This window comes from Dietzia sp. 179-F 9C3 NHS (assembly GCF_045369825.1).
Classification (GTDB): domain Bacteria; phylum Actinomycetota; class Actinomycetes; order Mycobacteriales; family Mycobacteriaceae; genus Dietzia.
Map to the genome: position 1 here is coordinate 220,487 of NZ_JBIQES010000003.1, position 56,412 is coordinate 276,898.

Sequence of the window (56,412 nt, forward strand, 5' to 3'; positions counted from 1 at the left end):
CCGGGTGGCCGGCGAGAGTGTCGAGGTCCACTCCGCCGGCACCGAGCCCGCCCTGGGCAAGGACCCCAACGCCGAGTCCGTGGCCTCCCTCGCCGAGGTGGGAGCCGACATGTCGGCGGGAACTGTCGAGGGTGTCGACGACGAGGTGCTCCGTCGCGCCGACCGGGTCGTCGTCCTGGGAACCGCCGCCCGCCTCGTACCGGTGGACGGGATGCGCACGGCGATCGAGGTCTGGGAGACCGACGAGCCGAGTGCGCGAGGCATCGAGGGCGCGGAGCGCATGGCGCTCATCCGCGACGACATCGCGACACGCGTCGAGGCGCTGTGGGCGGAGCTGAGAGGGGCGGTCCGGGCTCAGTAGCCGGTGTAGCGCTCCGGCTCCTCGCCGAAGGTGAAGCCGCGGCCGCCGAGCTGCTCGGGGGTGATCTCCACGAAGTTGTACTTGAGGGTGGGGATCCACGGCTTGAGGTCGAGTTCCTCGGCCTGGTTGATCTCGGTAAAGGAGTCGAGCCGGCGGGCGGTACCGCGGGCGACGATCGGCCACGCCGAATCGCCCTCGATGTGGTCGACCTGGAACAGCACGTCCGGGTGGACGGTGATGTCGGCCAGCTTGGTGCCCTCGGCCGTGCGGAAGAGAATCTTCCCGTCGGCGGACAGGGCGTAGTTGACGGGGAAGATCTCGGCCCGGCCGTCGTGCACGGTGACGAGGCGGCCCAGGGACTCGGTGGCGAGCAGCTCGAGTGCGCGCTCGCGGTCGATCTCGGTGATCGGGGTGTCGGTGGAATCGCTCATACCACGAGTCTTCCACGGCACCACCTTTCCCGCGCCGTGCTCGTCCCGGATACCCCTACCGTGACCAGCTTCACTCGCCCCGCGCCACCTGCGGACTCGACAGGGTTTCACCACCCGTTTCTCCGGTACGGATGTTCGTGCGGGTGAGGATGACCTACGGTGGGAGATGCTTATGAGCCCAGGAGAACGAGAAGTACCCCGTACCCATCCTTCCCCCGAGAACGCCGGTGAGACTCCGGTGTTCCGCGAGCCGACCGCGGCCGACGGCCAGCGGATGTGGGAGATCGCCCGCGACAGCGGCGTCCTGGACCTCAACTCCTCGTACGCCTACGTGTTGTGGGGCGCCGAGTTCGCCGGCTCGTCCGTGGTGGTCGAGTCCGAGGGCCGGGTCGTCGGCTTCGTCACCGGTTTTCTCCGGCCGTCCGAGCCGGACTCGATCTTCGTCTGGCAGGTCGGCGTGGACGCCGACCAGCGGGGCAAGGGCCTGGCGGCCCGCATGCTCCACGCGCTGCTCGACCGCCTGGCCGAGCGCGGGGTGGTGAGACTGCGCACCACCATCAGCCCGGACAACGAGGCCTCGCAGCGCACCTTCGGTGCCGTCGCCCGCGACCGGGGCATGACCCTGAGCAGCGAGGACTACCTCTCCGCCGACCTCCTGGGGGAGGGCCACGAGCCCGAGGACCTCTACACCATCGCGTGACCCCGGCGGGTCACCCCGAATTTCCACCGATATACGGAAGTGATCACAATGACCGTCCACACCAACGACGCCTCCATGGATCCCACCATCGAGATCAACGGAACGCCGGACGACAGCATGGACACCACGATCTTCACCGAGCGTGAGTCCGAGGTGCGCAGCTACTCGCGCAACTGGCCGGTGGTGTTCGACACGGCGAAGGGCGCCACCCTCAAGACCGTCGACGGCGAGGAGTACCTCGACTTCTTCGGCGGCGCCGGCGCCCTGAACTACGGCCACAACGACGAGGGGATGAAGACCGCGCTGCTCGACTACATCGCGCGCGACGGCATCAGCCACTCGCTCGACAAGTTCACCGTGGCCAAGCGCCGCTTCCTCGAGACGTTCACCTCGACGATCCTCGAGCCGCGCGGCCTGGACTACAAGGTCATGTTCCCCGGGCCCACCGGCACCAACGCCGTCGAGTCAGCGCTCAAGCTGGCCCGCAAGGTGACCGGCCGCGAGGCTGTGCTCAACTTCACCAACTCCTTCCACGGCATGACCCTCGGGTCGCTCTCGGTGACCGGTAACTCGATGAAGCGCGCCGGCGCCGGCGTCCCGCTGGTGCACGCCACGCCGATGCCGTACGACAACTACTTCGGCGGCGTCACCGAGGACTTCCAGTGGATGGATCGCGTCCTCGAGGACTCGGGCTCGGGCATGAACCGCCCGGCCGCCGTCATCGTGGAGTGCGTCCAGGGCGAGGGCGGCATCAACGCCGCGCGCGCCGAGTGGCTGCAGGCGCTGCGCGAGCTGTGCGACCGCCACGACATCCTGCTCATCGTGGACGACGTCCAGATGGGCTGCGGCCGCACCGGCGAGTTCTTCTCCTTCGAGTTCGCGGGCATCAAGCCGGACATCGTCACGCTGTCCAAGTCGATCGGCGGCTACGGCCTGCCGCTCGCGCTCACCCTGTTCCGCTCCGACCTCGACGAGTGGACCCCGGGCGAGCACAACGGCACGTTCCGCGGCAACAACCTGGCCTTTGTGACCGCCGAGGTCGCGCTGCGCACGTTCTGGAAGGACGACGCCCTCCAGCTGCGCACCCTCGAGAACGGCCGCGTGCTGCGCGAGAAGTTCGCGCCGCTGGTCTACAAGTACCCGGACCAGCTCGAGTTGCGCGGCCGCGGCATGGCCTTCGGCATCGCGTTTCTGCAGAACCCCGAATTCGCCGAGAAGGTCATGCAGCGCTGCTTCGACAACAAGCTCCTCGTGGAGACGGCCGGCCCGAGCGACGAGGTGGTCAAGTTCCTCGCCCCGCTCACGCTCTCGGACGCCGAGCGCGACCGCGGCATCGAGATCTGCTACGAGGCCGTGGACCACGTCCTGTCCTCGCAGTACGAGTCCTGAGCCCCGGCCGCTACATCTGAAGAGGAGTATCGCATGATCGTCCGTACCACCGCCGAGATCACCGACACCGACCGCCACATCAAGGGCAACAACGGCAACTGGGAGTCCAAGCGCATCGTCCTGGCCGACGACCGCGTGGGGTTCTCGTTCCACGAGACCACCATCGCCGCCGGCACGACCAATGACTTCCACTACGCCAACCACATCGAGGCCGTCTGGCTGACCCGGGGCAAGGGCACGCTCCGCGATCTGACCAACAACAAGGAGTACCCGCTCGAGGCCGGGTCGATGTACCTGCTCGACGGGCACGAGAAGCACCAGGTGATCGTGGAGGAGGAGATGCAGATGCTCTGCGTCTTCAACCCGCCGGTCGTCGGCGACGAGAACCACGACGAGAACGGCGTCTACCCCCTACTCGAGTTGCAGGACGACGGCTCGGTGAAGCGCGTCAAGTAACGGGGTCAGCGACCGGCAGCGGTCGCCTCGAGTTCCCTGCGCAGGACGTCGACAGCCCACCGGCTGTCGGCGTCCTGCTCTGTTGTGAGCAGGTGGAGGGCCAGTCCGTCGACGAGGGCGTGGAGGCGGTCGGCCGCGATGTCGTCGACCGCCTCCGGCCCGGTGCCGCGGAGGAAGCCGACGAGGGTGCGGCACAGCTCGCGGAGCTGGCGGTGGGCGTCGTCGCGGATCTCCGCGAGGCGGGGGATCGCGGGAGCCTCGGCGATGAGCGCGAGGTTGACCATGACCTCGGCCCGGCTGTCCGCGTCGAGGGGGAGCAGGGCGGTGCACACGTCCAGGGCGTACCGGACCGGGTCGTCCGACGCGGGCAGCGACCGGAGCCGCTCGGTCGTCCGCAGGATCATGAGCTCGGCCGAGAACTCCACGAGCTCGTCACGCGTGGGGAACACGTGGCGGAGCGAACCGACGGCGATCTCGGCGCGGGCGGCCACCGAGCGGACCGACACTGCGGCGACGCCCTCCTCGACGATGACGGACCACACGGCTTCCGCGATCTCCTCACGCCGGGCGTTCTGATCGATCTTCCTGGGCATGTGGCCATGGTAGTACAGCCGTGCTACTTTGTTTTTGGTAGCACAGTCGTACTAGGTAAAGAGGTGGGGTCGATGTCCGTCGTCGTCTGGGTGATCGTCGCGTGCGAGATCGGATTCTGGGTGCTGCTGGCCGCGGGACTCGGCGCGCGCTATGTGCTCCGCCGCCCGCGGGTGGGGATGGTGCTCCTCGCGTCCACCCCGGTCGTGGACCTCGTCCTCCTCGCCGCCACGGTGGTGGACCTCCGTGCCGGCGCCACCGCGGGACTCGCGCACGGGCTCGCCGCGCTCTACATCGGCTTCTCGCTCGCGCACGGTCACCGGCTCATCGCCTGGGCGGACGGCTGGGCGGCACACCGGTTCGACGGGGCGGCGCGGCCCGCGCGCCTCCACGGCGCCGAGTACGCCGCCCGCCAGTGGGCGGGTGCGGCGCGCACGCTGGTCGCCGTGCTGATCGCGGGCGTGCTGCTCCGGGTCGTGGGACTGGCGGCCGTCGAGCCGGAGCGAGCGGAGACGCTCACGGGGATGTACCGGGTCCTGGGGATCGTCCTCGCCGCGGACGTCCTGTGGGCGCTGAGCTACTCCGTGTGGCCGCGCCGGGCACGCGCCGCGGCGGCCGCCTGACGCCTACGGTTACCACGCCGACAACCCTGTACCGCTCACCGAGGACCAGCCGGTCCGCGGCACCGAGGCGTTCGACCGCTGGCTCGCCGGGCACCCTGACGCGCGGGGCTGAGCGGGCACCGGCAGCCGCGGTCAGAACGGCCGGGCGCGGCGCATCGGCTGGTCGCTTCCGGGCTCGACCAGGTACTCGGTGCCGAACGCCAGTGCGTAAATGTTCTCCGGCAGCGCGAGCATCAGGCCGATGTCGCTGGTCTGGCTGGCGTGGCAGGCCATCGCCTCGCGTTTGAGCGCGATCACGTCGTCGGGCAGGTCGATCGCCCACGCGATGTCGGCCTCGGGCACGCCGACGATCTGCCGGTCGTCACCCTTGAGGATCATCTCGCGCAGCTCGGCCACGTCCGAGCCCGCGGCCGCGAACTGGGCGAACAGCTCGCTCACCTCGGGCCGGCCCAGCATTGCGACCTGCGCGTCCTGGTTCTGCGTGGCCTCGAGTAGCCGTGGCCTGCGGGCTGCCAGCTCGACCGCGCGGGCGCCGATCCGATGGACCGCGATGTGGTCGGGGTGGCCGTAGATGCCGTGGTGGTCGTAGCCGATGAGCACGTCGGCGTCCTCGCGGTCGAGGATCCGCGCGAGCCGACCCGCCGCCTCGTCGACGTCCGCGCGGTGCAGGCAGCGGGGGTCGTCGTTCTGCGGCCAGCCGGTCATTCCCGAGTCGCGGTAGCCCAACCAGTCGATGCGGGCCGTGCCCAGGACGCGTGCCGAGCACCGCGCCTCGCCACGCCGGTGCTCCACGAGGTCGCCGTCCGGGCCGAGGTCCTCGGGACGCTGGCCGTGGTCGCCGTCGGTCGCGAACACCACGACGACGCGGTGGCCGGCCCGCGCCGCGAGGGCCATCAACCCGGCGGTCTGGGAGGTCTCGTCGTCGGGATGGGCGTGGAGCACGACGATCGTCAGGGGCGGGGTTGCGGATGTGGGCGCGGCTGCAGAAGAGGTCACGGCCGCCAGTCTGCCCGGCCGCCAGTCTGTCCGGCCGGTGTCGCGGACGCCGCAGCCCCCCCCCCCGGGTTGCGCTTCCGTTATGTCGCACGACCCGGGGGTTGTGCTTCATCGTGGTGACCGAACGGATGCACACCCGGGCGTCCGGGCGACCATGATGATGCGCAACCGGGGTACTGCCGGGCGCGCGGCGGGCGGGGGGCCTGCCGGGCGCGGCCTCAGTCCGGTTCGAGTGCGCGGACCCAGTCGCCGTGGCCGTGGGCGGTGGCGAGCGGCCGGCCGTTGACGGCGACGACGAAGATGCCCTTGTGTCGACGGATCGCCGCGGGGACCTGCGAGGCGACGTCCGGCAGGAGGGTCACGCCCTCCACGGAGATCCACACGGCTCCGGCGTCCCGGACGAGCGTCTGGACACGGCGGACGAACTCGGCGCGGGCGGGCGACTCGAGGTAGCCGAGCACCGCGGTGTGGAAGACGACCGGGGTGGCGTCGGGGGCGGCGGCGCGGGCGGCGTCCACGGCGCCGGCGACGCGGTCGACCAGGTCGCCCTGCAGGACGTGCGGTGGGTCGGCGGCCGCGATGTCGAGGGCTGCGTCCAAGCGCGGCACGCGCTCGGCCTGCTGGCCGGGCCAGACGAGGCTGCGCAGCCAGGCGCGGGACTCGGGGTCGGCCGGATCGATGGGGGCCAGGTCCACGCCGCCGCGGTGCAGCACCTCGGGCAAGGCGGCCGGGACGGGGATGCCGTCGCGGAGCGAGCAGCCCAGGACGGGGGTGCGTTCGACGCCGGCCGCGGCGACGGAGGACGGGCGGAGGTCGCGCACCTCGCCGTCGTCCAGGGTGTAGCGGTAGGCGTACCGGTCCGGGTACAGGCAGAGGCCGGCGGCGGCACCCACCTCGATCAACGACAGCGGGCGGCGCAGCATCGCGAGGAAGGGCAGGAGCACGGCGCAGCGCTTGGCCTCGTTGGTCTGCGTGGAGTGGGTGCGGGCGACGTGGGCGACCTCGTCCCAGCGCGCATGGAGGAAGTCCCGGAACTCGGCGTAGTCCTCGGTCTCGGGCGCGCCGACGTGGCGGGCGGCGGCGAACACCAACACGGGCTGGCGCTTGATGCGCGGGAGCGAGGCGATGAGTTCGCAGGTGGCGGGGTCGTCGGCGACGCCGCGGGCCCAGGCGAGGTAGACCGGGGTGCGGTCGCGGACCTCGTACTGCGCGAACTCGGCGTAGCGGAGGGGGACGTCGTCGACGTGCGCGGAGTCCATGCGCCCAGGGTGGCACAGCGCGCCCCAGGGTGGCACAGCGCGGACCGCGGGGCACGGCGGCGTGAGGGGTGGCGGGAACCCCGACCACGGCGTATATTGGTGACGTATCAACCAGGTGATGTGTCCTCAAACCCGAGACCGAGCGAAGGAGCACGCCATGTCGACCGACACGGACTTCGTCCCCGCCCGCAACGCGTCGACCGACGGCGAGTTCGTCCGCGACGCCACCTACATCGACGACCGCGTGGTCGCGGGTCTCGAGCCGGGCTCGGGCCCGGTGGGCGAGAAGATCGGCGAGATGCGCTGGCCCGTGGAGGCCGGCCGCTATCGGCTCATGGTGGCCCGCGCGTGCCCGTGGGCCAGCCGCTCGATCATCACGCGCCGCCTGCTCGGGCTCGAGGGTGCCATCTCGATGGGCCTGGCCGGCCCGACGCACGACATCAACTCGTGGACCTTCGACCTCGACCCCGACGGTCGCGACCCGGTCACCGGGCTCGAGCGCCTGCAGGAGGCGTACTTCAACCGCATCCCCGAGTACCCGCGCGGGATAACGGTTCCGGCGCTGGTGGACGTGCCCACCAGGGCCGTGGTGACCAACGCCTTCCAGAAGCTCAACGTTGACCTCTGCACCGAGTGGACCGCCTTCCACCGCGACGGCGCGCCGGACCTCTACCCCGCCGAGCATCGCGACGAGATCGACGAGCTGGACTCGTGGATCTACCCCACGGTCAACAACGGCGTGTACCGCTGCGGGTTCGCCTCCGACCAGGGGGCCTACGAGCAGGCCTACGACGAACTGTGGGCCTCCCTCGACCGGCTCGAGGAGCGCCTGGCCACCCGCCGCTACCTCGTGGGCGACACCATCACGGCCGCCGACATCCGGCTGTTCACCACCCTCGTGCGCTTCGACGCCGTCTATCACGGCCACTTCAAGGCCAACCGCTCCAAGATCACCGAGATGCCCGCCCTGTGGGGGTACCTGCGCGACCTGTTCCAGACCCCCGGCTTCGGCGACACCTGCGACTTCCCGCAGATCAAGGCGCACTACTACGTGGTGCACCACGAGGTGAACCCCACCGGCGTCGTCCCCAAGGGTCCGGACCTGCGGGGGCTGCTCTCGGCCCACCACCGCGAGGAGCTGGGTGGCCGGCCGTTCGGCGACGGTACCGCCCCCGGCCCGATCGCCGATCCGGCCGAAAGGGTACCCGCCGGCCACGGCGCGGAATAGGCCATCCGGGCCCGGGTGGGCCTACACTCGGTCGGATGAACCCGGCCCCGTCCGCTCTCGGCCGCTACCGCAACAGCGCCCGACAGTTCCTCATGTTCGGCATCGTGGGCGGGTCCGGGATGATCGTCAACATGATCGTCACGATCATCATGAACCGGGCCAACGGCGGCACCCAGAACGCCCAGAACATCCTGTTCCCCATCGGCTCGACCGACTACAACTTCCGGTTCACCACCCTCGTGTGGATCGTCGCCTTTCTCGTGGCCAACCTCTACAACTTCCTGCTCAACCGGCACTGGACGTTCGGCAGGGGCCACAAGGCGCCGTTCTGGCACGAGTTCTGGCCGTTCCTGCTGGTGGGCTCGGTGGCGGCCGGCGCCGGCATCTTTGTCAAACTCGCCTTTACCAACCCCACCTCGCCGCTGTACCTGCCGGAGCCGCTGTTCCACGAGGACGCGGGGATCAACTCCCGCGAGTACTGGGGCCAGCTGTTGACGATCATCATCACGATGCCGATCAACTTCGTCGTCAACAAGCTCTGGACCTTCCGCGCGGTGCGTCTCCGTCACCACCGCCGCACCACCCCGGCCCCGGTTCCCACCGAGTAGGGGCCGACCCGTGGACATCCCTCCGCTGCTGCTGGCCCTGGACCTGGTGGGCGTGTTCTTCTTTGCGATCTCCGGGAACCTGCTGGCCGCGCGCAAGAACATCGACATCACCGGCGGCCTGGTCCTGGGCCTGCTCGCGGGCCTGGGCGGCGGGCTCGTCCGCGACGTCCTGCTCGGCGTCACCCCGCTCGCGCTCGCCGAGCCGGTCTACCTCGTGCCCCCGTTCCTCGCGGCCGCCGTGGTGTACCTCGTGGGGCCGCATCTGCACCGGGTCCGGCTGCTCATCGTGGGCTTCGACGCCGGCGGACTGGGTCTGTTCTGCACGTTCGGCACGGTCCGCGCTCTCGACCACGGCATGCCCGTCGCCTCGGCACTGCTGCTCGGCGTGATCACGGCGACGGGCGGCGGGCTCATGCGCGACGTGGTGGCCAACGAGATCCCGGCGGTGTTCAACGGCTCGGACCTCTACGTGATCCCCGCGACGACCGGTGCCGCGCTCACCGTGCTCGCCGTCTCCACGGAGGTGTGGGGCTCCTCGGACATCTGGGGGCCGGTGGTGGCGGTGGCAATCCCCACGTTCGCCTTCGCCTTCCGGATGGTGGCGTGGCAGCTCCAGTGGCACGTGCCGGCGCCGATGCGCGGCTGGAGCTTCCGCGGGGTCGATTTCCGCCTACGCCGGGGCCGGTCGGTGTTCGGCCGCCCGGGGCCGGACGAGTGGGTCCCGGGGGAGGAGGACGACGACGAGGTCGACGAGCGCGACGACGACGTCGGCCGCCGCAGCGGACGCTCCCCGCGTCCACGCCGGTAGTGTTCTGCCGACGGCCCGCGATCCCGCGCGCCGACCGTCCACGCGACCGGGAGGGGTGAGCAGGTGCAGTACTACCTCAGCCTGCTCGGCTTCGCGGCGATCGACTCGCTCAACCTGCTCGCCTTTGCCGTGATCGCCGGGCTCTGGCTCGCGGCGGGGGGCCGGGCTCCGGAGTTCGCCCCGCGCGCGGTGCGGTTCACCGGCGGCGCCTTCTGTGGCATCGTGCTGCTCTCCTTGGTGTCGGTGTGGATCATCGGCAACAACCAGGAGTTCGTCCGCGGGCTCTTCGGCAACCTGTGGGCGATGGCGGTGCTGGGCGTGATCGGCCTGGTCATCACGGTGATGGGCCTGCGCCGGCCTGCCGAGGCCAAGGAGGAGGAGGTCGATGCGCCGCTGGCGACATCGGTGCTGCAGCGCTTCGGCATCGCCGCCACCGGCGTCTCGCTGGGGGTGATCCAGTCCGGGACCTCGGCGCCGTTCGCCGCCGGCATGGTGCTCATCTCCTTTGCCGACGAACCGTGGTGGGCCAAGCTCCTCCAGATCGTCTTCTTTGCCGTCATCGCGATCCTGCCGAGCGCCGCGCTCATCGCCACCCTTGCCCGCGTGCGCGCGGCCGGCGTCGCCGCGGCCACCGAGAAGATCAACCGCTTCCTCGCCCGTGGCCGCGTCGCCGGACGCGTGCTCACGCTGGCCGTGGGTGTGGCGCTCCTGCTGCTCGCGGCGGTGCGGATCCTGCAGCTCACCGGCGTCGTCTGAGCCGGTGTCCGAGTCGCGCGCTACAGTCCGGCCGACTATTCGAACAGGTGGTCGATCGAGGCGAGGGGGAGAGATGAGCGAGACGGACGGCACGGTGCTCTGCGAGGACGGGCTGCGGCGCCCGCCGTGGGCGGCGCGGGACCCGCTGCTGCGGGAGTACTACGACACGGAGTGGGGGATGCCGGTCCACGGGGAGGCCGAGCTGTTCGAGCGGCTCGTCCTCGAGGGTTTCCAGGCCGGCCTGAGCTGGGCCACCATCCTACGCAAGCGGCCCGCCTTCCGGGAGGCGTTCGCGGGGTTCGACCCCGACGCGGTGGCGGCCTTCGGCGCCCCGGACGTGGATCGGCTCATGGCCGACGCCCGGATCATCCGGAACCGCCGCAAGATCGACGCTGCGATCGGCAACGCCCGCGCGACCGTGGACCTGCGCGCCGAGGGCGGGCTGCCGCAGCTCATCTGGTCGCACCGGCCCGAGCGGACCCCGGAGCCGCGGACGGTGGACGAGGTGCCGAGCCGGTCGCCGGAATCCGAGGCGCTGGCCGCCGAGCTCAAGCGGCGCGGGTTCCGCTTCGTGGGGCCTGTGACCGTGTTCGCGCTCATGGAGGCCGTCGGCGTGGTGGACACCCACCTGGTGGGCTCGCACCGGCGCGGCTCGTCGGGGGTGTGGGAGAGCCCGCGGTGATACTCCGTCAGCCCGGCAGGTGCGGGAGACCGAGCGCCGGGGGGCGGCCGGTCGCGAGGTCGGTGCCGCCGAGGGCCCCGGCCCCCGGCACCCCGCCGGAGGTCGGCGCGCCCACGCACCCGGGGACGCCGCGCAGGCGCGCCATCCGGGCGAGTGAGGCGTCGAGCCGCTCCCGCGTGAGGTAGCCGTCCGCCACGGCGCGCTCTACCGCGTCGAGGGCCTGGCCGAGCTGCGCGGTGGAGATCCACAGCGGGGAGTCGGCGCCCGCGACGAGCGACTCCACCACGGCCTGGGGCAGGGGGAAGTCGTCGGTCACGGCCCGCATTCCGGAGAGGTCGTCGGTGAAGATCGCGCCGTCGAACGGCGACGCCCCGTAGGGGGTGCCGTCCCGCAGCAGGCGGTACGCGGCGGGGGAGAGGGAGGCCGGCCGGTCGACCCCGGTGAGCCCCGGTACACGGGGGTGGCCGACCATCATGCCGGCGCCCGGGGTGCTGGCGAGCTCGGCGAACGGCCGCAGGTCGTGGGGGACCAGGTGGTCCAGCGGCGGGACGGACACCGACTCGTGGTGGCTGTCCCCCGAGGACCGCCCGTGCCCGGGGAAGTGCTTGAACACCGGGGTCACCCCGGAATCGAGCAGACCCTGCGAGAAGGCGCGCGCGTAGCGGATCACCTGATCCGGGTCGGGGGAGAAGGAGCGGTCGCCGATCACGGCACCGTCCGGCTGGTCGGAGACGTCCACGGAGGGGGCGAAGTCCACGGTCACGCCCATCCCCGCGAGGAATTCGCCGCGCGCCCGCGCCGCGGCCCGGACCTCCTCGGGGCTCATCGTGGCGGCCATGACGCGCGCCGAGGGGAGCGGGCCGGCGTACGGCGAGACCCGCGAGACCCGGCCGCCCTCCTCGTCGATCGCCACGAGTAGCGGAAGCGGCGAGTCCTGCTTGAGCCGGGCCAGCCCGTCCCCGGAGACCACCTCCCCCACGACGCCACCGCCCAGGAAGATGCCGCCCACCCGGGTCTCGAGCACCGCCCGGCGGGCGTCCGCCATGGAGCTCACGCCCACGGTGAACAGCTGCGCGATGCGCTCCCGCTGCGTGAGCGAGTCGAGCGGGGACTCGCACGGGGGAGCCGGGGCGGCGTGTGCGGGGGTGTCGCCCGCGGGGGCGGTCGCGGCGGGTCCCGCGGCCGGAGCGTCGTGCGGGGCGTCGCCGCCGGTGGGGGACCCGTCCGAGCCGCACGCGGCGAGGGCGACGGTGGCCACGAGGGCGGAGGCCGTCAGCCCGAACCGACGTCTAAGGTGCACGAGAAACGATGGTAGTCGTCCCGCCGGTCCGCACCCCCGCCGCAGCGTTCACCTTCTCGTCATCCGGTCGTGCCAGCGTCGGGCGCGTGACCAACTCGCTCGCCCGCAGTCTGGGGCTCACCGACGCCGTCGTGGTGGGCCTGGGCGCCATGGTCGGTGCCGGCGTCTTTGTGGCCTTTGCCCCCGCCGCGGACCGCGCCGGCTCGCTCGTCTGGGCGGCGCTGGCCGTGGCCGCCGTCGTGGCCGCGTGCAACGCCCTGTCCTCCGCCCGCCTCGCCGCCCGCTTCCCCTCCGCGGGCGGCACCTACGTCTACGGCCGCGAGCTCCTGGGGCCCCTGCCCGGATTCCTCGCCGGTTGGGGCTTTGTCGTGGGCAAGACCGCCTCGGCCGCCGCCATGGCGCTCACCGCGGGCCTGTACATCTGGCCGGCCCACGCCAACGTCGTGGCCGCCGCCTCGGTGCTCGTGCTCACGGTGCTCAACGTGCTCGGCGTACAGCGGTCGGCCGCCGCCGCGAAGGTCCTGGTGGCGATCGTGCTCGTGGTGCTGGCCGTGGTCGTGGTGACGGCGTGGGTGGGCCCGGTCGAGGCCCCCGAGACCCCGTTCGCCGCGCCCAGCGTCGACGGCGAGGGCTGGCCCGCCCGCCTGCTCGGCGTCCTGGGCGGCGCCGGGTTCTGCTTCTTCGCCTTTGCCGGCTACGCCCGCATCGCCACGATGGGCGAGGAGGTACGCGAGCCGGAGCGGACTATCCCCAAGGCCGTCGTGGTGGCGCTGACGATCGTGATCGCCGTCTACGCCGCCGTCCTGGCCACCACGATCCACGTCCTCGGGGTGGGCGGCGTCGCCGCGGGCGAGGCGCCGGTGCTCGAGGCGGCCGAGCAGATCGCCGGCGGCGCGCTGTCGCCGGTCGTGCGGGTCGCGGCCGGTGTCGCGGCGCTGGGCGCGCTGCTCGCGGGGATCCTCGGCGTCTCGCGCACCACCCTAGCCATGGCCCGGGACCGCCACCTGCCCGGCGTGCTGGCCACGGTCCACGCCACCGCGCGGACGCCGTACGTGGCGGAGATCGTCGTGGGCGTGATCGTGGCCGGCGTCGTGCTGGTGGCCGACGTGCGGCAGGCGATCGGATTCTCCTCGTTCGCGGTGCTCATCTACTACCTCGTGGCCAACTCGGCGGCGCTGCGGCTCGGCCGCGAAGAGCGGCGCCTGCCCGCCTGGGTGCCCGTGCTCGGGGCCGTGGGCTGCGTGGCCGTGGCCGGCAGCCTGCCGTGGCAGTCGGTGGTCGGCGGTCTGGTCGTCTTTGCGATCGGCGGCCTCGTCTACGCCGCCACCCGTCGCCGGGCCGTGCCGCCGGGCGTAGCGTCGGAGGCATGACCGACCGCCCGACCGAAAACCCGACCGCCGGCCCGTCGTCCCGGCTCCGACCCGCCGACCTGCGCCGCGCCGTCATCGGCGCCCCGATGGCGGGCGGCCCCACGACGCCGGAGCTCATCGCCGCCGTCGCCGAGGCGGGCGGGCTCGGGATGATCGGCTCGGGCTACCTCGACGCCGCCGCCACCCGCGAGGAGATCGCGCGCGTGCGGGCCGCGACGGACGCGCCGTTCGGCGTCAACGTGTTTCTCGTCGACCGGGCGGACAGCGACGCCGCCCTGGCTGCCGACCCGGGTGCGCTCGCCCGCTACGCGGAGGCGCTGACGCCCGTTGCCGAACGGTTGGGCATCACGCTTGCCGAGAACCCGGAGTTCTCCGACTTCGACCAGGAGGCGACCCTCGCCGCGCTCGTGGCGGACCCCGTCGCCGTCGTCTCCTTTACCTTTGGCATCCCCGACCCCGACACGGTCCGCGCCCTGCAGGCGGCCGGTACGGCGGTGGTGGTGACGGTGGCGACCGTCGAGGACGCCCGGCGCGCCGTCGCGGCCGGCGCCGACTGGCTGTCGGTGCAGAGCGCCGAGGCGGGCGGGCACCGGTCCACCACGACGATCGGCGAGACCCCCGACGGCGCCACGACCGTCGAGCTGGTCGGGGCGGTCCGCGCGGCCCTGCCGGAGGTGCCGTTCGTGGCCGCGGGCGGGATCTGCTCGTCGCAGGCGGTCGCGGCCGCGCTCGAGGCGGGCGCGGACGGCGTCCAGCTGGGCACCGTGCTCCTGCGTACGCCGGAGGCCGGGACGTCGACGCTGCACCGGGCGGCGCTCGGGGACCCGCGGTTCGGCGAATCGCGACCCACCCGCTGTTACACGGGCCGCTACGCGCGGGCGCTGGTCAACGACTTCGTGGCGCGGTACGACCCGATCGCGCCCGCCGCGTATCCGCACCTGCACGTGCTCACCGGACCGATGCGCCGGGCCGCCGCGCAGGCCGGGGACAGGGACATTCCGCCGCTGTGGGCGGGCTCGGCGTGGCGCGAGGCGGACGCCTACGCCGACCGGCCCGCCGCCGAGGTCGTGGCCGAGCTCTGGGACGGCGCCCGCGGCTGATCCCGGCGGGAGCCTCAGCCGGCGCGGCGTTCGGCCTCGGCCGCGATGTCGGCGAGGTCCTGCTCGATCGCCTTGCGCGAGGCATTCTTGGCGATCCCGCCGAACAGCGCCGTCGCCACCCGCGCCGCGGCGGGCGCGTGGGCGGTCTCGGCGGCGAACGTCATGCGGAGGGTGGAGCCGCCCTCGGCGTCGGGGGTCACGGTGAAGACGGTCGTGTACTCGGTGCCGCCGTTCTCGGCCACGATCGTGGTGGTGTGGGGCGGCTCAGCCACGGTCACCATCATCTCCTCGGTGGCCTTCATGCCGAACATCTTCCGCGTCTCGCGCCAGCGGAGGCCGGGCTCGTAGGGCACGGCGGTGAGGATCTCGACGGACAGGACGCCGGACAGCGTCCGGGGCGCGTTCGGGATGTCGGTGAGTACCGACCACACGGTGTCCGGGTTGGCGTTGACGTGGCGGGAGACGTCGAGCTGCATGGGCCAGACAGTAGCGCGATGACCGGCGTCGACAAACACTGGTTCCGCGTTGTCGGAAATGCACGACGCCGGTATCCGTCCGAAGAAGGATACCGGCGTCGAGATCACACTGCTGGGCGTAGGTGCCCAGGCCGGATCAGCCGAAGATGTTGCCGAGCGAGCCGGCCACAGCGGCGAAGCCGTCCTTGGCAGCGGTGGAGCCGACCCCGCCGATCTGGTTGATGAACGCAACGATGCCGTTGAAGATGTCGCTGATCATGGTAGTGATCCTTTCACTCGAGTGACGACGCGTCTGCGCCGCTTACTTGTGCGGTCCGTGATGGACTCGTGAAGTACATCTTGGACTCGCAGTGGAACGTTACGTCGGATGTCCGACATTTCCACCCCGGGGGGGCGCCGGACACCCCTTCTCGTGCGTGGTGATCACTATTGGCGCAGGTAGTCGGGCCGGAGCCGAACGTGTATGGTGCATGTCACATTCCGGAATCCGCGTGTGCACAGCGTGCGCATCGGCCTTCCGCGCCGCCTGCCGGGTCCCCGGGGGACAATGGTCGTATGACTGCGCACCCGCCCACCTCACCCGCGACCGCCCCACTGCCGGCCGGCTTCCGAGCCCACGCCGGCGCCGCAGGTCTGCGTGAGGAAGGTGACGATGTCGTCGTCGTCCTCGCCGACGGCCCGGCCGTGGCCTCCTCCGCCGTCTTCACCCGCTCCCTCTTCGCCGGCCCCTCGGTGGTGCTCAGTCGCGAGAACGCTGCCGCGGGCCGGGCACGCGGGATCGTGGTGGTGGCCAAGAACGCCAACGTCGCCACCGGCGAGCAGGGCATGGCCAATGCGCGCGAGGTGCTCGACCGGGCGGCGGCCGCGGTGGGCGCAGAGCCGGCCGAGCTGCTCCTCGCCTCGACCGGCGTGATCGGCCGGCAGTACCCCATGGACCTGCTGCGTACGCACCTCGACGGGCTGGCCGAGGCGGAGTTCGATGCCGACGCGCTCGCCCTGGCCGCCGCCATGATGACCACGGACACACACCCCAAGACGGCGGCCGTCGAGGTCCCGACGACGGACGGCGGCACCGCCCGGGTGGTGGGCATCGCCAAGGGCGTCGGGATGATCGAGCCCGACATGGCCACGATGATCGCGGTGGTGCTCACCGACGCCGCGGTCGGGTCCGACGAGCTGGACGCCGCGTTCCGGGGCGCGGTCGACGAGACCTTCAACTGCCTGTCCGTGGACACCGACACCTCGACGTCGGACACCGCGGTCGCGCTGGCCAGCGGCGCGGCCGGCCCGGTGGAGCCGGCCGTGCTGCGGGAGGCGCTCGAGTCGGTCTGCCTGGACCTCACCCGGCAGCTCGCCCGCGACGGCGAGGGCGCCACCAAGCTGCTCACCGTGGAGGTCACCGGCGGCCGGGACCGCGACCAGGCCAAGCGGGTGGCCAAGGCGATCCTCAACTCGCCGCTGGTCAAGACCGCGGTGCACGGCGCGGACCCCAACTGGGGCCGGGTGGCCATGGCGATCGGCAAGTGTCACGAGGACACGGACATCGACCCGGAGCGTGTCCGCATCGTCTTTGGCGACCTCGAGACCTACCCCGCCTTTCCCGGCGAGGCCGAGCTCGCCCGGCTCACCGAGATCATGCGGGCGGAGAACGTCACCATCGCGGTCGACCTGGGTGTGGCCGACGGCGCGTGCACGGTCTACGGCTGCGACCTCACCCGCGAGTACATCGCGATCAACGCCGACTACACCACGTGAGCACCGGCCCGGGCCCCTCCGATCTGCACCCCTGCCGCCGCCCGGAGCGGGTCACGGTCGAGCAGGGTTGATCACGGTCGAGCGGGGCTGACCGGCGGTTCAGCCGGGGCCCGGGGAGTGCGCACCATTGCCAGCAGGGGTTCACGGGTGCGGTGCCACCCGTCGCCGGAGATGTCGCCCCACGGATCGTGCTCGCCGTCCAGGATCATCAGCCGGGCGTCGTCGCCCGACTGTCGGGCCATCCGGACGTAGTGCTCGGACTGTTCTGGGAGTACCACCTTGTCGTCACGACCATGGGCGCAGAGCACCGGGACTCCGGTGGGCAGGTGCGAGGTCGGGGAGGCGTCCACGTAGCGCTGCCGCCGGTCGTCGGGCGCGCCTCCGAGCAGGTCGTGCACATAGCGGTCGCCCGCTCGCTCGGCCATGAGCAGGTCGGCGACCCCCGCCAGGGAGACGCACCCCGCCACGGGGACCGTCGGTCGCGCCCCCGGCAGCGACGAGGGCAGGCGCGCCCGCCCGGCCACCCACAGGGCGAGGTGGCCGCCGGCGGAGTGGCCGGCGACCACGACCCGGGACAGGTCCAGGCGGTCCCCGGTCAGGGCGGAGATCTCAGTGAGGTGGTCCACCGCCCGGCAGACGTCCGCGACGGTGGTGGGCCAGCCGCCGCCCGAGTCCACCCGCCGGTACTCGATGTTCCACACCGCCACGTCGAACGAGGCCAGGTCGCGGGCGTGGTTCTCGAGGTAGGTCAGCCCCAGCGCGTCCTTCCATCCGCCACCGTGGATGAGCACCACCACCGGCAGGGCCGGGTTCGCAGAGTCCGGCAGGTACAAGTCGCCGAACGTCTGGCCGTCCGTGTCGCCCGGCTCGTCGTAGAAGTGGCGGCGGGGCTCGAGAACCCGGACCGTGCCTTCGGGGGGCGTGTACGGGCGCTCGGCGATCGACTCCGCGGACTGGCCGCGCCGTGGGCGCTCGGGGCCCGAGCCCAGCCGTTCTGTCAACACCCAGCCCGCAGCGGCGCCACCGCCGGCCGAGAGGCCGATGAGCAGCGCACGGCGCGTGATGTCCGCGGACGAGCGGCGGGGCATGCGGCAGCCGGACCTTTCGGGGAGGGTCGTGCGATGAGGGGGCGGCCTGCCCGGGTGGGCTCAGGCCGAGCCGGAGACGACGTCGTTCTCCGCACCCTCGTAGTACTCGACGTAGCCCTTGTCGGAGGTCAGCACGTACAGCGGGTCGTCGAACTTCTCCGTGTTGTACGCCTGGTCGCGCAGCTCGGTCTTGCGGCTCTTGTACGTGGACGTCTGCTCGAGCTCCTGGGACAGGCGGATGAACAGCGGCACCGCGTACGACGGCAGGGCCTCGCGCAGGTGCTCGGCGAGGGCGGCGCCGTCGAAGTCACCCTTGTGGTGCAGGCGCACCGCGGCCATGCCCGCCTTGCCGTCGGCCCCCGGCATGGCGACGCCGTACACCACGGCCTGGTCCACCTCGTCGCGGGCGCTGATCGCGCCCTCGACCTGGGTGGTGGCCACGTTCTCGCCCTTCCAGCGGAAGGTGTCGCCGAGGCGGTCCACAAAGGAGGCGTGGCTCAGGCCCTGGTCCAGCATGAGGTCGCCGGAGATGAACCACGCGTCGCCGTCGGAGAACGCGTCGCGGATGATCTTCTTCTCGGTGGCCTCGGCGTCGGTGTAGCCGTCGAAGGGCTGCGAGTCGGAGATCCCGGACAGCAGCAGGCCCACGCTGCCCTTGCCGACCCTGCGGAGCTTGCCGTCGGGGCCGCGCTTCGGCTCGCCCGTGTCGTCGTCGTACTCCACGAGCGCGTAGTTCATCGGGCAGTAGCCGGTGGTCTTGTCCACGTCGAAGGCGTTGACAAAGGCGATGTTGCACTCGCTGGCCGCGTAGAACTCGCAGATCCGCTCGATTCCGAAGCGCTCGCGGAACGCCTCCCAGATCTCCGGGCGCAGGCCGTTGCCCACCACGATGCGGACCGCGTGGTCGCGGTCGCCGGGCCCGGGGTCCTGGTTGAGCAGGTAGCGGCAGATCTCGCCGATGTAGATGGCGGCGGTGGCTCCGGCGGCGCGGGCCTGGTCCCAGAATTTCGACGCCGAGAAGTGTTCCTCGATCGCCAGGCACGCCCCGGACGCGAGCACGCAGCCGAGCCCCACCGTGAGCGCGTTGTTGTGGTACATCGGCAGCGGGCAGAGCAGGACATCGTCCTTCTTGAGCCGGACCCCCGAGAGTCCGAACCCGGCGAGGGCCCGGTACCAGCGGTGGTGGGTCATGGTCGAGGCCTTGGGCAGGCCCGTGGTGCCGGAGGTGAAGACGTAGTAGGCCTTCTCCCTGCCGACCGTCTCGGCGGCCTCCGGCGGGTTCTCCCGGCCGACGTCCTCGCCGAGGGCCGCCAACTCGTCGTCCAGCCACGGCAGGTCGGCGAGCGCGTCGGGCCGGGTGCCGGCGGCGAAGTCGCGGTACGGCAGGTCCTGCGGGGCGTCGACGGCGAGGATCTCGCCTCCCCAGTCCTCGCGCGGGATCGAGGTGTACGCCTCGGCGCACTCGGCGCCCAGGAGCACGACCCGCGACTCGATGATCTTCTGCGAGTGGTCCAGGACCTCGCCGCGCTGGTGGTGGTTGAGCAGCCCCACCGTGGCGCCGAGCTTGGTGGCGCCGAGGATGCACAGCATCACCTCGGTCCGGTTGACCATGCAGATCCCCACCGTGTCGCCGCGGGTGACGCCGCGGGCGCGGAGCACCTCGGCGATCCGGTTGGCCCGCCGGTTGGCCTCACCGTAGCTGAGCTCGGTGCCGAGGAAGCGCAAAAACGGTGCGTCCGGCTGCTTTACGGCCCACTCCTGGAAGGTCCGGCCGATCGAGTTGTGGTGGGAGCTCTTGGAGAACCGGACGATCCGCAGGCCCCGGAGGACCTGGGGCAGGTCGGCGACGAGCGCCGGCAGCCCCTTGGCGAGGTCGAGCGGGGTGACGGTCCGGGCGCCACCGTGTGCCTGGTGCCCGGCGGTGGCTGCGGAATTCTCGGTCACGGTTACTCCTCCGGAGGGGTGGCGGACGGGTGGGTGGGAGTCGTGGCGCGGTGCCCGGAGAGGCCCCGCCAGGCGAGGTCGACGACGACGGCGGCGGCCTCGGGCCGGGGCGTCGACCGGAGTGCCACCCGGTCGGCCACGGCCTCGCCGGCCCCGACGAGCGCGGTGGCCACCACTTCGAGCAGGCCGCGGTCGCGCCGCTCCCGCGAGTTCTGTTCGAGCAGGTCGGTGGTGAGGTCGACGAGCACCGACCGGGTCTTGTCGACCTCGGCGCGGAAGCGGGGCTCGGCGGCGGCCTGGCGGTACACGACGTTCCACGAGTCGGTGTGCTCGTCCACGTACTCGAGGAACGCCTCGACCAACCCCTCGAGGCTGCGGCGCGCGCCCTCGCCGCCGGTGGCGACCGAGGTGAGGTGGTCGATGAGCCTGCCGGACTCGCGGGTGACGCACGCGGCGAACAGCTCTTCCTTGGAGCCGTAGTAGAGGTAGAGCATCGGCTTGGAGATCGCCGCGTCCCGCGCGATGGCGTCCATCGAGGCCGAGTGGTAGCCGAGGTCGGCGAACACGCGGATCGCCGAGTCGAGCATCTGTTGCTCGCGGATCGCGCGGGGGATGCGCTTGGTGCCGGTGGCCACGGTCCTCCCTCCGGCGGGTGTGGGTGGCGGTGATGTGCCACACTAACTTACCGGCCGGTAAGGAAGGGCGGGAAGAGTTCGGCTCCCTTGATTGAAGTCCTCTGGATGCTGCTGGGCCGCGCTGCAGGTCGGGCGGGGCCTCGTCTTGTCGACGTGTCGGGTTTGACCGGCGTACCTACCAGGCAACGAGGGAGGTCGTCATGGACAGCACGGAAGACAACAACAGCACGGAGCAGGTGCTGGTGTACCTGCGTATCTCTGAAGATCGTACCGGCGCGGAGGCCGGGGTCGAGCGGCAGCGCCAGGACTGCCTAGAGATGTGTGCCCGCCTGGGGATCACCGATCCGGCGATCTTCATGGACAACGACATCTCCGCCTACTCGGGCAAGAAGCGCCCCGGCTACCTCGACCTGCTGGAGCGGGTGAAGCTCGGGCCGTCAAGGATCGTGGCGTGGCATGTGGATCGCCTCTACCGCCGCCCCCGCGAACTGGAAGACCTCATCGACCTCGTGGAGACACACCCGATTCGTATTGAGACGGTCAAGGGCGGCGCGTTTGATCTGAACACCCACGAGGGCAGGCTGATGGCGCGTCAGCTCGTCGCGATCGCCTCCTACGAGTCCGGGCACAAGGCCGACCGCATCAGACGGGCGAACCAGCAGAAAGCCGAGCGCGGCGACTGGCACGGCAGCGCGAAGTACGGGTACGGCATCGGCGGCGTCCTAATCCCCGAAGAAGCGGCCGTGATCCGGGAGATGGCCGACCGGTTCCTCGCCGGGCAGTCGGTGCGGCAGATCACGAGGTGGCTCAACCGCGACGACGGCCCCGAACCACCCAGCAAGGGCAAGAGCCGGTTGAACGTGTGGCACGAGAGCACCGTTGGCTCGATCCTCTGCTCAGCCAGGATTTCCGGGCAACGCGCCTACGAGCCCGCATCGAAGACGACAGCGACGTGGGAACGCCGCGACCGGGCGATCCTCGGGCCGGGGAACTGGGAAGCGATCATCACCCCCGAGGAGACGATGCGTATCCGGGCGGTGTTCAACCATCCCGACCGGCGGGTGGGCCGATCCTCCAAGAGCCTGCTGGCCGGGCTGATCACCTGCGCCAAGTGCGGCGACACCCTCGTCTCCTCGGGGCTGCACCGAGGCGAGACCTCGATCGGGAAACGACGCTTCTACCGCTGCCTCCCGCTCCCCGGTCGCCCGGAGCGTGGCGGGCTCGCCGTGTCCGCCCACGGCATCGAAACCCTCGTGGGCGAGGCGATGATCACCCGCCTAGCCGCGACCACTCTGCCGACCGCCGCGCCGGGTGAAGATGCGGGAGTGTCGGCGGCGATGGAGCAGATCACCGCCGCACGACAGCGTATGGAGGACATGGCCCGCGACTACGGCGCAGGGCTGCTCTCCCGCACCGAGCTCCACGCCGCGAAGACCGCTGCCGCCGCGACGATCAGCAACGCCGAACTCGTCCTGGGGCGTAACGCGAAGTCGTCCGCGTTGAAAGGCATCCCGATCGGTAACGAGCAAGCACTACGAGCGGCATGGGAGACCGAGTGGTCGATCCCGCAGAAGCGAGCGATCATCGCTGCCCTGGTCGACACCCTCGTAGTCAAGCCCGCAGAACCCGGCAAGACCGGGGCGAGGTTCCGGCCCGAGCGCGTGGACCTCACTTTCAAAGCCTGACGCGCCACCGACGCACGAGCGTCGCTGTCCCAAAGAATGACGGCGGCGCTCGTGTGCTCGGGTCAGTTCTCAGGGCGGGTCAGGACGCGGAGCTTGGCCAGCACCACCGGGTCGCTCACCCCGACCGGCACCCCGGAATGCTCGCACGCCTCCCTCGTCCATGCGCCCACGTCGAAGCCCGGCGGCAGACCACTGCGTGCCTGGCCCCGCCGCTCACGAGCCGCTGGGGTTACCGACGTTCTGGGTGCGCTGGGTGCTGCTGTGTTCGCCTTCATACCCGACAGGTACGCACCCGATACCACAACATGTAGTAGCCGCATCCACCAAGTGGCACTACATGTAGTTTCTCTTTTGGGTTCACCGTTCAGGTGTCGGTTCGGGGCTTGGCGGCCCAGATCGCAGCCAACAGGCCACTGTCGCACCGCAGCGAATCGAGAGGTTCCCCGTCGAGGAGGCGCAGGAGAACCCCGTCGCCGGTCGGGGTGCCCGCGTGCTTGCGGTCAGGATGACCCAGGACGATTCGCAGCAGCGCCGCCCATGACCTCGGCGGTATCCCCAGCAGTGCCGAGATAGCGCGGTCGCGGCGTAGCACCTCCACCGCGTTCGGCCGGGAAGTCAGATCACCGGCCCGGTAAACGACATGCTCGATGCAGTCGGTCACGAGCATGGCATCCCAGCCCGCCGAAGCAAACAGCCCGACGATCTCCGACGAGACGGCAGCGACCCGAGCACGGCCGCCGGAGTCTTCCTCATCGTCGGTCGCGGAGTTCACGGCGAACGCGGGATCATAGTCAGCCAGGTTCTCTCGGTCAGCGAACCGGATGGCGTCGTGGAACCCGACGATCCTAGCCGTGTGGCGCACCTGGCCCGGCGAGACCAGCATCCCTGCCGCCCGCACCTCGACGCCACAAGTGATCTTCATAGCGCGAGTGACCACCGCCCACGGGTTATCGGCGTTCCTGGTCGAGGGGGCGAGCATGACCTCGAACGCTGCCGAGGCGATCTCCCACTCATCCAGCCCGTACTTCCGGGCCAGGCGTCGATACCTCTCCGCGGTGTATCGCATGAGTTCCGCTGCTTCGCGGTCACTGCGCCAGGCCCCAGGCCCGGCCTCGTGCAAGCGGATCAGCAGGGCACGCAAGCCCTCCGGCGTCTCGAACCCGTGGCGCGGCGAGCCATCCGGGGCTGCGGCATCGTCGCCTGCTGTGGGTGGAGTGTGTTCGGTCACGGTGGCACCTCCCGTGAAGGAGGTGCGCCACCAGCACCCACACCAAGACGCGCACCAGAACGCCCCTACATCCGCCGCCTATTGGCAGGTGCTCCGCCTATCCCGCGCTCGGATCACGCCTGGCGACCACGACGCGGCGGATCGTCACTCACGGCTGTGGTGCGCCCTCGCGCTGAGGCTCTGTGCGAGTCGGGATCGCGGGGGCCGCGACCAGCCATGCCGCCACGAGAGCGATAGCACCAACAATGGGGATCGCTGATGCTCCGAGGTGGTCGAGGGTGAGTCCGCCGATGGCTCCGGCGACGGCGGTGCCGAGGTAGAGGCCGGAGATGTTGAGTGAGACGGCGGTCATTGCCGCTGAAGCCCTGACCTCCTGACACCGCGCAGTCATCACCTGACCCGCTCAAACTTGATGCACGGATGCCACGGCGGGGCCGTGGTGCGCACCTCTCTCATGAGACGACGCATGAGAGAGGTGGTGGCAGGCGTGAAAGGCGGTGTGATCCCGTTCCACGGCAACGGTGCTGCCGCTCGCCGGTACGTCGAGGCCGACCGATCCGGCACGGATGAGTACTACCTCGGCGCAGACAACGCCATCGCCGAGTACGTCGCGCTCGACGGCAAGGGCGAGGTCACCGCCGTCCGGTCGCTGTCACCGGATGAGTACGAGGGCTGGGTGGACTGGACAGACCCCGTCACGGGCGAGTCGATGGGTACCCCGCGCAAGCCCGCTGAGGGCACTAAGGGGTCGCCGTTGTTCTGTGAGATGACGATCAACAGCCCCAAGAGCCTGTCGGTCGCCGCCGCCCTCCACCCCGAAGTCTCCGACGCCCTCGACCACGCGCAGCAGGATGCGCTGGGCGAGATTCGCCGGTGGCTGGGTCAGCACTCCGTGACAAGGGTCGGCCCGAGGGATGCACGAGAGGTCGTGCCTATCGAGCAGATGCAGGTGGTCGGCATCGGCCATAAGACTTCGCGTGCTGGTGATCCGCACCGGCATATCCACATGCAGATTGGCACCCGCATCTTTGCCGCCGGGAAGTGGCGGGCACTCGATACTGCCGCGTTGTTCAAGCAGCAGGGCGCGATCCGGGCGATGGGCGCGGCGGTGATCGCCGCACACCCGCAGCTCGCGGCCACGCTCGCGGAGCACGGCTTGACTCTCGACCCTGTATCAGGCGAGGTCGCGGAGTTGGAGCCGTTCAATGCGGTGATGTCGAAGCGCTCAGCGCAGATCAATCGGAACCTTGACCGGCTCGAAGCCGAATGGGAGGCCACGCATCCCGGCGAGGAGCCCGGCCCGGTGATAACCGCGCGGATGCAGGGCATCGCGTGGGCGCACCAGCGGCCCGGCAAGAAGCCTGCCGATCTCAAGAACGAGCAGTGGTGGCAGCAAGAACTCGCAGACGCCGGATACGACCCCGAGAACCTTGGCCGTCGCGCCGCGCAACCACTGATTGCACTCGATGAGTTGCCGGTGCAGGAGGTCGCCTCTCGTGCGCTGGATCGTTGCACCGCCGCATCCTCAGCGTGGACACCGCACACCGTGCAGGAGCAGGTGACGAGGATCGTCACCGAGGCGGGCGTGCAGGCGACACCGGACGAGTTGCGGGAGTTCATCAACACGGCGTCCGAGGTTGCGGTCTCGGATTGCTTCTCGATCCTGCCCCCAGGCTCGGCGACGCCCGAGCATGTCGCGCACCTGACCAGACTCGGCGTGGTCGCCGCCGAGACCGCGCTACGCGACCAACTCACTGCCAGCACCCCCGAGCAGGAGCCGCAGCACCCCGAGGTCACCGAGGCGGCACAAGCCGCCGGACTCGACGCCGGGCAGACGACAGCGGCGGCAGCAGTCGCCTCGACCGATCCGCTCGTGATCGTCGAGGGAGCAGCAGGTAGCGGGAAGACCACCATGCTCCGCACCGCTATCGAGGTCGCCGCCGAGCACGGCAGAAGTACGCGGGTGGTCGCGCCGACGAAGCGGGCGGCGCAGGTCGCGCACGACGAACTCGGCGTACCCGCCACCTCGGTTGCGGCACTGGTGTACGCGCACGGGTGGCGGTGGAACGACGATGGCGTATGGACTCGCCTGAACCCCGGCGACTCCGACCCCGAGACCGGGCACACGTTCACAGGCCCGCCGCGAGAAACCGTGTTGCAGCGGGGTGAGCGGGTGATCGTGGATGAGGCCGGGATGCTCGACCAAGACACCGCCCACGCGCTGCTGACCGTGACCGCTGAGGCTGGTGCGACGGTCGCGCTCGTCGGTGACCGCGCCCAACTCCCGGCCGTGGGCAGGGGCGGGGTGCTCGATATGGCCGCCCAGATCAGAGGCCGCACCTACGACATGAGCGAACTGCACCGCTTCACCGATCCCGAGTTCGCAGCCCTCACGTTGGTGATGCGTGACCGTGAGAACCCCGGCGCGGTGTTCGACCGGCTCGCCGCCATGCACCTCGTCACCCTGCACGCTGATGATGAGCAGGCCCGTGAGCACATCACTGAGAGCGCCCGCGATGGCGAGGCGATCACGGTGGCGACCAACGACGAGGCCACCGCCCTGAATGAGCGCATCCGCGCCGGGAGAGTCGAGGCGGGCGAGGTCAACGACGCGATCACGGCGACCGGCAGCGACGGGCTGAGCATCGGAGCCGGTGACCTCATCCAAACCCGCCGCAACGACAACGATCTCGGAGTCGCCAACCGACAGCAATGGCTCGTCCAGCACGTCAACGCCGAGGACAGCAGTGTCTATGCACGCGAGATCGGCAGCGGGCGCAAGAACCCCCGCACCGTCGCCTTGCCTGCTGAGTATGTGGGTGAGCACGCGCACCTGTCCTACGCCGCGACCGCCTACGGCGTCCAAGGCGCAACCGTGGACGGCTCGCACACCACGCTCAGCGAAGCAACGAGCGCGGCAGGCGTCTACGTCGGCATGACCCGAGGCCGCGGGACCAACCGGCTGCACGTCGTCGCCGAGGACATGGCGGATGCGCGGGCGCAATTCATCGAGGCGATGAAGCGAGACCCGGCAGACCGTGGCCTCGACCACGCCACTCGGCACGCCGCCGAAGCGGTGCGCGGATTCGTCGCAGACGGCCCGGTACGACTGGTCACCGAAGAACTCGCCCGCCTCGACCACGAGACCGAGCGTGCAGAACGGGCGGCGGAGCGGTGGGAGCAGACCGCCGCGAGGTTCGACGCCCAACGCGCCACCCACCAGGCTGAGGACGAGGACAGCGCCGCTGTGCTCCGACGAGCCGAGGACGCCGCCGAGCAGGTCCGTGCCGAGGTCGCCGGGCCGCTGACGGTGCAGGCCGAGACTGATGGTGCCGCCTACCTCGATGCCGTCGCAAACGAGGCCGCCGCCAGCGGTCGCCTCGCCACCGTAGGCAGGTTCGGCAGACGCAAGGCCCGTACCGAGCAGCAGGCCGCGACCGAACGCACCCAGACGTTGCGCGGGCAGGTCAGCCAGGAGTGGGGCACCACACCGGCAAACCCTGATCGTCTCCCCGACTGGGCGGGCAGAGTCGCCGCGAACCGCGCCGAGAGTGACCCCCGCGTGACCGAGGCCGCCCAGACCCTCGAAGCCGCCACCGCCGACCGCGACACGATGCGGAAGCGACACCAGCAAGAGCGCACAGCGTTGCTCGTCAACGAGTACGGGACCGAGCACGCCCAGGCCGCCCGATACGGGATGCGCCGCACCACCAACCCCCGCCGTCAAGCGCACGACGCCAAGAACCGGGCCGCGCTCCTACGGTCAGAGGCCGAAGAACTCCGCGCCCTCCCCGTCAACGACGCCGCCCATCTGATCGAAGCGAAACAGGCCGAGCGGGAGAACCAGAACCGGCGGACAGCAGAACGAGCGCGGCAACTCCATGACCCGTTCGAGCATGACCCCCACCGCAGAGACCCGAGTCGCGAGGGGACGACACGACGCCTCTAGATCGCAAAAGGCACCCCGTGCGGTCGTGAAAGTAGCTGTAACTCTGATCTGCGGTTTTCAGCGGTTCTGAGCCTAACGCGCCAAAGATACGACTTGCTGACGCTCGGGCACCCCGGTATCCGCGGCTGCTGCTTCCGAACGGAGCATTATCAGCTGCATGTCGCCTGTGCAAATTCAGATGGGGGCAGCTTCTCCGTCCTTTAAGGGCCGGACACGAAGTGCTGACAGGGTTTCACTGTAGGCAACCTGGGAGACCGCTTTCCACCCGTATTCTGCGAGTTGTATCCACAGTGTGTCGCGGTTCATATCGGTCTGGTTGCCTTTCGCGTAGACGATCCATACGGCGCGAGTCGTAGCGAGGGCACTTACGTGCTCTGCCAGCACGGTATCGACTTCCTGCCTATCGGCTGCGAAGATCACCGCGACGTCAGCATCATCGATACCCGAACGCTCGACACCGGCCTCACCGTGAAGCATCTCTGCTGCGGCTGCGTCATCCGGCCAAACCCAGAGATGACTACTGGTTTTGAGCTGCAATTTCCGAGCTAGCGGTGACAGGTCGTTCACTGTTCTCTCCCTACGTGTTCGAGTGTTCTCACGACAGCGCCAAGGAGCGGCGCAAGTTTGCGCCAGCCTCCCCGCAGGAAGAATCGCGCGAACTCTGCACGCGGGCCCTGGAACCCGTCCTGGAGGAACTCGAAGCGACACGAGTTCGGGCCAAGCTCGGTGACCGTGAAGGTCACGGTCGTGTCGATGGGGCCGCCCCGCCACGACCAGACCATCCTGTGTGGTGGGTCGATTGCCAGTACTTCTAGATGTACTGTGCCGTCGAACATCGGTGCCGGATCGGTCGTCATTGTGAATCGATGCCCGACTTCAGCTCGGAAGTCGTTCGGCATCAACCAGGTGGATAGCAGTTCTCTCTCGGTGAGCGCGCGCCACAGCGTGGTCGCGGGAACGTCGAAGTCGGCGGTTCGGTAGATGCTGCTCACAGGTCTTTCTCCTTGTCCATCGCCTCAAGTGTTCGGCCGAGTCGCTCGAACCGCCCGTCCCAGAACACCTCGAGAGCGGCGATCCACTCCGTGATGTCCTGCAAGGGGGCGGTGTCGAGGCGATACAGGCGCTTTTTCCCGCGTTTGGTGCAGGTGACCAACCCCACCGAGCGCAACTGCGCCAGGTGTTGGGAGACTGTGGGCTGCGAGACCCCGACCGCATCGACCAGTTCGGACACCACCCTGCCCTCTCCGGCGAGTGCGTTCATGATCGCTCGACGTCGAGGATGTCCGATCGCACTGAACACATCGAGAACTGCGGGGGGCCTAGTCATACTCCCATCATAGATAGGCAATTACCGATATGTCTATCCTAGGAATGAGATGCCCTCACACAGCAGGGATCGGTGCCAGCAACTACATAGCATTGGGAACCCCTCTCAGCCGGTGGTGGCTGAGGTTCGTACTGGCGTCAAACTCGACATGTGGTATTGAGGGCGACACAGCGGAGGTCACAGCGCCTGATCCGGTTGAGGAGTCCTCTCGACGGCGATCTTGAGTAGTTCGCCCGCCGGTCCTGGGGGACGCCTTGGCCCGGTCCAGACAGCGCGCAGTAGGCGCCGCAGGTCCAGGTTCTCGACCGCGACCTCCCGCAGGTCGCCCGATCGGAGCTGATCTGAGACCGCGAGTGTGCTCAGCACCGCGGGCCCAACACCTTCGAGAGCGCTCGTCCGTACGGCTGCAGAACTTCCTAATTCGAGAAGCGGGTGGACGGTACCGATGCCGCTCAGTGCGGTCTCCAGGGTTGTCCGGGTCCCCGAACCGGGCTCCCGTACCAAGAGTGGTGTCGCCGCCAACTCGTCGGCCGTGATCGGAGTCCGCCGGCGCGTCCACGTGTGGCCGGGCGCCACCACGACGACCAGGCGGTCCGAGGCCACGACGGCCTCCCGGAGTTTTCGCGGGATCGTCGGAGATTCGACGAAGCCTATGTCGCACTCGCCGCCTAGGACCTTCTCGGCCACCTTGGCGGAGTTCTGGACGTCCAGGTGGACGCCAGTCTCAGTCCGCTCGCATCGGAGTTCCCCGAGCCATGCTGGTAAGAGGTGTTCCGCCACCGTCATGCTGGCCGACACCGACAATCGGGTGGCCGACTCAGCTCGCAGACCGTTGACGGCGCGGGTGAGTTGCAACGAGTTTTCCAGGACAGTGCGGGCCCAGTGGACGACGACCGTGCCCTCGGGAGTCAGAGTCGACCCCGTCGGCCGGCGGACGAGCAGAGAAAAGCCGAAGTGCTTCTCGAGGTTCCGTATCGCCCTGCTCGCGTTGGGTTGCGCGATGCCCGCTCGTCGACTCGCCAACCCGAGACTGCCCAGGTCGTCCACCCCGACGAGGAGTTCTAGAGCTCCGAGATCTGGCCACTCCCCTGGCATGCCCTGATGGTAGGTGCTGGCGCAGAGGCATATCAATGAGATATGTAGGGGTGTCTAAACCGGCCCTAGCCGGGGGTGAACGGATCGGCGAGGCTCGGGGTATGCCACAGAACACAGCGCCCGTCACGACCGGGAAGTCCTCCGCGGCGCGCGGGTGGTTCCGGGCCGCTCGCGAGTTGGTTCCGGGCCTCGGGGTCGTTCTCGTCGTCACCATTGCGGCGATGGTTGCGGCGGCCCCGTTTGGTTCGCTGAGCCCACTCATGCTGGCGATCATCACAGGTGCGATCCTCACCAATCTGGTGCGATTGCCGGACAGTCTGAGCCCGGGGATCGCCTTTTCTGCCACGAAGCTTCTGCGCGTCGGCATCGCAATGCTCGGACTTCAACTCCTGCTTGGCGACATTCTCGGACTCGGCTGGCAGATTTTGGCCGCCGTTGTCCTGATCGTCGCCGGCGGTGTCGCCGGAACTATGGCGATCGGGGCAATGCTGGGGCTTGGCTGGACTCAGCGCCTGCTGATTGCCTGTGGCTTTTCGATATGTGGAGCGGCGGCGGTGGCGGCCGTGGACGGTGTCACCGACGCTGACGAGGAGGAAGTGTTCACCGCAGTGGCCCTCGTCGTGATTTTCGGAACCCTCATGATCCCCCTGGTCCCCGCGTTGTCCGCCGCCTTCGGCCTGTCCGAGGCCGACGCGGGGGTCTGGGCCGGAGGTGCAATTCACGAAGTTGCCCAGGTAGTCGCGGCCGGAGGCGCGCTCGGTGAAACCGCGCTCGGTATCGCGGTCATGGTGAAGCTTGCCCGTGTGCTCATGCTCGCCCCGCTGATCATTGGCATCGGGCTATATCTCCGGCGTCAAGGGGGCGGCGGCCGTAATCGGTCCCGCCCGCCCCTGGTGCCGTTCTTCGTACTGGCGTTCCTCGCGTGCGTCACGCTCCGGTCGACCGGGATGGTTCCGGACACGGCGATCGCTGTCGGCGCGCAGATCCAGGTTTCCCTACTCACGGCGGCTATGTTCGCCCTCGGGACGGGTGTGCGGGTCGCAACACTTCAACAGGTGGGGCCGCGACCGTTTCTCCTAGCGACCGCATCCACCGTGCTCGTTGCCGGGTTGGCAATCGTGGGGGTGCTGGTCTCCGACATCGAGATTGCGACGTCGCCGTCAAGCTGACGGCGAATCAGGGGTGGTAGTCTGCTCCAGACGGCGTGCCCGGCGGCACGTCCACCCAGTCCATGTTCCTGAACTGCAGGGAGAACCCGATGGCCTTCGGTACCGGAGCCCTCGCCAGCGCGGTCGGCGGCATCGTCCTCGGCGGCATCGTCGCCTTTGGTGCGAACACCGCGATGGCCGAGAACTCCATCCCCGAGGTGGAGCAGCCGCCCGCCGACCAGGCCCTCCTGGGTCAGGTCGAGTACGGCGCCCGCTAACTCTCCCCCCTTTCCGCCCGAGGTGGTCCGCGGGATCGGTCGTGGCGGTGGTGCACGCGACGCGGTCGTCGCGTTTCTCGCCTTTTTCCTGCTCTCCTGCCTGCAGGCGCCGGGCCTGGTCGTCCCGGACACCAAGTACGACCTCGTCGCCGACCCGCTGCGGTTCCTCGCGCAGGCCACCCACCTGTGGACGGGCCTGTCGTTCTCCGGCCAGGTCCAGAACCAGGCCTACGGATACCTCTTCCCGCAGGGGCCCTTCTTCGCGCTCTTCGACCTCGCCGGCCTGCCCGACTGGCTGACCCAGCGCCTGTGGTGGGCCGTGCTGCTCACCGTGGCCTACGTGGGCACGGTCCGCGTCGCGGCGGCTCTGCGGATCGGCACGCGCGGCACCCGTGCGGTGGCGGGCGTCGCGTACGCGCTCGCGCCCCGCATGCTCGGCGACCTGGGCTCGATCTCGTCGGAGATCTGGCCGGTCGCGCTGGCTCCGTGGGTGTTGCTCCCGGTGGTCCGTGTCCTGCAGGGCCGGATGTCGCCGCGCCGCGGCGGTGCGGGGGCGGCGCTCGCCCTGGCGCTCATGGGGGCGGTCAACGCGGTGGCCACGGCCGCGGCGTGTCTGCCCGCGATCCTGTGGTGGGCGATGCACCGGCCGAGCCGCACCTGGGCGCGGCTGGCCGCCTGGTGGGTGCCGCTCTCGCTGGCGGTGTGCGCGTGGTGGGCGGTGCCGCTGGTCCTGCTCGGTCGGGTGTCGCCCCCGTTCCTCGACCACATCGAGTCGGCGTCGGTCACCACCCGGTGGTCCTCGGTCACGGAGGTGCTGCGCGGCGCCGCCACGTGGGTGCCGTTCGTCTCGGTGGACCGGGTCGCCGGCGCGGCCCTGTCCAGCGAGCCGGCGTTCGTGCTGGCGACCGGTGTCCTCGCCGCGGCCGGGGTGGTGGGCCTGCTGCGGGCGGGGATGCCCGCGCGGGGCAGGCTGCTCGTGATCGCCGCCGTGGGCCTGGTCGCCATGGCGGCGCCGTGGGTCGGGCCGGCCGGCGGCAGCTGGGCGGAGGGGCTACGCGCCCTGCTCGACGGCCCGGCGGCGGCCCTGCGCAACGTCCACAAGTTCGAGCCGCTGCTGCGCCTGCCGCTCGTGCTGGGGCTGGCGCACCTGCTCGCCGTTGTGTGCCGGAACGGCACCCGGACCGGCGGCGCCCCGACGGTGGGCCGGGCCGGCGGCGCGCCCGGTGCCGGCGCGCGCGGACTCGCGGCACTCGCCCACCCCGAGCGCGACCGGTCGGTGGCGGTGGCGATGGTCGTGGTGCTGGCCGGCGCCGTCGCGGTGGCACCGGCGTGGCAGGGCCGCCTGGCACCAGTGGGCGGGCACGAGGCGATGCCCGACCACTGGCACGAGGCGGCCGACTGGCTCTCGGAGAATGCCCCGATATCCGTCGCCGCCCCCGACCCCGACGCCGACGACCACGATCCCGCCGCCACGACGCGCGCCCTCGTCGTCCCCGGATCGTCCTTCGGCCGCCAACTCTGGGGGGTGACGCGGGACGAGCCGCTGCAGCCCCTGGCCACGACGCCGTGGGCGGTCCGGGACTCGGTGCCGCTCCAGCCCGCCCCGGCCATCCGGGCGCTCGACGCGGTACAGCGGCGCCTGGCCGACGGCCGGCCGGCGCCCGGGCTCGCGGCCACCCTCGCCTCGCTCGGCGTGGGCTACCTCGTGGTCCGCAACGACCTCGCCCCGGACTCCGGGGCACCGCGGCCGGTGCTCGTGCACCAGACGCTCGACTCCTCGCCCGGGCTCGTGCGGGTGGCGACCTTCGGCGAGCCGAGCGGCCTGGACGAGGGAGCCGACGAGGCCGGCGTGGGGGCGACCGACGGCGAGGCCGTCGTGGTGGAGGACGGGGGCCTGCGCCCCGACTACCCGGCGGTCGAGATCTACCGGGTGGACTCGCGCCTCGGCGCCGACGTGGGCGAGACGGGCCCGCCGGTGTCGGCGACCGCCCCGTACACGGTGGAGTTGCGGGACATGCCCGTGGTGGCCGGGGGCCCGGAGGCGCTCTCCCGGCTCGACGACCTGCTGGCCGTCCACGACACGGTGGGCTCGTCCTCACGGGTGACCCGCCTACTCGCCGCCGACGCCGCGGCGGCCGACGTGAGCCCGGCCGACGACCCGTTCCCGCGGCCCCGACCGGTCGCGCCGACCGGGCCGGTGCTCACCGACACCCCGGGCGACCGGGAGACCGACTTCGGCCGCGTCGACCACAACTCCTCGGCCCTGCGCGCTCCCGACGACCCGCGCCGCAGCCGCGGGACGGTGCCCGACTACGCGGCCACCGTGGGCGACGTGGCCGACCCGGACACCGCCGACGTGGACCGTGCCCGGGTCCGCTGGTGGGGGGCGCAGCTGCGGGCCTCGTCGTCGGCGTCGGACTCCAGCCAGACCGGCCCCGTCCTGCCGGGCCGGTCCACCGCGGCCGCGATCGACGGCGACCCGGCCACGGCGTGGCGCTCGGGCGGGTACGGGTCGGCCTTCGGGGAGTGGCTGGAGATCGAGCTGCCCGAGCCGGCCGACCGCGCGATGCTCCGCCTGACCGTGCCCGAGCCGTCGTCGGGGCCGGCGCTCACCGCGCTGCGCATCCAGACGGACACCGGCACCACCACGGCCCACCCGTCGCCGGGCAACGAGCTGACCGTGGCGCTGCCGCCCGGACCCACCTCCACGGTCCGGATCACCGCCACCGGGTTCGCCGACGGCGGCCGCGGCACGGTGTTCGAGGTGTCCGACATCGGCTTGCGGGCCGGCGGCGAGGAGGTGCCACTGCGGCAGGACGTCATGCTGCCGCCGGCGCCCGAGGGCGGCCCCGCGCCGTCGGGCTGGCTCCTCACCCAGGGGCTGGGCGGACGCTCGGCCTGCGTCGGCGGGAGCGGCTGGGTCGACGGCCTGGCCGGCGCCCGGGAGGAGACAGGCGCCGTCCGCTGCGCCCCCGAGCTGGAGATCGGGGCCGAGGAGCCCGGCCGGTTCACCCGCCAGCTCGACGTGCCCGAGCCCGCCGCGGTGGCGCCCGAGCTGCTCGTGCGGCCGCGGGCCGGGGCGGCGCTCGAGCAGCTCCTCCGCGGCGACGAGGCCACCCGCGCCCGCCAGGTGCGCGCCGAGGGAGACGCTCTCGTGGACGACCCGCGGGGCGGGCCGTCCGCGGCGGTCGACGGCGACCGGTCCACGAGCTGGTACGCGCCCGACGTGCCGTCACCGACCCTGGACCTGCGGCTACCCCGCCACCACCTCATCGGTTCTCTACGCCTGTGGTGGCCGCGGGCGACGGCTCCGGCGGCCCCGCGGGTGGTGACCGTGGACACCGGGCTGCAGAGCACGCGCGTCGACCTGGACGCCCTCGAACGGCAGGAGGACGGCTCCGTGGTGGTGCCCCTCCCGCCCGACTACACCGACCGGGTGAGCGTGCGCCTCGACGCGACCGCCGACGTGCGCACCCCCTCCGGCTCGGCCGTGCCCGCCGGCCTCGCCGAGGCGTGGGTGCAGGACGCCGCGGGCGCCCGGATCGGTGCGCTGCCCGCCGCCAACGACGCCCTCGTGCGCGTGGGCTGCGACGACGGCCCCGTGGTGACGATCGACGGTCGGCCCGTCCGCACCAGCCTCACCACCACTCGACAGGAGCTGCTCGAGGACCGCGCGATCCCGGTCCGACCCTGCGACGACGCGCCGCTCGCGATGCCCTCCGGGGAGGTGGAGGTCTCGGTCGACCCGGGACCGGCCTTCTCGGTGGACACGGTGGGCCTCGTCGTCGTCGACCCGGGGGCCGGGAGCGGCGACCCCACGCCGCTCCTGGGCGGTGCCTCCCAGCCCACGCGCGGGGTCGCGACGGTGACGTGGGAGCAGTCGCGGCGGGAACTGCGCGTGCCGCCGTCGCCGCGCGAGCGGGTGCTCGTGGTCCCGGAGTCCGTCACGCCCGCGTGGCGGGCCCGGCTCGTGGCCGACGACGGCACGGAGGCGCCCGCGCCGCGGCCGGTGACGGTGGACGGCTGGAAGCAGGGCTGGGTGCTGCCGGCGTCCGACGCGGCCACGACGCTCGTGCTCACCGTCCCGCTCGACCGCCCCTACCGGGCCGCGCTGCTCACCGGCCCGGTCGCCCTGCTCGTGGTGCTGCTGCTCTTCCTCCTCCCGGGCCGGGACCGGGCGGGCGCGCGGGCGCGGGCGTGGCGCTCGCGCGGTGCGGTCGCGGCGGCGGCGACGGCCGCGGTGGCCGTGGCGGTGGCCGGTCCGACGGGGCTCGGGCTGTCCGTGGCGTCGCTCGCCCTCGCGTTGGCGGCGAGCCGCCGGTGGGGTGCCGGCCGGGCCCGTCGACTCCTCGTGGCGGGCGCGGGCGCCGGGATCGTCGTGGGGGCGGCCCTGCTCGCCCGGGCGCCGTGGCCGGACCCGCTCGGCTACGCCGGCGACGAGCTGGCCACTCAGGTGGCGACGGTGTCCGGGCTGGTGTGCGCGGGGCTGGCGGCGGGCTGGCCGGCCGGTACGCCGCGGCGCCACCCGGAGGCGCCGGGGGAGAAGGCTCGCCGCGACGGCTCCTCGACGAGTGCGTAGCTCACCGCCGCCACGACGGTCGAGACGGCCACGGTGACGAGCCAGATCGTGAACATCCGCCCGGAGAACATGGGGACAAAGGCGATCTGGAACGCGAAGTGCAGCACGAGCACGTGCCACAGGAACACCCCGTAGGACCAGCGGCCGAGCGTGCCGAGCGGCGCCGAGCCCAGGATGCGGAACCGCTGCCCCCGCGGCGCCAGCGCGACCGGCGCCAGCAGGCAGAACGCCACCACGGCGCCGAGGGCCGTGCGGGCCGCGAACTCCGGGCCGGACGGGTGGACGAACCCCTCGGTGAACCACTGCGGCATTGTGGTGGCGCCGAACGCCGCGGCCGCCGCGGCCCACCAACCCCAGCGCGCGTGCCGGTGCCGGGCCAGCGCGGCGACGCGCCCGGGCGGCGCCGCGGCCAGCTCGGCGAGGATCATCCCCGCGGCGAACCACGAGGCGAAGGCCGGGGGGAGGATGTGGTCGTTGAGCCCGTCGGGCAGGCCGAGGTCATGCCACGGCACCAACGCCCAGCCCAGGCTCATCACGCCGACGGCCGCGATCGCCGGGATCCGCCACCGTGCCCGCGGGCCGCGCAGCCCGGCCAGCGCCCACCACAGCAGCGGCAGGACCAGATAGAAGGCCATCTCCACGGACAGCGACCACGCGTGCGTGAGCCCCTCGACCAACGAGTCGGGCACGAAGACCTGGGTGAGGGTGAGGTTGGCCAGCCACACCTGCACGTCGGCGCGCGCGTTCTGCGGCAGCAGCAGGAACGCCGCCGCCACCAGCGCGAGGTAGGCGGGCATGATGCGGACGACCCGGGAGCGCAGGTAGGTGCGCGCGCCCCGGGCGGTGCCCGGGGCGCCGCGCCGCGCGTGCAGCGCGTGGGTACGCCACAACAGGAACCCGGAGAGTGCGAAGAACACGGCGACGGCGAGATCCATCCGGCCCCAGATCCGGTGGATCGCCGATCCCGTGGAGGATCCGGTCTGGAACGCGACGTGGGTGGTCAGCACGCCGTAGGCGGCCACGGCACGCAGGCCCTCGAGCGCGGGGACGAAGCCGCGCGCGGAGGGCAGAGTGCCGACGTGTCCGTCGGTGATGTCCGATGAGGTGTGCATCACTGTTAATCTTCTCCTGATCACGGTCCGGTGTGGCGACCGACCCGGGAAACGGACCCGGGCGGGGCGAACGGATCGGTAGAAGGTGAGACCAGGAGGAAGCGGCGATGGCAGGACAGAGCAGCACCACGGGGAGGAAGACGTCGCTACCGGCGATCATCCTCATCGGACTCGGTGCCTTCCTGATCACCTTGGCCCTGGCCCTGGTGTTCTTTGTGGTCCCCTCCCAGAAGAAGACCCCGCTGGACATCAACTCCACCACGGTGACCGAGACCGTCGACGGCACGGTGCTCGTCGGTCGGGCCCTTGCCTCCGGCACCCCGACCGACATGAACGCGGACAAGCCCGAGTGCCGGCCCGCCGGCGGCGAGGAGGGCGAGGGCGCTGAGGGCGAGGGCGCTGAGGGCGAGGCCGCTGAGGGCGAGGAGGGCGAGGGCGCCGAGGGTGGCGCCGCCGACGCGGAGATCCCCGTGAGCTGCTTTATCGACGCCGGCATCCCGATGTACTCGCAGCGCCGCGTGCAGGCCGTCGAGCCGTCGGACGGCGACGTCATCACCCTGCAGGCCGCCCAGTCGCTCATGCGCGAGGACATCGCCGGCTCGGACGGCGTCGAGGGCCTCATCAACGCCAGCGTCGACCGCATCACCCTGGACCGCGTCTCGTCCGAGCCCGTGGACGAGCCCACCTCCACACTGCAGATGACCACGACCGGCGACCCGGAGGCGGACGCGCCGACCGGCTTCGTCCGTGAGGGCCTGCAGTACAAGTTCCCGTTCGACGCGGAGCAGAAGGACTACGACTACTTCGACGCCAGCACCTTCACCACCAACCCGATCTCGTTCGTCGGCGAGACGGAGATCAAGGGCATCAAGGCGTACGAGTACCGCCAGGACCTCGGCCCGATCGACATGTGGTCCTCGATCCGTGACCACTTCTCGTCGATCTCCACCGGCTATGACCAGCGCGTCGAGTCGATCCTCGCCAGCTACCGTCGCGAGGGCCAGAAGGCCGGCGTCTGGGGCCTCGAGGGCGACCCGGAGCGCGACGTCGACATGCGCCGCTACTACACCAACACGCGCCAGATCTGGGTGAACCCCGAGACGGGCCAGATCATCGACGGCAAGGAGGACATCTTCCAGTTCTTCGCCCCGAGCCAGGAGGAGGCGGACGAGTTCTTCGCCGACAAGGCCGCGGTCGAGGAGGAGATCGCCAACCCGACCCGCACGGCCGTCCGCTTCCAGTCCGGCTGGAACGAGGAGACCCACGAGGCCACCGGCGCCGCCGCGCAGCAGACGCAGGACACGCTCAACACCTTCGGCCGCATCGTTCCGATCGTGCTCGGCGTGCTCGGTGTGCTCTCGCTGGTGATCGGCCTGGTTCTGGGGATGCGCGGCGGCCGAGGTGGCCGCACCGCCCGCGCCTGATCTCCGCGCCGCACGCACGCCGCACCCGCGCCCCCGGGGACCCGCAGACGAGCGGGTCCCCCGGGGGCGCGGTCGTGTGCGGGCACCGGGTGGGTGGCGCCGGCGTCAGGGCCGGCGGGCGCGAAAGGCGCGGAGCCCGGCGATGAGGGTGGTGAGGGCGACGACGACGAGGGTGGCGCCGAGGACGGCCGTCACCTCGCGGGGCGCCGCCCACACGGCCAGCGCGACGAGCGGCAGCCCGGCCCAGGCGATCCCCGCCTCGGCGGTCCGGTCGGCGGCGATGGTGGACAGCAGCAGCGCCTGCAGCACGCTGAGCGTCACGCCGAGCGCGGCGAACCCCCAGAGCAGGCCGGCGACGGGACGGTAGGCCTCGCCCACGACGGCCGGCACCAGCGGCGTGGCCAGGGCGGCGGCGGTCACCACGACCGCGCCGATCCCGAGCAGCACGCCGACTGCGGAGCGGAGCGCCCCGCGGTGCCCGGCGGGGTCGGCCATCCGCGGGTAGAGGACCGTCCCCACTGCCTGCGGCAGCCAGAACGCGGCCTTGGCGGCCACGGCGCCGAGCGCGTACCGGCCGGCGTCCTCGGGCGCGAGCAGTGTGCGGGCGAGCAGGAGGTCCACCGAGGTGAGCGCCATCATCGCGAGCTGGACCTGCCCGGCGGCGAGCACTGCCGCGACGCCCGGCGAGGACGGCCGGACCGCTCCCGGCGTGGCCCCGGCCCCGCCGCCCGGACCGGCCCCCGACCCGGCGGTGAGCGCGCGGGCGTACACCCACGCGAGCGCCACCCCGGCCGCGCCGGCGACGAGCGCGGCCCCGACCCCGCCCCCGGCGGCGAGGACCGCGACCGCCGGGACCACCTTCCCGAGCCCGGCCGCGGCGAGCACCACCGCGAGCGCCCGGAACCGCTCGGTGCCCTGGAGCAGGCCCTGCTCGGTGGCGAGGAGGCAGAGGACGGGGCCGGGGGCGAGCGCCGCCGCGGTCGCGGCCACGGGCGTGTCGAGCAGCGCGGACACCGGGGCCACGGCGAGCGCGGCCACCACTGCGACGAGCGCGGCGACGCGGGTGCCCAGGGCGCGCAGCGCGAGCAGTGGCACGCCGCGGACGCGTTCGCGGGCCACCACGGCCTGGAGCGCGAGCGAGGGCACGGCCACGAGCAGCTGCGCGGAGAGCAGCGCGGCGAAGGCGCCGTAGCCCTCCGGTCCGAGCCACCGCGAGGCGGGCAGGTGCAGCAGGTACGCGGCGATGTTGGCCAGGAGCGAGCCGAGCGTCACCGCCCCGGCCCCGGAGATCACGCGCCCGGTGGCGGACCCGCGCGCCGCCGGGCGGCTCTGATCTCCCACACCCGTAATCGTAGGGGTGCCGTGGTGGAATGAGCGCATGCGTCCCCCGTCCGCCGAGTCTCGTTACGCGGTGGGCGGCGCGGTGCTGCTGGACGCTGCGGCCGGTGCGGTCGTGGGGGCGTCGCTGCTGGCCGGCCTCGCGCGGCCCGGGTTCCCGCTGCTGCGCGACTGGGTGGCCACGCCGGCCCCGCCACTGTCGGATGCGGCGCTGGGCCTGGGCGAGTCGGCGGCCCGCGCCGTGCCCCAGGACGTGGCGGTGGCGTGGGCGTCCCGCGCGATGGGCGCCGTGGGCCTGCCGGTGTGGCCGCTGACGGGACTGCTCACCGCCCTGTTCTGCGTGTGGCTCGCGGTGGCGGCGGGCGCGCTCGTGCGGCGCGCGCTGCCGGCCGCGGCGGCCGGCGGCCCCGCGGCGGCGGCGCTGCGCCTGCCCGCGGTGGTCGGCGCGGTGTGGAATCCGTTCGTCGTGGAGCGCCTGCTCCAGGGGCACTGGTCGCTGCTCGCCGGCGCAGCCGCGGCGGTGACGCTGCCGGTGCTGCTGGCCCGCGCCCGGCCACGGGCGGCGGGGGCCTGCGCGGCGCTCGCGGCCGCCGGGCTCACCCCGACGGGCTGGCTGCTGGCGGTGGTGTCCGGGGCGGTGGCGCTCGCGTGCGCCGCGCCGGGGCGCCGGGCCCGGGTCGCGCTCGTCACGGTGGCGGCGGCGGTGGTCACCGCGCTGCCGTGGGTGCTGGCCACGGTGCTGGCGGGGCTGCCGACCGCGGCCGGCGAGACCGGGGTACGGGCCTTCGCGGCACGCGCCGAGCCGGGGGTCGGCACGCTCGGCGCGGTGGTCGGCCTGGGCGGCGTCTGGAACGCGGGCGCGGTCCCGCCGTCGCGGGCGACGTGGTGGGCGGCGGCCGCGACGGCGCTGCTGCTGGCCGTGTGGGCCCTCGCGGCGCCGGGCCTGTGGCGCGCGCGCCGCGAGCCGGTGGTGCGGGCGACGGTTCCCCTCGCCGTCGTCGTGTGGCTGGGCGTGGCCCTGGCCGCCACCGGCCCGGGCCTGGCGGCGCTCGACGCGGTGGTACGCGCCGTGCCGGCCGCGGGGCTGCTCCGGGACACCCAGAAACTCGTCGCGCTCGCGCTGCCGGCCACAGTGCTCGCCCTGGCCGTGGCGACCCGCGCCCTCGCGCGGTGGCTGCGTCCGGCGGGGGCCGCGGTCGCGGTGCTGGCGGTGGCGGTGGCCTCGGTGCCGGACGCGCCCACGGCCCTGTGGCGCGCCCTGCAGCCGGTCACCTACGGCCCGGGCTGGGCGCAGGTGTCCCGGATCGTCGCCGACGGCCCGCCCGGCGACGTCCTGGTCCTGCCCGCGGGGTCCTTCCGGTCGGTGCCCGGGTGGGCGGACGGCGCGCCGGTGCTCGACCCGGCGCCCCGGCTGCTCGACGCGCGCGTCCTCGTGTCCGGCGACCTCGTGGTGGGCGGCACGGCTGCGGGGGCCGGCGCTGTGGCGGGCGAGGGCGGCCGGGCCCGCGCGGCCACCGCGGCGCTGCTGCGCGGTGAGGACCCGCGGGTCCTCGCCGACGCGGGGGTCCGGTGGGTGCTCGACGAGCGCGCCTCGGCCGGGCCGCGGGGACAGGCCTCCCGGACGCTGGGGGCGACGACGACGAGGTACACCGACGCCGAGCTCGCCCTGCACGAGCTGCCCGGCCCCGTCGCGCAGATCCCGGGCGCGGACCCGGGTGCCCGGGCGGCCGTCCTCGCGGTGCACGCGGTGTGGCTGCTCGCGGGGGGCGCGGCGGCGGTCGCGGCGGCGAGGCCGGGCGTCGCCGGCGCCGTCAGGACCCGGCGGGAACGGCCGGGCCGGTCGGATCAGCGGGACCCGCGGGGTCGGCGGGCCGCGCGCCGCTGACGACGCCGCGCACGCGCCGCCCGTCGCGAACCGCCTCGAGGACGTGGGTCATCGCGGCGCCGGTCACCGCCCACGAGAGCCCGGCGGCCTTGGCGCGCGCGGCCTCACCCAGGCGGTGGCGCAGACCGGTCTCGTCGAGCAGGCGGTCCGCGGCGGCGGTCATGGCGGGTAGGTCGTCGACGAGCAGGCCCGTCTCGCCGTCGTCGATCGAGTCCCGAAGCCCCACCGCGTGGTGGTAGCCGACCGTCGGCACGCCGTGCTGGGCGGCCTCGGACACCGCGAGCCCCCACCCCTCCTTGCGCGAGGGCATGAGGTGGGCCCACGCGCCGGCGAGGATCCGGTGCTTGGTGGCCTCGTCGACGTGACCGTGGAACAGCACGGCGCCGCCGGGCCGGTCGGGGCCGTCGGGCCCCACCAGGCCCAGGTCCGCGGCGTGTTCGCGTAGCCGGTCGGACCACCAACCGCTGCCGATCACGTCCAGCACGAGTCCGGGGTGCCGCTCCCGCAGGGCCGCCACCACCTCGAGCGCGTCCTCGACGTGCTTGTGCGGCACCAGGCGGGAGAGCACCACGAGCCGCGGCGCGTCGGTGCGGGTGGCAGGGCCGCCCGCGCCGACGCCCTCGGGCAGCGGGTCCAGGCCGCCCCGCACCACCGCGATCCGCGCCGGGTCCACGCCGAGCCCGGCGAGCTCGTCGGCCGAGGGCAGCGACACGGTGACGTACTGGCTGCGCGCGTGCAGGCGCGGGGAGAGCCACGACTCGATCCACCAGCCGATCCGCGCGACCAGCCGGCCGGCGACGGGCCACTGCTCGCGGTGGATGTGGTGGACCAGCAGCACAACGGGTGCGCGGGTGGCGAGGCGGGAGAAGAAGGGCACACCGTTCTGGGTGTCGACGACCACGTCCGGCCTGCGCAGGCCGCCGAGCGGTCCGAGGCCGACCCGGCCCAACAGCATCGCGGCCAGGGCGCGGGGATAGACGGTGAAGCGGCCGCCACCGCGGCTGAACCGCACGCCCTCGTCGTCGACCACGGTGCGGGCGGCGCCCGCGGACCGGGACGTGCGGTACACGACCGTGTGGCCCGCGGCGGCGAGGCCGGCGGCGACGTGCTCGAGGTAGCGTTCGCTGCCGCCGCCCTGCGGGTGGGTGCTGTCTCGCCAGCACAGCAGCAGGATTCGGGCCACGGCGGACACTGTACGCAGTGGTGTTCGGGTGTTTGTGTCCGGCCCGGACCGTAGAATCCCTGATAGTCGTCCTGTTGTTCTCGGCCAAAGGGGGTCCGCGTGTCTTCAGCGGACCCCGACGCCGCACGGAGCCGGTGGGGCGAGGATCGACCCCGGCCCGTCGCCGGGCTCACGGACGAGGTGGTCGCGGCCGCCGTGGCAGGCGACTCCCGGGCGATCGGCGTCCTGTTCGAGGTGCTCAACCCCCGCCTGACCCGCTACCTGGGCCTCATGGTGGGGCGCGACGCCGAGGACGTCTCCTCCGACACCTGGGTCGAGGTCATGCGGAGCCTGCCGCGCTACGTGGGCGGTGCGGACACGATCGGCGCGTGGGTGGTGGGCATCGGCCGCAACCGTGCGCTCACCCATTTCCGGCGGGCGAGGTCGCGGCCGCAGGCGGTGGCCGACACGGCGGTGTTCGCCGAGGTCCTGGCCTCGGACTCCGACACCTACTCGTCGGTGGAGGAGGCCATGGGAACCGCGGAGGCGCTCGCCCGTATCGCGTCGCTGCCCAAGGAGCAGGCCGAGGCCGTGTTCCTGCGGTCGGTGGTGGGCCTGGACGCGGTGAGTACCGCCGACGTGTTGGGTAAGAAGCCGGGCGCCGTCCGCACCGCGTGTCACCGTGGCCTCAAGAAGCTGGAGAAGCAGCTCGACGACGAGGGGAGGGGACGATGAGGGCCCACCGTCGTGTCGTTGACCTGCACGGACGGACGTTCCACGTGATCGTCCCCGCGACGGGTAACAACTTTCAGACGCTAGGCACTGGAGAGTCGTGAGAGGCATGTTCTCGCCCCGAGGGGGCGACCGATTCGAGCAGATGCTCGACGGCGGAGACGCGGCGGGTTCCCCGCTGGGCGATCTGCTGGCCTCCGCACGCGCCGGTCTTCCGGCCGCCGACGGGATGGCCGTGATCGCGGCGTCCACGGCGGCCGGGGCGGGCGCAGCCGCCGCTACGGCGGGGCAGGGCGTGGGCCCGGCCTCGGCGGCAGGGGCGGCGGGAACCGGTGCCGGCGGCGCGGGCGTGAGCTCCGCGGCGTTGGTGGTGGGCGGCCTGGTGGCCACCACCGCGATCGTCGGCGGGGTCGTGATCGGCCTTTCCGGCGACGACGGGGGCGAGCCCCCCGTGACCGGTTCCACCGCGGCGACAGCGACGTCCGGGACCACGGACGCCGATTCCAGCGGAACCCCCCAGTCCGCGTCGACCGCGGATGATCCCGCTCCGGGAGAATCCAGCACCCCGCCCGCGACGGGAGGTGGGGCGTCCGAGGACATCGGTGCCCCGCCTCCCGGCGCGCGCGACATCCCCGCCGCGCCCGGCCGCCCCGGCCCGGCGATCGACCTCCCCGGCCTCGCGGTGCTGCCCGCGGTCCCGCCGCCGGCCGCGCCCGCTCTGCCGCCGCTCCCGCCGGTCCTGCCGGTGCTCCCGATCCTGCCGATGCTCCCGATCCCGCCGGGCGGGACCACCACGACGGCCACGTCCACCACGGCGACGTCCACCACGGCGACGCCCACCACGGTGACGCCCACCACCGCGACCGACACCCCGCCCTCCAGCTCCGTCACGGTGACCACCAGCGGCGCCTCGCCCGTACCGCCCACCTCGACGACCTCGGTGACCGCGACCCTGACCTCGACCGCGACGCCGACCTCCACGCTGAGCTCGACCTCGACGGCCGACCCGACCACCACCACGACCCGGACCCACCCCGGCGGCGGTTGCGGGACCACCAAGGAGCCCGGGGACAACTGCGGCAACAACGGCGGCGGCAACGGCGGCGGCCCGGGCCGGCCATCGGACCCGCCGTCCGCCACGCCCTCGACCCCGTCCAGCAGCGTCCCGACGAGGGTGCCCACCGGCGACTGACGCCCGCCGCGACGCCGGTATCGTTCCCGCCGTGATCCCACCCGACGCCCTGCGCACGGCCGCCGGACGCGCCACGCTCCGGCGGTCGCTCGATCTCCTGCGCTCCTTCCCGCAGGAACAGGCCGACCCCGACGCCTTCTACTCGGGCCTCGCGCGCGACACCGTCACCCTGGTCGGCGACCTGTGGGCCGACTCCGGCGACCGGCCCGCCGACCCGGCGGCCGCCCGGCTGGCGGGGCTGACGGTCCTCGACGTGGGCGGCGGGCCCGGCTACTTCTCCGAGGCCTACGCGGCCGAGGGGGCGCACTACGTCTCGGTCGAACCCGACGTCGGCGAGATGGCGGCCGCCGGCATCGCCCAGACGGGCTCGGTCCGCGGCAGCGGGATGGCCCTGCCGATCCGGACCGACGCGGTGGACGTGTGCATCTCCAGCAACGTGGCCGAGCACGTGCCGGAGCCCTGGACGATGGCCGAGGAGATGCTCCGGGTGACGCGCCCCGGCGGCCTCGTCGTCGTCTCCTACACCCTCTGGTACGGACCCTTCGGCGGCCACGAGATGGGCCTGACGCACTATCTCGGCGGCGAGCGGGCCCGGCGGATGTACGAGCGGCGCCACGGGCACCCGCCCAAGAACGTGTACGGCGAGTCGCTGTTCGAGGTGGGCTGCGCCGAGGGGCTGCGGTGGGCGCGGGCGACGCCCAACGGCGAACTGCTCGCGGCGTTCCCCCGGTACCACCCGCGGTGGGCGTGGTGGCTCGTGCGGACGCCACTGATCCGGGAGGTCCTGGTCTCGAACCTCGTCCTGGTGATGCGCTCACGGTGACGGGGCGCCTCGTCTAGTCTGGGGCCACGGTGATCGAGAACACGTTCTCGTTTTGCCCCGCACCTGTCCCCATCACACGGAGGTCCCCCGTGGTCGTCGTCCATGACAAGCTCTTCTCCGGTACCCGCTGGACCGATCCCACCAGCACCGAGGTCCTCGAGGTCACGTCCCCGGCCACCCGCGCCGTGGTGGGCCGGGTCGCGCTGACGACGGGCGAGGACGTCGACGCCATGGTCATGCAGGCCCGCGAGTCGTTCGAATCGGGCGTCTGGCGCAACACCCCGCCGGCCGAGCGCGGCGCGCTCATCGGCCGCGTGGCCGACATGCTCGAGGAGCGCCAGGCCGAGGTCTGCCAGATCCTCTCCGACGAGATGGGCGCCCCGCCGGCCACCGCCGCGATGATCCAGGTGACGCCCTCGCTCGGCGTCCTGCGCTTCTACGCCGGGCTCTCCGGGGAGTACCCCTGGACCGAGGTCCGCCACGGCGACTACGGGCCGTCGTTCATCACCCGTCAGCCGGTCGGCGTGGTCGCCGCCGTCACCGCCTGGAACGTCCCCCTCTACCTCAACTCCGCCAAGCTCGGCCCGGCCCTGCTCTCGGGCAGCTCCGTGGTGCTCAAGCCGTCCTCGGAGACCCCGCTCTCCGCCCTGTGGCTCGCCGACCTCTTCCGCGAGGCCGGCCTGCCCGAGGGCGTCCTGTCCGTGGTCACCGGCCCCAGCTCGGCCGGCGACCGCCTGGTCTCCCACCCGGAGGTCGACAAGATCTCCTTCACCGGCTCCACCGGCGTCGGCAGGCACATCGCCGGCATCGCCGCACAGAACCTCACCCGCTGCTCGCTCGAGCTCGGCGGCAAGAGCGCGGCGATCGTCCTCGAGGACGCCGACGTCGCCGGCACCGCCGGCAGCATGGTCTTCTCGGCCCTGATGAACTCCGGCCAGGCCTGCGTCTCGCAGAACCGCATCCTCGCGCCGCGCTCGCGCTACGACGAGGTGGTCAAGGCGCTCGTCGACACCATCTCCCTCATGCCCGTCGGCGACCCGGCCGACGAGGGCACCGTCTTCGGCCCGCTGGCCAACCACAAGCAGCAGGCCTCGGTGAAGGAGTACATCCGCAAGGGCGTCGAGGAGGGCGCGACCATCGCCTACGGTGGCGGCGACGTCGAGGGGCTGCCCGCCGAGGTCGCCGACGGCGCCTTTGTCCAGCCCACCGTCTTCACCGACGTCGACAACTCCATGACCATCGCCCAGGAGGAGATCTTCGGTCCCGTCATCCAGGTGATCGCCTACGACTCGGTCGACGAGGCCGTGCAGATCGCCAACGACTCCGAGTTCGGCCTCGCCGGCGCCGTCTACTCCACCGACCCGGACGCCGCCCTCGCCGTGGCGCAGCGCGTGCGTACCGGCACCGTGGGCATCAACTGGTACGCCTTCGACCCGTCCGCCCCGTTCGGCGGGTTCAAGAACTCGGGCCTCGGCCGCGAGAACGGGACCGAGGGCCTGGACGCGTACTGCGAGCTCCAGAGCGTCCTGATGCCGTTCGGCTGGGAGCCCTCCGAGGGCTGATCCCACCGCGTGTAGAGCGCCCCCGGGAGGTCGTTGCACTCCCGGGGGCGCTGCCGTCCCCACGCGTCGCCGGGGCTCCGTCACGCCCCCGGTGGGTCACTCCACCCGGTAGCCGACTCCGCGGACCGTCTGGACCTTGTTCTCGCCGATCTTCCGCCGGAGCGAGCGGATGTACACGTTGACGATGTTGGAGCCGGGGTCGAAGTCCATGCCCCACACGCTCTCGAGGAGCTGCTCGCGGCTGATCGTCTCGCCCTTGTTGCGCAGCAGCATCTCGAGGAGTGAGTACTCGCGGTTCGTGAGCTCCTGGATCCGGCCGTCCACCTCGACGCGGCGGGTACGGATGTCGAGGCGCATGCCGCCGTGCTCGATGATGCCGGGGGCCTCGGTGGCCTCGTGCTCGCGCAGGCGCAGGCGGATCCGGGCGAGCAGCTCGGGGACCCGGAACGGCTTGACCATGTGGTCGTTGGCGCCGGAATCCAAGCCCTCGACGGTGTTCGCGACGCTGTCACGGGCGGTGAGGATGATCACCGGGGCGGAGAAGCCGCGGTCCCTCTCCTCGCGGAGCAGCTCCAGCCCGTCGACGTCGGGCAGCCCGATGTCGAGGAGCATGAGGTCGATGTCGGAGATCGTGGCCAGGATCGACCGGGCGGTGGCCCCGTCCACCGCCTCGAGCGCCGCGTAGCCCGCGCCGGTCAGTGCCTTGACCAGAACCGAACGGATCAGATCGTCGTCCTCGACGATCAGGATGCTCGTCATGTGTGCCTCCTTCTCCGGAAAGCGAGTATTCCACGAGTCCGGACGTCGGGGAGGAGGGCCTCAGGCCGTGTTCCGGCTCTCGCCGGAACCGGGCGCCTCGGAGGGGCCGCCGGGGGCGTCGTCCGACACTGGTGCCGGGACAAAGGGGATCACGATGCAGAAGTCCGCGCCACCGCCGGCGAGGTTGTAGGCGAAGGCCCGCCCCTCGTGCGCCCGGGCGATGGTGGCAACGATCGCCAGGCCGAGCCCGGTGCCCCCGCGGCCGTCGCGGAGCTGACCGCGCGCGGTGTGGAAGCGCTGGAAGATGCTCTCCTCCTCGCCCTCGGGGATGCCCGGCCCCTGGTCCCGTACGCACCACACGATCCGGCGCCCGTCCTCCTCGCCGGCCGGCGTGGGCGGCACCTCACCGGACGCGTGGCCGACGGGGATCGTCGGCTCCCCGGGCTCGGCGATCCTGCAGCCGATCTCGATCCGGTCTCCGGGCCGGGTGAACCGGACCGCGTTGGAGCAGAACTGCAGGAGCGCCTGGGTGATCCGGTGTGGGTCCAGCAGCGCCTCACCCTCCGCGTACGGGAGCACGGTCCAGTCGCGGTCGGCGACCACCTCGATCTTGGCCTCGACGTCGATGACGAGGGTGCTGAGGTCGGTGGGGGTGGGGCGGAGGAAGTCCGGCCGGTCGGCGCGGGCGAGGGTGAGCAGGTCCTCGACGATCCGGGTCATCCGCGAGAGCTCGTCCTGCACGATGCGCATGTTCTCGGCGCGTTCGTCCGGGTCGTCGGGGAGCAGGTCGAGGTTGCCCTGCACCACGGTGAGCGGCGTGCGGAGCTCGTGCCCGGCGTCGTCGAGGAACTCGCGCTGCGTGCTGTACGCGTCCTCGACGCGCTCGAGCATCGCGTTGACGGTCTCGGCGAGGGCGACGATCTCGTCCGGGCCGTCGTCGGGCACCCGCCGGGACAGGTCGTCCGCGGAGATCGTGTCCGCGGCCTCGCGGATACGACGCACGGGCTCGAGCATGCGGCCGGCGAGGAACCACGCCATGAACGCGGTGAGCAGGAGACCGCCGGCGCTGGTGATCATGAGGAGCCGGGCCACTCGGGAGGCGTCCTCGCGCTCGTTCGAGTGGTTGATGGCGACGACGAGGTTCGCGCTTCCGTGGGGGCCCTCGGCGGTGATCTTGCGCCAGTGGATCGTGGCGTCGACTACTCCGGAGCCCTCCCGGGCGTCGTCGAGGCCGATCGCCTGGAGATCGGACCGCATCTCGGCAGGGTAGAAGGCGTCGTCGCGGACGTCGTAGCGGGAGAGCGTGTACTGGGTGCCGGACTCCGTGGCGGTGCCCACGAGGAGGACCTCCGCCTCCGGGTACTGCTGCGCCAGGTACGCGCGCACGAGGAGCTCCGGGGTGGGGGTGAGGTCGCCGTTCGAGGGGATGACGCCGGTCGAGAAGAAGGTGGTGAAGTCGTCCGTCTCGCGTCCGAGGCGGGAGTCGATGGCGCGGTTCGCGGTGAGCGTGAGCAGCTGGATGGCGATGAGCACCACCACGGTCAGGACGACCGCCGCCGTGAGCGTGATCCCCGCCGTGATGCGCAGTCTCGCCGAGGACCACCACCGGATCGACCGGGGTGGGAGAGAGGCCGTCACCGTGGGGAGGCGGCGGGCTCGTCGGCGTCGCCGGTGGCCACGACGGTGGGACGGGCGGCGTCGGCGGGAGTCGACTGTTCCGGGGTGACGACGAGCGGGCTGATCGGAGCGGATTCACGGCCGTTGTCCGCGGACGGGCCCGTCCGGCCGGCGTGGTCTGGCGGGCCCTGCGTGTCGGCGTGGTCCGGCGGGCCCTGCGTGTCGGCGTGGTCCGGCGGGCCCTGCGTGTCGGCGTGGTCCGGCCGGCCGGTCTCGCCCGCGTTCTCGGGGCGGCCCCGGTTGCCGTTGCCGCGGACGTCGGTGGCGGCCATGGCGTCGGCAGGGCTCGGAAGGGAGTGCTGCGGCGGGGCCTTGGCCGGCGGCCGGGACGAGGGGGAGTCGTCCTGTGCGTCGGTGCCGGTGCCGGTGCCGGCTCGGGCGGGGGCCGGGGGGACGGGGACGACGGGGCCCTCGACGTCGGGGATGACGGGCGCCGACTCGGGGGCAACCTCGTGGAGCGGGCCGTGCACCCCGATGACGATACCGGGGTGGAAGACGAGCGGCTCGGGTGCCTGGTGGACGGTGAGGAACGGGCGCTTGCCCTCGATCGCGTGCTCGTCGTCGGCGGAGTCGGAGGTGACGCCGAGCGCGGGCGGCGTGGGGGCCGGGACGGCCTCGTCCCGGGGCTGGTCGGTGATGACGGCGGCCGCCGCGAGGCCGAGTCCGCCGAGGGCCAGTGGCACAGTCAGCAGAGCCAGCGTGGTGGCCTTCATGGCACCCCCCTGGTGTTCGCCCGCCCGGGTCCGATCGCCGCCGTCCCCCTCACATGGTCGCCCGGGAACGGCTCCGGGCACCAACTATTGATGGTTTGCGGTCGTCACTTCGTTACAGCCGAGACGGCGAACGGGCCGCGTCCCCTGGGGAACGCGGCCCGGTGGGCCAGGTGGCGGGTGGACCGCCGGTCAGCCGAGGCGCTCCTTGAGGGCCGCGAACTGCTCGTGCACCTCGGCGGGCACCTTGGGGCCGCAGAACTCGAGCCACTCGGCGATGAGCGGCAGCTCGCGCCGCCACTCCTCCGGGTCGATGTGCAGGGCCTCCTCGACGTCCTCGATCGAGGTGTCGAGGCCGGTGAGGTCGATGTCTGCCGCGCGGGCGGTGATGCCGGCGATGGTCTCGTCGCCCTCGACGCGACCCTCGATGCGGTCCACGATCCACTTGAGGACGCGGCTGTTCTCGCCGAAGCCCGGCCACAGGAACCGGCCGTCGGCGCCCTTGCGGAACCAGTTGACGAGGAAGATCTTGGGCATCTTGTCGCCGCCACGGGCGCCCATGTCGACCCAGTGCTGGAAGTAGTCGCCCACGTTGTAGCCCATGAACGGCAGCATGGCCATGGGGTCGCGGCGGACGGCGCCGACCTTGCCCTCGGCGGCGGCGGTCTGCCCGGAGGACAGGGTGGCGCCAATGTACACGCCGTGGTTCCAGGAGTGGGCCTCGCTCACCAGCGGGACGGTGTCCGCGCGGCGGCCGCCGAACAGGATCGCCGAGATCGGCACGCCCTCGGGGGAGTTGAACTCCGGCGCGGTGACGGGGCACTGGTCGATCGGCACGCAGTAGCGCGAGTTGGGGTGCGCGGCGTTACCGGCACCGCCGTCGCCCTCGGGCGTCCAGTCGTTGCCCAGCCAGTCGATGAGGTGGTCCGGGGTCTCCTCGAGGCCCTCCCACCACACGTCCTTGTCGTCCGTGAGGGCGACGTTGGTGTAGATAGTGTTGCCCGCCTCCAGGGTCTTCATGGCGTTGGGGTTGGAGGCGTAGTTGGTGCCGGGGGCCACGCCGAAGAACCCGAACTCGGGGTTGACGGCGTAGAGGCGGCCGTCCTTGCCGAAGCGCATCCACGCGATGTCGTCGCCCACGACCTCGGCGCGCCAGCCCTCGATGGTGGGCTGGATCATGGCGAGGTTGGTCTTACCGCAGGCGGAGGGGAAGGCGGCCGCGATGTAGTAGGCCTTGTCCTCGGGCGAGATGAGCTTGAGGATCAGCATGTGCTCGGCGAGCCAGCCCTCGTCGTGGGCCATCGCCGAGGCGATCCGCAGCGCGTAGCACTTCTTGCCCAGCAGGGCGTTGCCGCCGTAGCCGGAGCCGTATGACCAGATCTCGCGGGTCTCGGGGAAGTGGGTGATGTACTTCTCCTCGTTGCACGGCCACGCGACGTCGGGCTCGCCGGGCTCGAGGGGGGCGCCCACCGAATGCAGGCCCTTGACGTACGGGCCGTCCGAGCCGATCTTCTCGAGGGCGGCGGTGCCCATGCGCGTCATGATCTTCATGGAGACCACCACGTACGCCGAGTCGGTGAGCTCGATGCCGAGCTTGGGGTCCTCCGCGTCGAGCGGGCCCATACAGAACGGCACGACGTACATCGTGCGGCCCCGCATGCAGCCGCGGTAGAGGTCGGTCATCATGGACCGCATCTCCGCGGGGTCGCGCCAGTTGTTGGTGGGGCCGGCACCCTCCTCGGTCTCCGTGCAGATGAAGGTGCGCGACTCGACGCGCGCGACGTCCTTCGGATCCGACTGGGCGAGGAACGAGTTGGGCTTCTTGGCGTCGTCGAGCCGGACGAAGGTGCCCTGCTCCACCATCTCCGCGGAGAGTCGGTCCCACTCCGCGTCGGAGCCGTCGGCAAAGACGACCCGGTCCGGCTGGGTGAGTTCGGCGACCTCGGCGATCCAGGAGAGCATTTCCGCGTGATCGGTGGGCGCCTCACCCTCGAGGCCGGGAATGGTGGTGGTTGGCATCACAGCTCCTCGCGCGTGGGGCAGGGGTACGGGGTCAAGCCTATCGTCATCCGGCGGGGCCTGTCGGCGTCCCGTCCCCGATCGACCGGCCGGTGTGAGGAATGCCTCAGGTTCTAGATGTGGCCGTGGTCGGTCCGCTCCCACCGGGCGGGGGTGGGGGTCGACGTGGAGGGCTCGTTGGTGAACCCGCCGAAGGGCACCCCTGCGATGGGGTTGGTGAGGCGCCACGAGTCGTAGCTGCCGTCGAAGCGGACGGTGGAGACGTGGTCGACGGTGCCGTCGCCGTCGACGTCGGTGTAGACGGTGAGGCCGCGGACGTCCTGGAGGGTCACGGCCTCCATGAATCCGTCGCCGTCGAGGTCGGCCTCGGGCGAGCCGAGGTCCAACACGCCGCCGGCGACGGGCACGTGCAGCCCGAGTGAGTCGGGGGCGGCGAGGTGGGCGCCCTCGAGGCCGCACACGTCGGGGCTTTCCGCGTGGTGGGGGGAGTCGGGGCCGAAGAGGGGATCGGTCATGGTTCGTGGCTCCCTGGTGACGTGGTGGCGCCGAGGCGGTGGCGACGGATGCGGCGTTCGAGGTCGGCGACCCTGGGCCCGGGATCGTGGACGAAGCCGTCCGTGATGGTCGACTCCGCCGCCAGGACGCGGGCACCCAGTGAGTGCTCGGCCTCGGCGCGGATCCCGGCGAGCCGGTCCGTCACCACCGCGATCATATGGCCCCGGAGCGTCTGTGTGCGGCGTACCTCGACCGTGGTCCAGCCGAGGGCGATGCCGGCGAGTAGCGCGAGCGGAACGAGGAGCGCGTCCAGGACGGGGAGGTCGGCGAGTGGCGCGAGGATCATCCGGCCCACGCCGGTGCCGCCGGCCGCGCCCATCACCAGCACGAGCGCCTCCTCGGCGCGGTGGCGGGGCGCCGGGCCGGGCCGGATCGCGCCCGACGGCGCGGGGACCCGCGGCGTGGTGGGCGCAGCCGCGCCGAGGTGCCGGGCCACAAGGGTGTCGGTGCGGGCGTCGATGCGGGCGATCGCTCCGGCCACGGCGGCGTCGGCGTCGTCGGACAGGCCGCGGACCAGCTGCGCCAGCTCACCCCGCGGCGCCGCGCCGAGCTCCTCGCGGGCCCGGCCGCCGAGGTCGCGCAGGGCTCGGTGGAGGTCCTGGACCGCCTCGATCCGCAGGGCCTGCACGTCCTGGCGCAGCGCCTGCGAGCGTGAGGTGATGGCCTCGGTCCGCCGGGCGAGTAGCCAGTCCACGGTCGCCTGCGGGGCGGGTCGGGCGCCGGACGTCGCCCCGGACGTCGCCCCGGTCGTCGCGCCGATCGGGGAGGCGGCGGGGGTCGGTCCGGGCGCGGCGGCCGGCCGCGCCGACAGGGCGGCGAGCGCGTCGAGCAGTGCGGCCCCGGCGCCGGGAGAGGCCTCATCCACGACGTGCAGCGGGGCGCGCACGCCCGCGTCGGCGAGGCGGCGGGTGGTGACATCGACCGTCTCGGCCAGCGCGTCCGGTGCGCACGAGCCCGCCCGGCCCGCGAGGGCCACGAGGAGCGGGAGGCGGGCGGCGACGCCCCGGGCCACCTCGAGGTCGTCGGGTCGGATGGGGCACACGGCGTCGACGACGAGGACCGCGACGTCCGGGCCGTCCTCCGGTCGGGCGTTTGTGAGGACCCGCAAGCCGTCGCCGGCGGCCCCCGTCAGTGCCCCGGCCACGACGGGCACCGCCGAGTCCCGCGGCCCGAGCACCGCGACGGTGCGCACCCGTGTTGCCGTGTCCGCCGCCGTGTCCGCCGCCGGTGTGTCCGTCACGACCGGTCCGTCCCGTCGAGCGCGCAGAGCGCGGCCTCGGCGAGGTCGCCGATGCCGTCCCGGACGGCCAGCCGCTCGAGCTCGGCGGCGAGCCGAGCCACGCGGACGGTGCCGAGGTCGTCGAGGGCGCGCTCCACGAAGGCGACCACGGCGTCGACCGAACGGTCGCCCGGCCGGCGTGCGTCGAGCCGGTGCAGGCCGGAGGCCCAGCCGGGCGGGTCGGAGCCCTCGACCCCGGTGGCCACCGTGAGCAGCGGGTGCGCGCGCGGCCGGCGCAGCCAGGCCTCCTCGTGGCGGCACGGCGCGGTGCGCAGGCACAGGATCTCGACATCCGGTGGGGTCCCGACCCGGTCACCGGCCGCGACGAGCACGTCGACGTCGTCGACCTCCGCGCGCCACCCCCGGCGCTCCCGGAGTGCGGCGGCCAGCGTGCGGCGCCCGGATCCCAGGCCGCCCCGGATCCGGAGGTCGAGCGGGGCGTCCACCCGGGCGAGCGCGACGGTGAGCGCCCCGAGCCCGGCGGGGTCGAGGTCCGAGCAGTCGCGGGCGGTGCCGACGAGGCGGCGGACCCGGGCCACCGGATCGGGCCCCGGCGGCGGTGCGGCGGGGCCCGACGACGCCGCGGCGGGCGGCGGGGTGGTGGCGTGGGTCACTGCGGGCACGCGGTCATCGTCACCCGCCCCGGCCCCGGCGGCAAGGCCTTCCCTCCGGGCGGTGCGACGACCGCCACGCCGCCTGGATTCGGAGCCCGGCGGTGACCTGCGGGATGATGTCCGGGTGAACCAGAGCGAGCAGAGCGCCGAGAGCGCCGACGAGACCGCCGCCGGGCAGGTGCCCGCGGCGACCGCCGACGACGACGCCCGCCTGTTCCCGCGCGTCACCGCCTACCGGTTCCGCCGCGGGACCCTGCGGCCGGGCCAGCAGCGCAACTGGGAGGAGCACTGGGAGACCTACGGCCGCAACGTGGCCGACGAGGTCGTGGACCAGCAGGCCTGGTTCGGGCGGACGGCCCCCCTCATCGTGGAGATCGGCTCCGGCACCGGGACCTCGACGGCGGCGATGGCGGCGGCCGAGCCCGACGTCGACGTGATCGCCGTGGAGGTCTACCAGCCGGGGCTCGCCCAGCTGCTCGGGATGATCCTGCGCGAGGGACTGCCCAACATCCGGATGATCCGCGGCGACGGGGTGGACGTGCTCACCAACATGATCGCGCCGGAGAGCCTGACCGGCGTCCGCGTGTTCTTCCCGGACCCCTGGCCCAAGGCCCGCCACCACAAGCGGCGGCTCCTGCAGTCCGGGACCTTCGCGCTCATCGCCTCGCGACTGGCGCCCGGCGGTGTGCTGCACGTGGCCACCGACCACGCCGACTACGCCGAGTGGATCGCGGAGACGGGCGACGCCGAGCCCGCGCTCGAGCGGCTCGATGCCGCGGCGGCGCCCGGCACAGTACCGTTCAGTCTGGAACGACCCGTGACGAAGTTCGAGGGCAAGGGCCTGCGGGAGGAACGCGCCATCACCGAGTTCCTCTGGCGTCGCCGCGCCTGAGCTGCACGAGAACTCCCACCGACGAGGACCGAGGCACCGATGACCCCACGCGACGGACACCACCCGGACCCCACGGGTGACGAGGCGGCCGAGCCCGGCCTCGTCCTGCTGGTCTGGGACGCGCCCAACCTCGACATGGGCCTGGGGTCGATCCTCGGGGGCCGCCCCACCGCGGCCTACCGCCCGCGCTTCGACGCCCTCGGCCGCTGGCTGCTCGGCTACACCGCCGACCTGTCGCGGCGGACGGACGACACCCTCGAGGCCGAGGCCTCCGTCTTCACCAACATCGTCCCCGGCACCTCCGAGAACGTCCGCCCGTGGGTCGAGGCGCTGCGCAACGTCGGCTTCGCCGTCTTTGCCAAGCCCAAGACCAGCGACGACTCCGACGTCGACGACGACATGCTCGAGCACATCGACCGTCGCGCCGAGTCGGGCCGCCTCGCCGGAGTCGTGGTGGCCTCCGCCGACGGGCAGGCGTTCCGGGAGCCGCTCGAGGAGCTGGCCGAGGACGTGCCCGTCACCGTCCTAGGCTTCCGCGAGCACGCCACCTGGGCCGTGCAGCACGAGACGATCGCGTTCCTCGACCTCGAGGAGATCCCCGGCGTCTTCCGGGAGCCCCTGCCCCGCATCAGCCTCGACAACCTGCCCGACGAGGGCGCCTGGCTGCAGCCTCTCCGGCCGCTGTCCGCGCTGCTCACCTCGCGCTAGGAGACCCCACCCTCGTGTTCAACTCACTCGGGCGGTTCGTCGCCCACCGCCGCGTCCTGGTCCTGGTGGCCTCGGTGCTCGTCATGGCGTTCCTCGCCCTCGCGGGCAACCTGCTCGGCAAGCC

At 72.2% G+C, this 56,412-nt stretch carries 52 protein-coding genes and 1 pseudogene (2 of these 53 only partly in view); 27 read left to right on the forward strand and 26 right to left on the reverse strand.

Going from position 1 to position 56,412, the window contains the following annotated elements:
* On the forward strand, positions 1-361 hold the 3' portion of the coding sequence (locus ACH0BZ_RS05620) for a low molecular weight phosphatase family protein (RefSeq protein ID WP_406896993.1). The gene continues 77 nt to the left of window position 1, outside the view; the window shows 361 of its 438 coding nt (coding positions 78-438); the start codon falls outside the window, past its left edge; its stop codon occupies positions 359-361.
* On the opposite strand, the gene ACH0BZ_RS05625 is transcribed toward ACH0BZ_RS05620, so the two are convergent.
* Complete coding sequence (locus tag ACH0BZ_RS05625; protein WP_406896994.1) at positions 355-792, reverse strand: pyridoxamine 5'-phosphate oxidase family protein; 438 nt, start codon at positions 790-792, stop codon at positions 355-357. The two genes, ACH0BZ_RS05620 and ACH0BZ_RS05625, sit on opposite strands and share 7 nt — an antisense overlap.
* 172 nt (positions 793-964) lie before the next feature.
* Between ACH0BZ_RS05625 and ectA the strand changes: the two genes are divergently transcribed.
* From ectA to ACH0BZ_RS05640, 3 genes are all read left to right on the forward strand, one after another.
* Positions 965-1,492: a diaminobutyrate acetyltransferase gene (gene ectA / locus ACH0BZ_RS05630; protein ID WP_406896995.1), complete on the forward strand. Its 528-nt coding sequence runs from the start codon at positions 965-967 to the stop codon at positions 1,490-1,492.
* A 75-nt stretch (positions 1,493-1,567) separates the two neighbouring features.
* Complete coding sequence (ectB, locus tag ACH0BZ_RS05635; RefSeq protein WP_406897130.1) at positions 1,568-2,881, forward strand: diaminobutyrate--2-oxoglutarate transaminase; 1,314 nt, start codon at positions 1,568-1,570, stop codon at positions 2,879-2,881.
* A 33-nt stretch (positions 2,882-2,914) separates the two neighbouring features.
* Positions 2,915-3,337, forward strand: a complete 423-nt coding sequence (locus ACH0BZ_RS05640; protein ID WP_406896996.1) for an ectoine synthase — start codon at positions 2,915-2,917, stop codon at positions 3,335-3,337.
* 5 nt (positions 3,338-3,342) lie between these two features.
* Here ACH0BZ_RS05640 and ACH0BZ_RS05645 read toward each other — a convergent pair whose 3' ends face one another.
* Positions 3,343-3,930 carry a TetR/AcrR family transcriptional regulator gene (locus ACH0BZ_RS05645; RefSeq protein WP_406896997.1) on the reverse strand — a complete coding sequence of 196 codons (588 nt, stop codon included), beginning with the start codon at positions 3,928-3,930 and terminating at the stop codon, positions 3,343-3,345.
* Positions 3,931-4,002: 72 nt separating this feature from the next.
* Here ACH0BZ_RS05645 and ACH0BZ_RS05650 point away from each other — a divergent pair, with 72 nt between their 5' ends.
* Positions 4,003-4,551, forward strand: coding sequence for a hypothetical protein (locus tag ACH0BZ_RS05650; RefSeq protein ID WP_406896998.1), 549 nt, complete (start codon positions 4,003-4,005; stop codon positions 4,549-4,551).
* A 132-nt stretch (positions 4,552-4,683) separates the two neighbouring features.
* Here ACH0BZ_RS05650 and ACH0BZ_RS05655 read toward each other — a convergent pair whose 3' ends face one another.
* Positions 4,684-5,547, reverse strand: a complete 864-nt coding sequence (locus tag ACH0BZ_RS05655; protein ID WP_406896999.1) for a PIG-L deacetylase family protein — start codon at positions 5,545-5,547, stop codon at positions 4,684-4,686.
* A gap of 218 nt (positions 5,548-5,765) precedes the next feature.
* Entirely contained in the window at positions 5,766-6,806 is a 1,041-nt protein-coding gene (locus ACH0BZ_RS05660) for a DUF2332 family protein (RefSeq protein ID WP_406897000.1), read from the reverse strand.
* A gap of 157 nt (positions 6,807-6,963) precedes the next feature.
* Here ACH0BZ_RS05660 and ACH0BZ_RS05665 point away from each other — a divergent pair, with 157 nt between their 5' ends.
* From ACH0BZ_RS05665 to ACH0BZ_RS05685, 5 genes are all read left to right on the forward strand, one after another.
* On the forward strand, positions 6,964-8,034 hold the full coding sequence (locus tag ACH0BZ_RS05665; protein ID WP_406897001.1) for a glutathione S-transferase family protein: 1,071 nt from the start codon (positions 6,964-6,966) through the stop codon (positions 8,032-8,034).
* A 35-nt stretch (positions 8,035-8,069) separates the two neighbouring features.
* Complete coding sequence (locus ACH0BZ_RS05670) at positions 8,070-8,642, forward strand: GtrA family protein (protein WP_406897002.1); 573 nt, start codon at positions 8,070-8,072, stop codon at positions 8,640-8,642.
* 10 nt (positions 8,643-8,652) lie between these two features.
* Positions 8,653-9,450: a trimeric intracellular cation channel family protein gene (locus ACH0BZ_RS05675; RefSeq protein WP_406897003.1), complete on the forward strand. Its 798-nt coding sequence runs from the start codon at positions 8,653-8,655 to the stop codon at positions 9,448-9,450.
* 63 nt (positions 9,451-9,513) lie between these two features.
* Entirely contained in the window at positions 9,514-10,206 is a 693-nt protein-coding gene (locus tag ACH0BZ_RS05680; RefSeq protein ID WP_406897004.1) for a hypothetical protein, read from the forward strand.
* 73 nt (positions 10,207-10,279) lie between these two features.
* The gene (locus ACH0BZ_RS05685) at positions 10,280-10,888 is read left to right on the forward strand and encodes a DNA-3-methyladenine glycosylase I (RefSeq protein WP_406897005.1); all 609 of its coding nucleotides are present in this window, start codon (positions 10,280-10,282) and stop codon (positions 10,886-10,888) included.
* A gap of 7 nt (positions 10,889-10,895) precedes the next feature.
* Here the strand turns inward: ACH0BZ_RS05685 and ACH0BZ_RS05690 are convergent, their stop codons facing one another.
* Complete coding sequence (locus ACH0BZ_RS05690) at positions 10,896-12,188, reverse strand: glycoside hydrolase family 3 N-terminal domain-containing protein (RefSeq protein ID WP_406897006.1); 1,293 nt, start codon at positions 12,186-12,188, stop codon at positions 10,896-10,898.
* Positions 12,189-12,274: 86 nt separating this feature from the next.
* On the opposite strand from ACH0BZ_RS05690, the gene ACH0BZ_RS05695 reads away from it, so the two are divergent.
* Both ACH0BZ_RS05695 and ACH0BZ_RS05700 read left to right on the forward strand, forming a co-directional pair.
* Positions 12,275-13,558 carry an APC family permease gene (locus tag ACH0BZ_RS05695; RefSeq protein WP_406897007.1) on the forward strand — a complete coding sequence of 428 codons (1,284 nt, stop codon included), beginning with the start codon at positions 12,275-12,277 and terminating at the stop codon, positions 13,556-13,558.
* Positions 13,555-14,658 carry an NAD(P)H-dependent flavin oxidoreductase gene (locus ACH0BZ_RS05700; RefSeq protein WP_406897008.1) on the forward strand — a complete coding sequence of 368 codons (1,104 nt, stop codon included), beginning with the start codon at positions 13,555-13,557 and terminating at the stop codon, positions 14,656-14,658. Before ACH0BZ_RS05695 ends, ACH0BZ_RS05700 begins: the two co-directional genes overlap by 4 nt.
* 14 nt (positions 14,659-14,672) lie before the next feature.
* Here the strand turns inward: ACH0BZ_RS05700 and ACH0BZ_RS05705 are convergent, their stop codons facing one another.
* On the reverse strand, positions 14,673-15,134 hold the full coding sequence (locus ACH0BZ_RS05705) for an SRPBCC family protein (RefSeq protein ID WP_406897009.1): 462 nt from the start codon (positions 15,132-15,134) through the stop codon (positions 14,673-14,675).
* Positions 15,135-15,270: 136 nt separating this feature from the next.
* Entirely contained in the window at positions 15,271-15,393 is a 123-nt protein-coding gene (locus ACH0BZ_RS05710) for a hypothetical protein (protein ID WP_406897010.1), read from the reverse strand.
* Positions 15,394-15,689: 296 nt separating this feature from the next.
* Here ACH0BZ_RS05710 and argJ point away from each other — a divergent pair, with 296 nt between their 5' ends.
* A complete protein-coding gene (gene argJ, locus ACH0BZ_RS05715) occupies positions 15,690-16,889 on the forward strand; it encodes a bifunctional glutamate N-acetyltransferase/amino-acid acetyltransferase ArgJ (protein ID WP_406897011.1) in 1,200 nt (399 codons plus the stop codon).
* A 71-nt stretch (positions 16,890-16,960) separates the two neighbouring features.
* On the opposite strand, the gene ACH0BZ_RS05720 is transcribed toward argJ, so the two are convergent.
* From ACH0BZ_RS05720 to ACH0BZ_RS05730, 3 genes are read right to left on the reverse strand one after another with little or no spacing between them, the layout of a single operon-like run.
* Positions 16,961-17,977: an alpha/beta hydrolase family protein gene (locus ACH0BZ_RS05720; RefSeq protein WP_406897012.1), complete on the reverse strand. Its 1,017-nt coding sequence runs from the start codon at positions 17,975-17,977 to the stop codon at positions 16,961-16,963.
* Between the two features lie 60 nt (positions 17,978-18,037).
* Positions 18,038-19,921: a long-chain-acyl-CoA synthetase gene (locus tag ACH0BZ_RS05725; protein WP_406897013.1), complete on the reverse strand. Its 1,884-nt coding sequence runs from the start codon at positions 19,919-19,921 to the stop codon at positions 18,038-18,040.
* Positions 19,922-19,923: 2 nt separating this feature from the next.
* Positions 19,924-20,556 carry a TetR/AcrR family transcriptional regulator gene (locus ACH0BZ_RS05730; RefSeq protein ID WP_406897014.1) on the reverse strand — a complete coding sequence of 211 codons (633 nt, stop codon included), beginning with the start codon at positions 20,554-20,556 and terminating at the stop codon, positions 19,924-19,926.
* 200 nt (positions 20,557-20,756) lie between these two features.
* Between ACH0BZ_RS05730 and ACH0BZ_RS05735 the strand changes: the two genes are divergently transcribed.
* The gene (locus tag ACH0BZ_RS05735) at positions 20,757-22,241 is read left to right on the forward strand and encodes a recombinase family protein (protein ID WP_406897015.1); all 1,485 of its coding nucleotides are present in this window, start codon (positions 20,757-20,759) and stop codon (positions 22,239-22,241) included.
* Positions 22,242-22,605: 364 nt separating this feature from the next.
* On the opposite strand, the gene ACH0BZ_RS05740 is transcribed toward ACH0BZ_RS05735, so the two are convergent.
* Positions 22,606-23,469, reverse strand: coding sequence for an exopolyphosphatase (locus tag ACH0BZ_RS05740; protein ID WP_406897016.1), 864 nt, complete (start codon positions 23,467-23,469; stop codon positions 22,606-22,608).
* A gap of 148 nt (positions 23,470-23,617) precedes the next feature.
* Positions 23,618-23,821, reverse strand: a complete 204-nt coding sequence (locus tag ACH0BZ_RS05745; RefSeq protein WP_406897017.1) for a hypothetical protein — start codon at positions 23,819-23,821, stop codon at positions 23,618-23,620.
* Positions 23,822-23,935: 114 nt separating this feature from the next.
* On the opposite strand from ACH0BZ_RS05745, the gene mobF reads away from it, so the two are divergent.
* Positions 23,936-27,418 (forward strand): MobF family relaxase, encoded by a 3,483-nt coding sequence (mobF, locus tag ACH0BZ_RS05750; protein ID WP_406897018.1) that lies wholly within the window; start codon positions 23,936-23,938, stop codon positions 27,416-27,418.
* 174 nt (positions 27,419-27,592) lie between these two features.
* On the opposite strand, the gene ACH0BZ_RS05755 is transcribed toward mobF, so the two are convergent.
* From ACH0BZ_RS05755 to ACH0BZ_RS05770, 4 genes are all read right to left on the reverse strand, one after another.
* Complete coding sequence (locus ACH0BZ_RS05755) at positions 27,593-27,985, reverse strand: hypothetical protein (RefSeq protein ID WP_374929942.1); 393 nt, start codon at positions 27,983-27,985, stop codon at positions 27,593-27,595.
* Entirely contained in the window at positions 27,982-28,410 is a 429-nt protein-coding gene (locus ACH0BZ_RS05760; RefSeq protein ID WP_374929943.1) for an SRPBCC domain-containing protein, read from the reverse strand. The genes ACH0BZ_RS05755 and ACH0BZ_RS05760 overlap by 4 nt, the downstream gene beginning before the upstream one ends.
* On the reverse strand, positions 28,407-28,745 hold the full coding sequence (locus tag ACH0BZ_RS05765) for an ArsR/SmtB family transcription factor (protein WP_406897019.1): 339 nt from the start codon (positions 28,743-28,745) through the stop codon (positions 28,407-28,409). Before ACH0BZ_RS05765 ends, ACH0BZ_RS05760 begins: the two co-directional genes overlap by 4 nt.
* Before the next feature lie 177 nt (positions 28,746-28,922).
* Positions 28,923-29,840, reverse strand: a complete 918-nt coding sequence (locus ACH0BZ_RS05770; RefSeq protein WP_406897020.1) for a LysR family transcriptional regulator — start codon at positions 29,838-29,840, stop codon at positions 28,923-28,925.
* Between the two features lie 101 nt (positions 29,841-29,941).
* Between ACH0BZ_RS05770 and ACH0BZ_RS05775 the strand changes: the two genes are divergently transcribed.
* From ACH0BZ_RS05775 to ACH0BZ_RS05785, 3 genes and pseudogenes are all read left to right on the forward strand, one after another.
* Positions 29,942-31,009, forward strand: coding sequence for a YeiH family protein (locus tag ACH0BZ_RS05775; protein ID WP_406897021.1), 1,068 nt, complete (start codon positions 29,942-29,944; stop codon positions 31,007-31,009).
* Positions 31,010-31,044: 35 nt separating this feature from the next.
* Positions 31,045-31,266, forward strand: coding sequence for a DUF2613 domain-containing protein (locus ACH0BZ_RS05780; protein ID WP_406897022.1), 222 nt, complete (start codon positions 31,045-31,047; stop codon positions 31,264-31,266).
* Between the two features lie 22 nt (positions 31,267-31,288).
* Positions 31,289-33,502: pseudogene (locus ACH0BZ_RS05785) on the forward strand (alpha-(1->3)-arabinofuranosyltransferase family protein); the annotation flags it as partial.
* A gap of 2,213 nt (positions 33,503-35,715) precedes the next feature.
* Here the strand turns inward: ACH0BZ_RS05785 and ACH0BZ_RS05790 are convergent.
* The gene (locus ACH0BZ_RS05790) at positions 35,716-36,957 is read right to left on the reverse strand and encodes an acyltransferase family protein (RefSeq protein ID WP_406897023.1); all 1,242 of its coding nucleotides are present in this window, start codon (positions 36,955-36,957) and stop codon (positions 35,716-35,718) included.
* Positions 36,958-37,064: 107 nt separating this feature from the next.
* Between ACH0BZ_RS05790 and ACH0BZ_RS05795 the strand changes: the two genes are divergently transcribed.
* Entirely contained in the window at positions 37,065-38,381 is a 1,317-nt protein-coding gene (locus ACH0BZ_RS05795; protein WP_406897024.1) for a DUF3068 domain-containing protein, read from the forward strand.
* A gap of 105 nt (positions 38,382-38,486) precedes the next feature.
* On the opposite strand, the gene ACH0BZ_RS05800 is transcribed toward ACH0BZ_RS05795, so the two are convergent.
* Positions 38,487-39,722, reverse strand: coding sequence for a polysaccharide biosynthesis protein (locus ACH0BZ_RS05800; RefSeq protein ID WP_406897025.1), 1,236 nt, complete (start codon positions 39,720-39,722; stop codon positions 38,487-38,489).
* A gap of 37 nt (positions 39,723-39,759) precedes the next feature.
* Here ACH0BZ_RS05800 and ACH0BZ_RS05805 point away from each other — a divergent pair, with 37 nt between their 5' ends.
* Positions 39,760-41,604: a hypothetical protein gene (locus tag ACH0BZ_RS05805; protein WP_406897026.1), complete on the forward strand. Its 1,845-nt coding sequence runs from the start codon at positions 39,760-39,762 to the stop codon at positions 41,602-41,604.
* On the opposite strand, the gene ACH0BZ_RS05810 is transcribed toward ACH0BZ_RS05805, so the two are convergent.
* Positions 41,531-42,787 carry a glycosyltransferase family 4 protein gene (locus tag ACH0BZ_RS05810; protein WP_406897027.1) on the reverse strand — a complete coding sequence of 419 codons (1,257 nt, stop codon included), beginning with the start codon at positions 42,785-42,787 and terminating at the stop codon, positions 41,531-41,533. The two genes, ACH0BZ_RS05805 and ACH0BZ_RS05810, sit on opposite strands and share 74 nt — an antisense overlap.
* Positions 42,788-42,886: 99 nt before the next feature.
* Here ACH0BZ_RS05810 and ACH0BZ_RS05815 point away from each other — a divergent pair, with 99 nt between their 5' ends.
* The 4 genes from ACH0BZ_RS05815 (at position 42,887) to ACH0BZ_RS05830 (ending at position 47,075) form a co-directional block, all read left to right on the forward strand.
* Entirely contained in the window at positions 42,887-43,501 is a 615-nt protein-coding gene (locus ACH0BZ_RS05815; RefSeq protein ID WP_406897028.1) for an RNA polymerase sigma factor, read from the forward strand.
* Between the two features lie 106 nt (positions 43,502-43,607).
* Positions 43,608-44,690, forward strand: a complete 1,083-nt coding sequence (locus ACH0BZ_RS05820; protein WP_406897029.1) for a hypothetical protein — start codon at positions 43,608-43,610, stop codon at positions 44,688-44,690.
* Between the two features lie 31 nt (positions 44,691-44,721).
* Positions 44,722-45,513, forward strand: coding sequence for a class I SAM-dependent methyltransferase (locus ACH0BZ_RS05825; RefSeq protein ID WP_406897030.1), 792 nt, complete (start codon positions 44,722-44,724; stop codon positions 45,511-45,513).
* An 89-nt stretch (positions 45,514-45,602) separates the two neighbouring features.
* On the forward strand, positions 45,603-47,075 hold the full coding sequence (locus tag ACH0BZ_RS05830; protein WP_406897031.1) for an aldehyde dehydrogenase: 1,473 nt from the start codon (positions 45,603-45,605) through the stop codon (positions 47,073-47,075).
* Between the two features lie 96 nt (positions 47,076-47,171).
* Here ACH0BZ_RS05830 and ACH0BZ_RS05835 read toward each other — a convergent pair whose 3' ends face one another.
* From ACH0BZ_RS05835 to ACH0BZ_RS05865, 7 genes are all read right to left on the reverse strand, one after another.
* On the reverse strand, positions 47,172-47,834 hold the full coding sequence (locus ACH0BZ_RS05835) for a winged helix-turn-helix domain-containing protein (protein ID WP_406897032.1): 663 nt from the start codon (positions 47,832-47,834) through the stop codon (positions 47,172-47,174).
* Positions 47,835-47,894: 60 nt separating this feature from the next.
* Positions 47,895-49,472, reverse strand: a complete 1,578-nt coding sequence (locus ACH0BZ_RS05840) for an ATP-binding protein (protein WP_406897033.1) — start codon at positions 49,470-49,472, stop codon at positions 47,895-47,897.
* Positions 49,469-50,224, reverse strand: coding sequence for a hypothetical protein (locus ACH0BZ_RS05845; RefSeq protein WP_406897035.1), 756 nt, complete (start codon positions 50,222-50,224; stop codon positions 49,469-49,471). The genes ACH0BZ_RS05840 and ACH0BZ_RS05845 overlap by 4 nt, the downstream gene beginning before the upstream one ends.
* A gap of 189 nt (positions 50,225-50,413) precedes the next feature.
* Positions 50,414-52,240, reverse strand: coding sequence for a phosphoenolpyruvate carboxykinase (GTP) (locus tag ACH0BZ_RS05850; RefSeq protein ID WP_406897036.1), 1,827 nt, complete (start codon positions 52,238-52,240; stop codon positions 50,414-50,416).
* A gap of 113 nt (positions 52,241-52,353) precedes the next feature.
* Positions 52,354-52,755: a DUF6802 family protein gene (locus ACH0BZ_RS05855; RefSeq protein WP_406897037.1), complete on the reverse strand. Its 402-nt coding sequence runs from the start codon at positions 52,753-52,755 to the stop codon at positions 52,354-52,356.
* Positions 52,752-54,035 carry a hypothetical protein gene (locus ACH0BZ_RS05860; RefSeq protein ID WP_406897038.1) on the reverse strand — a complete coding sequence of 428 codons (1,284 nt, stop codon included), beginning with the start codon at positions 54,033-54,035 and terminating at the stop codon, positions 52,752-52,754. Before ACH0BZ_RS05860 ends, ACH0BZ_RS05855 begins: the two co-directional genes overlap by 4 nt.
* Positions 54,032-54,697, reverse strand: coding sequence for a hypothetical protein (locus tag ACH0BZ_RS05865; RefSeq protein ID WP_406897039.1), 666 nt, complete (start codon positions 54,695-54,697; stop codon positions 54,032-54,034). Before ACH0BZ_RS05865 ends, ACH0BZ_RS05860 begins: the two co-directional genes overlap by 4 nt.
* 115 nt (positions 54,698-54,812) lie before the next feature.
* On the opposite strand from ACH0BZ_RS05865, the gene trmB reads away from it, so the two are divergent.
* The 3 genes in view from trmB to ACH0BZ_RS05880 are tightly spaced (at most 39 nt apart) and all read left to right on the forward strand, a layout consistent with a single transcriptional unit that may run on beyond the window.
* Entirely contained in the window at positions 54,813-55,580 is a 768-nt protein-coding gene (gene trmB, locus ACH0BZ_RS05870) for a tRNA (guanosine(46)-N7)-methyltransferase TrmB (RefSeq protein WP_406897040.1), read from the forward strand.
* A 39-nt stretch (positions 55,581-55,619) separates the two neighbouring features.
* Positions 55,620-56,288 carry an NYN domain-containing protein gene (locus ACH0BZ_RS05875; RefSeq protein WP_406897042.1) on the forward strand — a complete coding sequence of 223 codons (669 nt, stop codon included), beginning with the start codon at positions 55,620-55,622 and terminating at the stop codon, positions 56,286-56,288.
* A gap of 14 nt (positions 56,289-56,302) precedes the next feature.
* Positions 56,303-56,412 carry the 5' end (the start) of an MMPL family transporter gene (locus ACH0BZ_RS05880; RefSeq protein ID WP_406897043.1) on the forward strand. Its footprint extends 2,479 nt past the window's final position, so the window shows 110 of its 2,589 coding nt (coding positions 1-110); it begins with the start codon at positions 56,303-56,305; the stop codon falls past the right edge of the window.

Bases quoted from the DNA above. Each gene is read 5' to 3' on its own strand.
- ACH0BZ_RS05700 (WP_406897008.1), top strand. From the start codon at position 13,555: ATGACCGACCGCCCGACCGAAAACCCGACCGCCGGCCCGTCGTCCCGG.
- ACH0BZ_RS05650 (WP_406896998.1), top strand. From the start codon at position 4,003: ATGTCCGTCGTCGTCTGGGTGATCGTCGCGTGCGAGATCGGATTCTGG.
- ACH0BZ_RS05705 (WP_406897009.1), bottom strand. From the start codon at position 15,134: ATGCAGCTCGACGTCTCCCGCCACGTCAACGCCAACCCGGACACCGTG.
- ACH0BZ_RS05645 (WP_406896997.1), bottom strand. From the start codon at position 3,930: ATGCCCAGGAAGATCGATCAGAACGCCCGGCGTGAGGAGATCGCGGAA.
- ACH0BZ_RS05820 (WP_406897029.1), top strand. From the start codon at position 43,608: ATGTTCTCGCCCCGAGGGGGCGACCGATTCGAGCAGATGCTCGACGGC.
- ectA (WP_406896995.1), top strand. From the start codon at position 965: ATGAGCCCAGGAGAACGAGAAGTACCCCGTACCCATCCTTCCCCCGAG.
- ACH0BZ_RS05845 (WP_406897035.1), bottom strand. From the start codon at position 50,224: ATGAAGGCCACCACGCTGGCTCTGCTGACTGTGCCACTGGCCCTCGGC.
- ACH0BZ_RS05745 (WP_406897017.1), bottom strand. From the start codon at position 23,821: ATGACCGCCGTCTCACTCAACATCTCCGGCCTCTACCTCGGCACCGCC.
- ACH0BZ_RS05835 (WP_406897032.1), bottom strand. From the start codon at position 47,834: ATGACGAGCATCCTGATCGTCGAGGACGACGATCTGATCCGTTCGGTT.
- ectB (WP_406897130.1), top strand. From the start codon at position 1,568: ATGGATCCCACCATCGAGATCAACGGAACGCCGGACGACAGCATGGAC.
- ACH0BZ_RS05670 (WP_406897002.1), top strand. From the start codon at position 8,070: ATGAACCCGGCCCCGTCCGCTCTCGGCCGCTACCGCAACAGCGCCCGA.
- ACH0BZ_RS05665 (WP_406897001.1), top strand. From the start codon at position 6,964: ATGTCGACCGACACGGACTTCGTCCCCGCCCGCAACGCGTCGACCGAC.
- mobF (WP_406897018.1), top strand. From the start codon at position 23,936: ATGAGAGAGGTGGTGGCAGGCGTGAAAGGCGGTGTGATCCCGTTCCAC.
- ACH0BZ_RS05770 (WP_406897020.1), bottom strand. From the start codon at position 29,840: ATGCCAGGGGAGTGGCCAGATCTCGGAGCTCTAGAACTCCTCGTCGGG.
- ACH0BZ_RS05735 (WP_406897015.1), top strand. From the start codon at position 20,757: ATGGACAGCACGGAAGACAACAACAGCACGGAGCAGGTGCTGGTGTAC.
- ACH0BZ_RS05625 (WP_406896994.1), bottom strand. From the start codon at position 792: ATGAGCGATTCCACCGACACCCCGATCACCGAGATCGACCGCGAGCGC.
- ACH0BZ_RS05640 (WP_406896996.1), top strand. From the start codon at position 2,915: ATGATCGTCCGTACCACCGCCGAGATCACCGACACCGACCGCCACATC.
- ACH0BZ_RS05775 (WP_406897021.1), top strand. From the start codon at position 29,942: ATGCCACAGAACACAGCGCCCGTCACGACCGGGAAGTCCTCCGCGGCG.
- ACH0BZ_RS05805 (WP_406897026.1), top strand. From the start codon at position 39,760: ATGCGTCCCCCGTCCGCCGAGTCTCGTTACGCGGTGGGCGGCGCGGTG.
- ACH0BZ_RS05660 (WP_406897000.1), bottom strand. From the start codon at position 6,806: ATGGACTCCGCGCACGTCGACGACGTCCCCCTCCGCTACGCCGAGTTC.
- ACH0BZ_RS05710 (WP_406897010.1), bottom strand. From the start codon at position 15,393: ATGATCAGCGACATCTTCAACGGCATCGTTGCGTTCATCAACCAGATC.
- ACH0BZ_RS05685 (WP_406897005.1), top strand. From the start codon at position 10,280: ATGAGCGAGACGGACGGCACGGTGCTCTGCGAGGACGGGCTGCGGCGC.
- ACH0BZ_RS05790 (WP_406897023.1), bottom strand. From the start codon at position 36,957: ATGCACACCTCATCGGACATCACCGACGGACACGTCGGCACTCTGCCC.
- ACH0BZ_RS05795 (WP_406897024.1), top strand. From the start codon at position 37,065: ATGGCAGGACAGAGCAGCACCACGGGGAGGAAGACGTCGCTACCGGCG.
- ACH0BZ_RS05855 (WP_406897037.1), bottom strand. From the start codon at position 52,755: ATGACCGATCCCCTCTTCGGCCCCGACTCCCCCCACCACGCGGAAAGC.
- ACH0BZ_RS05765 (WP_406897019.1), bottom strand. From the start codon at position 28,745: ATGACTAGGCCCCCCGCAGTTCTCGATGTGTTCAGTGCGATCGGACAT.
- argJ (WP_406897011.1), top strand. From the start codon at position 15,690: ATGACTGCGCACCCGCCCACCTCACCCGCGACCGCCCCACTGCCGGCC.
- ACH0BZ_RS05850 (WP_406897036.1), bottom strand. From the start codon at position 52,240: ATGCCAACCACCACCATTCCCGGCCTCGAGGGTGAGGCGCCCACCGAT.
- ACH0BZ_RS05720 (WP_406897012.1), bottom strand. From the start codon at position 17,977: ATGCCCCGCCGCTCGTCCGCGGACATCACGCGCCGTGCGCTGCTCATC.
- ACH0BZ_RS05875 (WP_406897042.1), top strand. From the start codon at position 55,620: ATGACCCCACGCGACGGACACCACCCGGACCCCACGGGTGACGAGGCG.